The 41,900-nt window shown below is 41.2% G+C and carries 39 protein-coding genes and 1 rRNA gene; 9 read left to right on the forward strand and 31 right to left on the reverse strand.

Translation table 11 applies throughout. The features are described 5' to 3' along the window. Positions 1-4: 4 nt before the first annotated feature. The 20 genes from rlmH to HNQ34_RS05895 form a co-directional block, all read right to left on the reverse strand. Positions 5-484, reverse strand: coding sequence for a 23S rRNA (pseudouridine(1915)-N(3))-methyltransferase RlmH (rlmH, locus tag HNQ34_RS05800; protein ID WP_183252523.1), 480 nt, complete (start codon positions 482-484; stop codon positions 5-7). A 75-nt stretch (positions 485-559) separates the two neighbouring features. Then, a complete protein-coding gene (locus HNQ34_RS05805; RefSeq protein WP_183252525.1) occupies positions 560-724 on the reverse strand; it encodes a CxxH/CxxC protein in 165 nt (54 codons plus the stop codon). Positions 725-807: 83 nt separating this feature from the next. After that, entirely contained in the window at positions 808-2,028 is a 1,221-nt protein-coding gene (locus HNQ34_RS05810; protein WP_183252527.1) for a S1C family serine protease, read from the reverse strand. Between the two features lie 117 nt (positions 2,029-2,145). Next, positions 2,146-2,934 (reverse strand): MBL fold metallo-hydrolase, encoded by a 789-nt coding sequence (locus HNQ34_RS05815; RefSeq protein WP_183252604.1) that lies wholly within the window; start codon positions 2,932-2,934, stop codon positions 2,146-2,148. An 8-nt stretch (positions 2,935-2,942) separates the two neighbouring features. Next, positions 2,943-3,728 (reverse strand): two-component system regulatory protein YycI, encoded by a 786-nt coding sequence (locus tag HNQ34_RS05820; protein WP_183252529.1) that lies wholly within the window; start codon positions 3,726-3,728, stop codon positions 2,943-2,945. Next, positions 3,715-5,064, reverse strand: coding sequence for a YycH family regulatory protein (locus HNQ34_RS05825; protein ID WP_183252531.1), 1,350 nt, complete (start codon positions 5,062-5,064; stop codon positions 3,715-3,717). Before HNQ34_RS05825 ends, HNQ34_RS05820 begins: the two co-directional genes overlap by 14 nt. Next, positions 5,045-6,874: a cell wall metabolism sensor histidine kinase WalK gene (gene walK / locus HNQ34_RS05830; protein ID WP_183252533.1), complete on the reverse strand. Its 1,830-nt coding sequence runs from the start codon at positions 6,872-6,874 to the stop codon at positions 5,045-5,047. Before walK ends, HNQ34_RS05825 begins: the two co-directional genes overlap by 20 nt. Before the next feature lie 10 nt (positions 6,875-6,884). Then, positions 6,885-7,595: a response regulator YycF gene (gene yycF, locus HNQ34_RS05835; protein WP_183252535.1), complete on the reverse strand. Its 711-nt coding sequence runs from the start codon at positions 7,593-7,595 to the stop codon at positions 6,885-6,887. Positions 7,596-7,751: 156 nt separating this feature from the next. Continuing rightward, positions 7,752-9,038, reverse strand: a complete 1,287-nt coding sequence (locus HNQ34_RS05840; RefSeq protein WP_183252538.1) for an adenylosuccinate synthase — start codon at positions 9,036-9,038, stop codon at positions 7,752-7,754. A 417-nt stretch (positions 9,039-9,455) separates the two neighbouring features. Then, the gene (gene dnaB / locus HNQ34_RS05845) at positions 9,456-10,820 is read right to left on the reverse strand and encodes a replicative DNA helicase (protein ID WP_183252540.1); all 1,365 of its coding nucleotides are present in this window, start codon (positions 10,818-10,820) and stop codon (positions 9,456-9,458) included. Between the two features lie 355 nt (positions 10,821-11,175). After that, positions 11,176-11,625 (reverse strand): 50S ribosomal protein L9, encoded by a 450-nt coding sequence (rplI, locus tag HNQ34_RS05850; RefSeq protein ID WP_183252542.1) that lies wholly within the window; start codon positions 11,623-11,625, stop codon positions 11,176-11,178. Next, positions 11,622-13,595 carry a DHH family phosphoesterase gene (locus tag HNQ34_RS05855; RefSeq protein WP_183252544.1) on the reverse strand — a complete coding sequence of 658 codons (1,974 nt, stop codon included), beginning with the start codon at positions 13,593-13,595 and terminating at the stop codon, positions 11,622-11,624. The genes rplI and HNQ34_RS05855 overlap by 4 nt, the downstream gene beginning before the upstream one ends. Positions 13,596-13,627: 32 nt before the next feature. After that, complete coding sequence (locus HNQ34_RS05860) at positions 13,628-14,557, reverse strand: YybS family protein (RefSeq protein WP_183252546.1); 930 nt, start codon at positions 14,555-14,557, stop codon at positions 13,628-13,630. A 66-nt stretch (positions 14,558-14,623) separates the two neighbouring features. Further along, positions 14,624-14,860: a 30S ribosomal protein S18 gene (rpsR, locus tag HNQ34_RS05865; protein WP_027408127.1), complete on the reverse strand. Its 237-nt coding sequence runs from the start codon at positions 14,858-14,860 to the stop codon at positions 14,624-14,626. 204 nt (positions 14,861-15,064) lie between these two features. Beyond that, complete coding sequence (gene ssb, locus HNQ34_RS05870; protein WP_183252548.1) at positions 15,065-15,559, reverse strand: single-stranded DNA-binding protein; 495 nt, start codon at positions 15,557-15,559, stop codon at positions 15,065-15,067. Positions 15,560-15,584: 25 nt separating this feature from the next. Next, complete coding sequence (gene rpsF / locus HNQ34_RS05875) at positions 15,585-15,872, reverse strand: 30S ribosomal protein S6 (RefSeq protein WP_183252550.1); 288 nt, start codon at positions 15,870-15,872, stop codon at positions 15,585-15,587. A 105-nt stretch (positions 15,873-15,977) separates the two neighbouring features. Then, complete coding sequence (gene ychF, locus HNQ34_RS05880) at positions 15,978-17,078, reverse strand: redox-regulated ATPase YchF (RefSeq protein WP_183252552.1); 1,101 nt, start codon at positions 17,076-17,078, stop codon at positions 15,978-15,980. A 71-nt stretch (positions 17,079-17,149) separates the two neighbouring features. Further along, positions 17,150-19,159 (reverse strand): molybdopterin-dependent oxidoreductase, encoded by a 2,010-nt coding sequence (locus HNQ34_RS05885; protein WP_183252555.1) that lies wholly within the window; start codon positions 19,157-19,159, stop codon positions 17,150-17,152. Between the two features lie 36 nt (positions 19,160-19,195). Next, positions 19,196-19,390, reverse strand: coding sequence for a DUF951 domain-containing protein (locus tag HNQ34_RS05890; RefSeq protein WP_183252557.1), 195 nt, complete (start codon positions 19,388-19,390; stop codon positions 19,196-19,198). A gap of 16 nt (positions 19,391-19,406) precedes the next feature. After that, entirely contained in the window at positions 19,407-20,234 is an 828-nt protein-coding gene (locus tag HNQ34_RS05895; protein ID WP_246363851.1) for a mechanosensitive ion channel family protein, read from the reverse strand. Positions 20,235-20,567: 333 nt separating this feature from the next. Between HNQ34_RS05895 and yyaC the strand changes: the two genes are divergently transcribed. After that, positions 20,568-21,188 (forward strand): spore protease YyaC, encoded by a 621-nt coding sequence (gene yyaC, locus HNQ34_RS05900; protein WP_183252561.1) that lies wholly within the window; start codon positions 20,568-20,570, stop codon positions 21,186-21,188. 36 nt (positions 21,189-21,224) lie between these two features. On the opposite strand, the gene HNQ34_RS05905 is transcribed toward yyaC, so the two are convergent. The 11 genes from HNQ34_RS05905 to rpmH all read right to left on the reverse strand — a co-directional run bounded on the left by HNQ34_RS05905 (position 21,225) and on the right by rpmH (position 31,186). Further along, complete coding sequence (locus HNQ34_RS05905) at positions 21,225-21,926, reverse strand: DUF554 domain-containing protein (protein WP_183252563.1); 702 nt, start codon at positions 21,924-21,926, stop codon at positions 21,225-21,227. Positions 21,927-21,975: 49 nt separating this feature from the next. Further along, complete coding sequence (locus HNQ34_RS05910) at positions 21,976-22,830, reverse strand: ParB/RepB/Spo0J family partition protein (RefSeq protein WP_183252565.1); 855 nt, start codon at positions 22,828-22,830, stop codon at positions 21,976-21,978. Next, positions 22,823-23,584, reverse strand: a complete 762-nt coding sequence (locus HNQ34_RS05915; RefSeq protein WP_183252567.1) for a ParA family protein — start codon at positions 23,582-23,584, stop codon at positions 22,823-22,825. The genes HNQ34_RS05910 and HNQ34_RS05915 overlap by 8 nt, the downstream gene beginning before the upstream one ends. A 135-nt stretch (positions 23,585-23,719) precedes the next feature. Then, the gene (gene noc, locus HNQ34_RS05920) at positions 23,720-24,565 is read right to left on the reverse strand and encodes a nucleoid occlusion protein (protein ID WP_183252569.1); all 846 of its coding nucleotides are present in this window, start codon (positions 24,563-24,565) and stop codon (positions 23,720-23,722) included. A 40-nt stretch (positions 24,566-24,605) separates the two neighbouring features. Further along, the gene (gene rsmG, locus HNQ34_RS05925; RefSeq protein ID WP_183252572.1) at positions 24,606-25,322 is read right to left on the reverse strand and encodes a 16S rRNA (guanine(527)-N(7))-methyltransferase RsmG; all 717 of its coding nucleotides are present in this window, start codon (positions 25,320-25,322) and stop codon (positions 24,606-24,608) included. Positions 25,323-25,342: 20 nt separating this feature from the next. Continuing rightward, positions 25,343-27,232, reverse strand: coding sequence for a tRNA uridine-5-carboxymethylaminomethyl(34) synthesis enzyme MnmG (mnmG, locus tag HNQ34_RS05930; RefSeq protein ID WP_183252574.1), 1,890 nt, complete (start codon positions 27,230-27,232; stop codon positions 25,343-25,345). Positions 27,233-27,432: 200 nt separating this feature from the next. Continuing rightward, positions 27,433-28,818, reverse strand: a complete 1,386-nt coding sequence (gene mnmE / locus HNQ34_RS05935; protein WP_183252575.1) for a tRNA uridine-5-carboxymethylaminomethyl(34) synthesis GTPase MnmE — start codon at positions 28,816-28,818, stop codon at positions 27,433-27,435. 345 nt (positions 28,819-29,163) lie between these two features. Further along, positions 29,164-29,799 (reverse strand): RNA-binding cell elongation regulator Jag/EloR, encoded by a 636-nt coding sequence (jag, locus tag HNQ34_RS05940; RefSeq protein ID WP_183252577.1) that lies wholly within the window; start codon positions 29,797-29,799, stop codon positions 29,164-29,166. Beyond that, positions 29,796-30,566, reverse strand: coding sequence for a YidC family membrane integrase SpoIIIJ (spoIIIJ, locus tag HNQ34_RS05945; protein ID WP_183252578.1), 771 nt, complete (start codon positions 30,564-30,566; stop codon positions 29,796-29,798). Before spoIIIJ ends, jag begins: the two co-directional genes overlap by 4 nt. A 52-nt stretch (positions 30,567-30,618) precedes the next feature. After that, positions 30,619-30,978 carry a ribonuclease P protein component gene (gene rnpA, locus HNQ34_RS05950; protein ID WP_183252580.1) on the reverse strand — a complete coding sequence of 120 codons (360 nt, stop codon included), beginning with the start codon at positions 30,976-30,978 and terminating at the stop codon, positions 30,619-30,621. Between the two features lie 73 nt (positions 30,979-31,051). After that, positions 31,052-31,186, reverse strand: coding sequence for a 50S ribosomal protein L34 (gene rpmH / locus HNQ34_RS05955; protein ID WP_003397591.1), 135 nt, complete (start codon positions 31,184-31,186; stop codon positions 31,052-31,054). A gap of 518 nt (positions 31,187-31,704) precedes the next feature. Here rpmH and dnaA point away from each other — a divergent pair. From dnaA to HNQ34_RS05995, 8 genes are all read left to right on the forward strand, one after another. Continuing rightward, positions 31,705-33,054 carry a chromosomal replication initiator protein DnaA gene (dnaA, locus tag HNQ34_RS05960; protein WP_183252582.1) on the forward strand — a complete coding sequence of 450 codons (1,350 nt, stop codon included), beginning with the start codon at positions 31,705-31,707 and terminating at the stop codon, positions 33,052-33,054. Between the two features lie 174 nt (positions 33,055-33,228). Next, a complete protein-coding gene (gene dnaN / locus HNQ34_RS05965) occupies positions 33,229-34,365 on the forward strand; it encodes a DNA polymerase III subunit beta (protein WP_183252584.1) in 1,137 nt (378 codons plus the stop codon). Positions 34,366-34,481: 116 nt separating this feature from the next. Next, positions 34,482-34,703 carry a S4 domain-containing protein YaaA gene (yaaA, locus tag HNQ34_RS05970; protein WP_183252586.1) on the forward strand — a complete coding sequence of 74 codons (222 nt, stop codon included), beginning with the start codon at positions 34,482-34,484 and terminating at the stop codon, positions 34,701-34,703. A gap of 11 nt (positions 34,704-34,714) precedes the next feature. After that, on the forward strand, positions 34,715-35,830 hold the full coding sequence (recF, locus tag HNQ34_RS05975; RefSeq protein WP_183252588.1) for a DNA replication/repair protein RecF: 1,116 nt from the start codon (positions 34,715-34,717) through the stop codon (positions 35,828-35,830). Between the two features lie 49 nt (positions 35,831-35,879). Continuing rightward, positions 35,880-37,802 (forward strand): DNA topoisomerase (ATP-hydrolyzing) subunit B, encoded by a 1,923-nt coding sequence (gene gyrB, locus HNQ34_RS05980; RefSeq protein WP_183252590.1) that lies wholly within the window; start codon positions 35,880-35,882, stop codon positions 37,800-37,802. Between the two features lie 80 nt (positions 37,803-37,882). Then, positions 37,883-40,354, forward strand: a complete 2,472-nt coding sequence (gyrA, locus tag HNQ34_RS05985; protein ID WP_183252591.1) for a DNA gyrase subunit A — start codon at positions 37,883-37,885, stop codon at positions 40,352-40,354. A 94-nt stretch (positions 40,355-40,448) separates the two neighbouring features. After that, positions 40,449-41,537 (forward strand): HD-GYP domain-containing protein, encoded by a 1,089-nt coding sequence (locus HNQ34_RS05990; RefSeq protein ID WP_183252594.1) that lies wholly within the window; start codon positions 40,449-40,451, stop codon positions 41,535-41,537. Positions 41,538-41,820: 283 nt separating this feature from the next. After that, positions 41,821-41,900: ribosomal RNA gene (locus tag HNQ34_RS05995) — 16S ribosomal RNA — on the forward strand; the annotation flags it as partial.

A 41,900-nucleotide genomic window follows, 5' to 3' on the forward strand; every position in this document is an offset into this window, starting at 1 on the left:
ATCACTATTTATGATACGGTTCCCCCCGATTAATCCGGAACGCTCGGTAAATTTGTTCAAAAAGAATGAGCCGCATAAGCTGGTGCGGGAACGTCATTTTGGAGAACGACAATGATTCGTTCGCCCGTTGCATCACTTTTTGACTTAGACCGAGCGAGCCGCCGATAATAAAAACGATTTTGCTTTTGCCGTAAGTGGCGAGCTTGTCCAAGCTTTCCGCAAACTCTTCCGAAGACTTCATCTTTCCTTCAATAGCTAATGCGATCACATGCGCATCATCGGCAATTTTCGCTAAAATACGCTCCCCTTCTCTCTCTTTTACTTGTTCCATCTCCTGCCCGCTTAAATGTTCCGGTGCTTTTTCATCGGGAACTTCGATCAATTCGATTTTCGCATATCCCGACAACCTTTTGACATATTCCTCGATCCCTTGTTTTAAATACTTTTCTTTTAATTTGCCAACAGAAATAACAGTAATATTCACAAACCATCCCCACTTTACAAACAAGTTATCAACAATATTTATCCACATATACACATAGTGTATCCACATATAGTATTAAAAACGTTCGTTCCCTACTATATATTCCGCTCGTTTGGAACAAAATTTACACACTTCCTCCTTGTTATCCACAGAAATACGGGAAAATTCCGGCGCTTGCTCCGTTTTATCCACATAGACGTCAATTGCAAGCTCAATATGCTCCTTACAACAAGCAATCATCTTCAACCCCCCTTATTCACTTGTGGACAAAGAAAAACAGGAGCGCCTCTTCCCGCTCCTTGTTTCCCTTCTTATCCACATGATTAGAACGATTCTTTTGCCAGCTTCATCGTCACCGTTTCTTTTTTTCCATCCCGATAAAATGTCACTTTCATTTCATCGCCAATCGTCTTTTTCGTATACAAATACTTTCGCAGATCAAGCACATTCGTAATTTTTTGGCCATCTAATGCAACGATGACATCAAACTGTCTTAATCCTGCTTGCGCCGCCGGAGATCTTGGCACCACTTGAATAATGGCAACTCCTTCTGTCACATTTGGCGGCAAATGCAACGTCTCTTGCAAATGATAAGAAGGAATGTCGCTTAAGGACCGAAGCTCTACCCCCATATATGGACGGCGTACTTGTCCGTATTTTTCTAAGTCGGAAATAATCGGACGTGCTGAGTTGATTGGAATGGCAAAGCCGATTCCTTCTACCGCCTCTTGGGCAATTTTCATCGAGTTAATGCCGATCACTTGCCCTTCAATGTTCACGAGAGCGCCGCCGCTATTCCCTGGATTGATAGCCGCATCGGTTTGCAGCACTTCTGCATTCCAATCCGGTAATCCATCTTGGTCCAAATCGACTTCGATCGTCCGATTTTTCCCTGAAATAATTCCTTGTGTCACTGATCCAGCAAATTGAAGGCCAAGCGGATTTCCGATCGCCACGACCGGCTCGCCTAGCTTCACAGCGTCGGAGTCGCCAAACTCCGCCACTTTTTTAACATGCTTCGCATCGATTTCAAGCACCGCTAAATCTGTTAACGCATCGCTTCCTAATAATTTGGCACGCACGCGCGTCCCATCTTTTAAGCTCACTTCTAACTGGCTCGCATTTTCCACTACGTGATGGTTCGTAACGATGAATGCTTTTCCGTCTGCTTTTTTATAAACGACCCCTGACCCTGTTCCAGCTTCGCCGCCTTGCGACCAAAAGTTTGCTTCTTGAATATTGACGACGCCGACAACGGCATCGGATACTTTATCAATCGCTTTTGTTACTTGTGAAACGACGTTGACCGATACATTTTCTTGAACAGTCGGCTTATTCCCCACCGTTCCCTCATTTTCCGTCTGTCCGCCCCCTTTTGGCGTCACAGAATAAGGCAAAACATCCCACTTTGAAAGCGCCGGGATCGAAAACGTCACTAATAACGCCCCTAAAACGGCCCCAACTAATGCAGCGAAAAATGTGCCGCGGCGATTTCCTTTTTGTTTTTGCCGGTATTGCTCATAATGATCGTCGTAATAGCCCATCAACAGCTCACCTGTCCTTTCTCTACCAAATACGTATCGATCCTCTATATATTATAATGCTTGCTCTTCACAAAAATCCATTTTGAACACATTAGCCCATCCTTTCCAAAATTGCGTTTACACATACGCTAATTTTGTTGGAATTTTCGGATCGGTATCATAAAGATGGAACTGCTCGCCAATCACAAACCCTTTGCTTGCCAGCATTTGCTCCACTGTCATTCTCGCTAATTCTTTCATATTGTTATCTTGGCTTAAGTGCGCCAAATAAATTCGTTTCGTTTGATCACCGATCACATCCGCTAACGCTAACGCAGCATCTTCATTTGACACATGACCGACATCGCTCAAAATGCGACGCTTAATGTGCCATGGATAAGAACCCATTCGCAGCATTTCCACATCGTGGTTGCTTTCAAACACAAAAACATCGGCACATTTAATGATCCCTTTCATCCGATCGCTTACATACCCTGTATCCGTGATTAATACAAGCTTTTTTCCTTCATGGTGAAACACATAAAACATCGGTTCGGCGGCGTCGTGAGATACACCAAATGATTCGACATCTAAATCACCAAACGAACGAACAGCCCCGATAGGAAATACAAATTTCTGCTCAGTAGGAATTTCGCCAATCAATCCTTCCATTGCTTTCCATGTTTTTTCATTCGCATAAATCGGAAGCTGATATTTTCTCGCCAAAACTCCTAACCCTTTAATATGGTCACTATGTTCATGAGTCACTAAAATCGCCGTCACATCTTTTACATGACGGCCAATTTGTTGAAAAAGCTGTTCGATTTGCTTGCCGCTTAACCCCACATCGACAAGCAACCGATGTTTAGTTGTTTCGACATAAAAAGCGTTTCCCGTACTTCCACTGGCAAGGACGCTAAACTGCATCATCTCATTCACTCCAACACTTTTCCTTCATCATTAATAATTTGCCCTTCAAACGCATGAATAAAATAATCTTTCTTGCCGTTCACCACAATATGCCAAGTCGGCGTTAATACTTGCGAAGCGGTAAATTGCACAAGTGCATAATATCCGAGTTCGATCGTGGTGACGCGATCGCCCGGCTTTAAATAATCTTTCTTATACAGTGTTTCAATCGCTTTAATCGCTGGGATAATGTCTTGTTTTTTCTCATATTTTTCTAAATCGTCTAGCATTGTTTGTTCATAAGAAACGACTTCTTTTTTGTCATTTAAATGCAACAACAGCATGCTGCTGACATTTTTATAAATCATTTTGTTACCGTATTTTTGAAAGCAAATAATCGTCTGCGATTTTTCATCGAACGACCAAAACGCATAATTTTTCCCACCGATTATGTTTTGCTGCAAAAACTCATTCAAACTGTAAGGATCTTTAAAATTCGCAAGAGAAACCGGTTGAACAAACGTTGCTTGCAAAACAGGCTGATTGCTCGTCGTCACTTTTTGATTCGTCAATTTTTCCGTTTCTTCGCGGGTAAAAATCTTGCTTTTTCCGCTTACATACGATGCTTTCGTAATTTCTTTCGGGATCTCAACATACGTAATACCATTCGCTTCGAGTTGTTCTTCAATGGTCGTTTCTAAAATGACATCAAGCTGACTGCTGCTTCGTTTTTGCATAAACTGATAACCTAAAAAGAGATCGAGGATGAGAAAAGTAATAATAAAGATCGTCTTTGTCTTACTCCAATCCAATCGTATTCCCTCCTCGTATCTCGTTCGTTTCTTCTTTTACAGTAATTTTCCTCCACGTTCCATCATATAAATAAAACCATGCAGGCTCTAATACAACGACTTTTTCTCGTTCTGGATCTTTGACAAGCTCATATCCTAACGTAATTCCGCTTACAAATTCTTTTTTAAATCCTTTCATCTTTTCCAACTGTTGAATGACTTCTTGACCAGACAATAATTTAGTTGGCACGCTCACACGATCCGGAATTTCTAACCGGAATAACGGGCGTTGATACTTATTTACTTCATTCGTTCCCCATATTTGAATAATTTCAGACATCCCATAATCGTTAAAGGCAGGGTAATTGTTAACGAAGAGCCGAAACACGACTTTTCGTTTGTCACGATCCCATTCTGCAAAGTGATACATATCCGTCCAGCCGCCATGTTCATTGACAAAATCAATACTTTTTTGAATCAGCGTAGAACTCTCTTCGCTCGATTGGTTGATCGTGTTTTTCGCGGCTGGATTCACATATAACAATAATTTTTGCAAAAAATCAACATCCATCAATCTCGACCCATCCGTATATTCTTCACCGAACGTTACTATATCTTTTTTCACAAAACTTGGGTCGCTAAATAATGCTTCTTTAAATCTATCCGGATCGAGTTCATCCGTATAGTATTGCAGACGGTTCATCGTGATCTCTTTTTCTGGAAGAAAAAACGACTTTGTTTCACTCACATTATAAGCAAAATAGTGCGGGAAATTCTCCGCTTTTTCGTATAGTTGATTGATTTCTTCCATTGACACATCGTTCACTACGGCCTTGTATACTTTTCGATGATCGGTTGAAACAAAATACGCAACGAAATCTTGCCGCTGTTCAACAGGAATGACGATCGTATCAAAACTCACATCGTCCATTCCTCTATCATCGATTTGTAAAAGATCGCGATAAATATTCATCGGAATGTCATCAGGATAAATGATTTCGATTTTTCCTTTCCCATGAACAAATGATAAAAACTCTCCTTTTGGAATAGTGGATGAAATATTTTCAAAATCATCGAACGTCCACTTTTTTAGTTCTTTTAATAGCTTGTTGATTTCCGCTTCTTCAATAATCCCATAATGAGCCGCATTTTTATGAATCAGTATTTGCAAAGGACGAACAATCATCGATGTATCCACTTGCGTATTGCTGACGGGTACGTTTTGAATATATTCGTCATTTTGAATCACATCGTATTTCGGATGATACGTCCATAGTCCCCATGTGAATGCAATGCTTGTCAACACTAAAAACGTTAATATAATCGTTTTCACTATTTCATACTTCATCCCAGTCATCCTCTTGGATTCGCTCGAGTGGTAATGTAAAGAAAATCGTCGTTCCTTTATGCTCTTGACTTTTCGCCCAAATTCTCCCTCCGTGAGCCACGACTACTTCTTTGGCAATCGCTAATCCTAATCCCGTTCCACCGAGTTTACGTGAACGTGCTTTATCAACACGATAAAACCGTTCAAATACTTTAGACAAGTCCGATTTCGGAATGCCAACTCCTTCATCTGTGACGCTCACTAAAATTTCATCACTTAATTCTTTGATGCGAAACGTAATGTTACCGCCTTGAGGAGAATATTTTAATGCGTTTGAAATAATATTATCGAGCACTTGCGTAATTTTATCTTCATCAATTTCAATAAAAATCGCTTCATCAGGAATTTTTCGGATAAACGTAACGTTTTCGTTTTTCGTTAATTCAAAGCGGTCGATGACCTTATGGAAATACCGTGAAAAATTGACCCATGATTTATTAAGCTTATAATCTTTACTATCTAATTTTGAAAGCTGCAATAAATCATTCACTAATCGAATCATTCGCTCTGTTTCTGTTTGCGCTACTTCAATAAATCGCGGCGCAATGTTTTCATCTCTCCATAATCCTTCTCCGAGCGCCTCTAAATAGCTTTTCATCGTCGTTAGCGGCGTTCTTAGTTCGTGTGAAACATTCGCGACGAACTCTCTTCGCTCTTGATCGATTTTTTCTTGTTCTGTAATATCATGCAACACGACGATCAAGCCGTTCACAAAACCCGTTTCTTTTTGAATTACCGACAACGAGGCCCGCAAAATATATAGTTCTTCGTCGGTACTAAAGTCCAAAATGAGCGAATCTCGCTCTTCAATTAACGTTTCAAACGTATATTGCCCCTCCAGCCCGAGCACATCAATAATCGAACTCGAAAGCACTGTTTCACGTGAAACATTTAAAATATTTAATGCAGCATCGTTAATTAAAATGATCCGGCCACGCCGATCGGTTGCAATCACCCCGTCCGTCATATGGGTAAGCACAAGCGCTAGTTTTCTCCGTTCTCCTTCCGTTGTGGCCTGCGCTTCCTGCAATTTCTTCGTCAAGTTGTTAAACGTCATCGCTAGCTGACCGATTTCGTCGTATCCATACACTTTTACTTTACGAGAAAAATTTCCTTTCGTCATCGCTAATGCTTGTTTTCTCATATCTGAAATCGGTCGGGTGATTGTTCGGGATAGAAAAATCCCTAATACCGCTGTAATCACCAACGCAATCCCTGTCCCGGTAGCAAAAATCGCGTTGATTTGTTTCATTTGTGAAAACACGTTTTCCAACGAAGCGATGATGTAAATCGCTCCTTTAATTTCTCCGTTGAGCTTGATCGGCGTCGAAGAAATATACATCCGATGACCTGTTTTCGGATCAATTAACGTTCGATCCACCATTTCTCCCGTGACGAGCGCTCGTTTTACAAAAATTTCTGTCGCCCGTTTTCCGACAATGTTTTGCATATATGGATTCGATGTAGCGAGCACTTTGCTTTTATCATCAAGGACACGAACTTCTGATATATCTTGTGAAACAAAATCGTGAAGAAGGGAGCGAATTTCTTCTTCTAGCGTCGGACCTTTCGAATCGTGTTCTTTGCTCATCGCCTGCTCTACGTTATAAGCAAGCAATGTCACTCTCTCATTTAAAGAGCTTTTAAAATTTTGGACAAGCTGCGTTTCTAACTCCCTTACAAAATAAACCCCGATAATTTGCATTGCGACAAGAATTAATAGAACATAGATAAGCACAAATTTAAAATGAATCGAACGAAATGGACCTACTTTTTTCATGCTGTTTCTTTTACTCCTGTTCTGGATTGCGCAAATAATAACCGACACCGCGCCGTGTCACGATCCACGCCGGATGGGAAGGATTATCTTCAATTTTTTCCCGTAAGCGGCGAACGGTAACGTCTACCGTGCGGACATCTCCATAATAATCGTATCCCCATACTGTTTGCAGCAAATGCTCCCTTGTCATCACTTGTCCGATATGTTTGGCCAAATAATGAAGTAATTCAAATTCGCGATGGGTCAGCTCAATCATTTCTCCCCGTTTTAATACAACATACGCATCTGGGCGAATAACAAGCGAGCCAATGATAATTTCGTTCATATCATTATTTTCTTCCATCACATTTACACTCGGCTGATGGCGTCGCAAATTCGCTTTCACACGCGCTAACAATTCCCTTGTACTAAAAGGCTTCGTCACGTAGTCATCTGCTCCTAATTCCAAACCGAGCACTTTATCAATCTCGGAATCTTTCGCCGTTAACATAATGATCGGCATATCATACTTTTTTCGCACTTCGCGGCATACTTCCATGCCATCTTTTTGCGGAAGCATAATATCTAATAATATAAGATCAGGAATGATTTCTTCCACTTTTTGCAGCGCTTCGACCCCATCATATGCGCAAATGACTTCATATCCTTCACGCTGTAAATTAAACTGCAAAATATCAGCAATCGGTTTTTCATCGTCGACAACAAGAATTCGTTTTTCCATCATGATTCACATCCTTCCGTTATTGATGGATTCAAAAAGATACATACATTAATAATGTACCATGTTATGAACGCAAATTCACTTATTACCGATTGCCAATTCACAAAAAGAAAAGCATAGACACATGTTTGTATCTATGCTTCGCAAATATCGTGGTTAGGCATATACACTGCGAACGACATTCGTTTGTGAGCGGTCTGGACCGACAGAGAAAATCGATAACGGAATGCCGGTCAACTGCGAAATACGTTCTACATAATGACGAGCATTAGCCGGTAGTTCGTCTAAACTTTTAACGCCTGTAATATCTTCCGTCCACCCTGGAAGCTCTTCATATATAGGCTCACATTCTGCCAACACTTTTAAGCTTGCTGGAAATTCCTCGATGATTTGTCCTTTATAACGATAAGCCACACAAATTTTTAACGTTTCAATTCCCGTTAACACGTCAATAGAGTTTAATGATAAATCGGTAATTCCACTCACCCGGCGAGCATGGCGAACGACTACGCTATCAAACCAACCGACGCGGCGTGGGCGCCCTGTTGTTGTCCCGTATTCACGCCCGACTTCGCGAATGCGATCGCCAATTTCATTATGTAGCTCGGTTGGAAACGGACCATCACCGACGCGGGTCGTATACGCTTTCGCGACACCGACGACATGCTTAATTTTTGTCGGCCCTACGCCAGATCCGATCGTGACGCCGCCCGCAACCGGATTCGATGACGTTACAAATGGGTACGTTCCTTGATCGATATCAAGCATAACGCCTTGCGCGCCTTCAAATAATACGCGACGCCCTTCATCTAGCGCATTATTCAAGACAACCGACGTATCGCATACATATTTCGCAATCTGTTGGCCATATTCATAATACTCTTCAAAAATGTCCTCAAGCTTGAATCCTTCGACTCCATATACTTTCTCAAAAAGGACATTTTTCTCTTGTAAGTTACGAGCCAACTTTTCCTCAAATACTTCACGATCCAATAAATCTGCAATGCGAATGCCAATGCGAGCCGCTTTATCCATATATGCCGGACCGATCCCTTTTTTCGTCGTACCGATTTTGTTAGCTCCTTTTCGTTCTTCTTCTACTTCATCAAGCTTCAAGTGGTATGGCAAAATGACATGGGCACGGTTGCTAATGCGCAAATTATCAGTTGAAACGCCCCGTTCATATAAATATTGTAATTCTGCGACAAGCGCTTTCGGATCCACAACCATTCCGTTTCCGATCACACATATTTTATCTTTATAAAAAATCCCTGATGGAATGAGGTGTAATTTATATTTCTCTCCGTTAAACACAATCGTATGTCCTGCGTTATTTCCACCTTGATATCTAGCAATCACTTCCGCATTTTCGGATAAGAAATCCGTAATTTTTCCTTTTCCTTCATCTCCCCACTGCGTCCCGACAACGACTACTGAAGACATAGCGAGCACCTCCGCTTTACTCAATATAAACATAGTAAGTGTAGCACTTTTATTCGCTAAAGTCAACAAAACACGAACATTAAATAGATATTTTACTATTTTTATTCGTATACAGAGATAAAAAACGGAGCGTTCTATCTATATAAATACAACTGGGAGATTTAACTTATGGCGGACGAAAAAACAGCCACCCTATTTTTTCGACTGTCGGAGGCAAGTCTGTGACTTGCCTTCGTCACGCCTTCGCGTGACAGAGGACCGAACAACCAATCGTTTCACCGACAAATGTATTTGTCTGGAAACGTTGTTGTTCGGTCACCCGACAGTCGAAAAACACCGATTACTCCATAAAAGACGAAAACGTTAAAGTTCTAAATTGCATTTATATATGTAACGCTCCTTTCTCATTAAACCGATTTAAGCCCCAGGAGGGATTTGGGTATCATCAAACCGCCGTTCTAGGTTCACGAACTTATTGTACTCTTTAATAAAAGCGAGCTGCACCGTACCGACAGGACCGTTCCGCTGCTTCGCAATGATGATTTCAATAATATTTTTATTTTCCGAGTCTTTATCATAATAATCGTCACGATATAAAAACGCGACAATATCTGCATCTTGTTCGATACTTCCTGATTCACGAATATCTGACATCATCGGGCGCTTATCTTGGCGCTGTTCGACACTGCGCGAAAGCTGCGACAAAGCGATAACAGGCACTTCTAGTTCGCGGGCAAGCGCTTTTAACGAACGGGAAATTTCCGATACTTCTTGTTGACGATTTTCTCGATTTCTTCCGCTTCCTTGGATTAGCTGCAAGTAATCGATAAGCACCATTCCTAATCCGCTTTCTTGTTTCAGGCGTCGGCATTTCGCGCGAATTTCACTGACGCGAATGCTTGGCGTATCGTCTATATAAATGCCGGCATTCGATAAACTTCCCATCGCCATTGTCAACTTACCCCAATCTTCAGGGGTCAATTTCCCTGTGCGCAAATTTTGCGCATTAATGTTCCCTTCAGCACATAACATCCGCATTACCAGTTGCTGAGCGCTCATCTCTAAGCTAAAAATCGCCACATTTTCATTTGTTTTCGTCGCTACATTTTGCGCAATGTTTAGTGCAAAAGCTGTTTTTCCGACGGAAGGTCGCGCGGCGACAATAATTAAATCGCTTCGCTGAAACCCTGCTGTCATTCGATCGAGTTCTGTAAAACCGGTTGGGATTCCTGTTATTTCCCCCTTCCGGTTATGCAGCATTTCAATATTGTCATACGCTTGAACGAGTACATCTTTTATATTTTGAAACGTGCCAGAATGCTTCCGTTGCGATACTTCCATAATTTTCTTTTCTGCTTCATTTAACAACACATCAACTTCATCTTCGCGTGTATAACTATCTTGAGCAATCGACGTTGCGGTGCGAATCAATCGGCGCAAAATCGATTTCTCTTCGACGATGCGCGCATAATATTCGACGTTAGCAGCGGTTGGGACAGAATCCGCTAATTCGCTTAAATACGATACGCCCCCTACTTCTTCAAGCGTTTTTGCATCGGCCAGTTCTGCGGTTACCGTGACTAAGTCAACCGGTTCTCCTTTATCAACTACTTTTAACATCGCATGGAAAATTTTTTGATGGGCGGCACGATAAAAATCTTCTGGAATTAAAATTTCAGAAGCTAACGTTAAAGCGGAAGAATCAAGGAAAATCGCTCCTAATACAGCCTGTTCTGCTTCAATATTTTGCGGGGGGATGCGCTCGGCAAACAGATCGTTCATCTCTTCCACCACCTTTTTTCAATCATATTAAACATCGTCAGCCATAAGAAAAATGTGATTATATGAGGGGGTTAGCCCCATAAAATCACATTTTCATACGAGTGTTGATTATCCATTATTTTACTAACAAACATAGAATCATATGGCTGAACACAAGCTTTTCTGCCTCTTCCTTCGAACAAGAACGCCGGCGGGCAAATGTCATTTGCCGGCAAAGCGTTCGTTGTTCGAGGAGGGCATGCTAATATTTCCAGTCGGCAAGCTGAGCTTAGCCGACTACGGCAGAAAAGCTAGGAATAGAGCGATGTCAACTGGTTTTTAATGGTTAATCAACACGCCTGACATTTTCGATCCATTATTTTTGTTCGCTTACATGTACTTTTAATGTGGCCGTTACTTCTGGATGAAGTTTCACAGGCACATTCGTATATCCCAGCGCCCGGATTGCATCTTCCAATTCAATCTTGCGCTTGTCGATTTTAATTTGGTGTTGGCTTTGAAGCGCTTCAGCAATTTGTTTGCTTGTGATCGAACCGAATAAACGACCCCCTTCACCTGCTTTTGCAAACAATTGTACCGTCAACCTCTCTAATTGTTCTTTTAGTTGTTTTGCTTTCGCCAATTCCTCTTCTGCTTGGCGTTTTTCTTTATTTTTTTGCGCCTCGAGCGCTTTTAAATTCGCAGGTGTTGCCTCAATGGCGAAACCTTGTTTAAAAAGGAAATTTTGCGCATAACCGTCTGCGACGTTCTTAATTTCCCCTTTTTTTCCTTTTCCTTTTACATCTTTCAAAAAAATGACTTTCATGATTTTTTACCTCCTTCTAAATACTCATCAATGGCTGCCCGTAAACGGCGCTCCGCCTCTTCGATCGTGACATTTGTAAGCTGGGCCGCTGCATTCGTTAAATGCCCGCCTCCTCCTAAACTTTCCATAATGACTTGGACGTTTATATCTCCTAGTGAGCGGGCGCTAATGCCAATTGTTTCGTCCGAGCGCTTGGAAATGACAAATGAAGCGACTACTCCGCTGAGCGTCAAGAGCGTATCAGCAGCTTGAGCGATCAAAACTTGATCGTATGTTTCATTCGCGCCTCCTTTTGCAATGGCAATTCCTTTTGCACTAATCGAGGCATTTTCAATAATTTTCGCCCGCTTCACATAGCTGGCGATATTCTCTTTTAACAGTTTTTGCACTAACACTGTATCGGCACCTTGAGCACGTAAATAAGAGGCGGCATCAAACGTGCGCGATCCGGTGCGCAATGTAAAGCTTTTCGTATCCACAACAATGCCTGCAAGCAAGGCAGTGGCTTCTAACATCGTGAGATTCGCACGCTGCGGTTGATATTCAAGCAATTCGGTCACAAGCTCTGATGTTGACGAAGCGTAAGGCTCCATATAAACAAGAAGCGGATTATCAATAAATTCTTCGCCGCGACGATGATGGTCAATGACAACAATATGATCGGTGCGAAAAATTAATTTTTCTTCAATGACTAACGAAGGACGATGCGTATCGACAATAATAAGTAACGTATCATCGGTGACCAATTCCAGCGCTTGCTCTGGCTTAACAAACCGCGACCAAAGCTCAGGATGGTTTTTGATTTCTTCAATTAGGCGTTGTGCACCTGAATCGATTCGATTCGTATCAAGAACGATAAACCCTTCTGTTTGATTCAGCTGCGCTATTTTTAAAATACCAATGGCCGCCCCTAATGCGTCCATATCCGGATATTTATGCCCCATAATCATGACATTATCGCTATCGATAATCAATTCTTGTAAAGCATGAGAAATGACGCGTGCCCGCACTCGAGTGCGCTTTTCCATCGGATTTGTTTTTCCACCATAAAATTTCACTTTCCCATTCGCTTGTTTAATTGCTACTTGGTCACCACCACGCCCTAACGCTAAATCTAAACCGGATTGCGCCAACGCCCCGAGTTCTGGCAATGAAGACGCACCTGTGCCGATTCCGATGCTTAACGTAAGCTGAATATTATTTTTCATCGTCTGTTCACGAACTTCATCTAAAATGGAAAACTTATTTTTTTCAAGTTGCTGCAAAATTTGTTCATTTAAAACGGCCACAAACCGGTCAGACGATGTTCTTTTGAGAAACAGACCGTAATTGTGCGCCCATTTGTTTAACGTTGATGTCACTTGGCTGTTCAACTGGCTTTTCGCTTGATCATCCATTCCTTGCGTAATTTCATCATAGTTATCAAGAAAAATAACCCCTAATACGACCCGTTCCGCTTCGTATTGCTTTTCGATTTCAATTTGATCGGTTACATCAAAGAAATAAAGAAGCTTCTCTTCCCGCCTTATAATGACTTTAAACTTGCGGTCATGAATATCAACCATTTCCGTATCGATTTCTTGCTTGATAAGCGGAATCAATTGTTCAGCGACATCATATAACGAACGTCCAACTAACGTTTGCTCTCCAAAGCAGGACGTTAAAAACACGTTCGTCCACTCAATGACATAATCATCATTGATGAGCATAATCCCGATCGGCATTTCCATTAATGCCTCTTCGCCGACTTTTTTCAGGCGGTGGGACAAATTCGAGATATATTGTTCGAGTTCCGTATAAAGCGCCCGCTGTGATCGCATAACATAATAAAGCACAAAAACGAGGAGCAAAAAGCTGGCTAACCCCAATGTCCATCGAAAATACGACAACATTCCAATCAAACTGAACGAAACGACAATCAATGCATAAAGGGGATAGCGATATGCCTTCTTTTTATAAAAATGAGACATTCATGTCAGCTCCTAAATAATAATTCTATCGTCTATTGAACGCGTTTCCGTAATTCAAATCCTAAATCAATTATACCTAATATTGCAATAAGATAAAGCAAAAAAGGGAAGAAGAAACAAAGCAATGTTCCGATTACAACGATCCCTTTCGCTATATTCTTACGGTTAGCTACATGATAAAGAAAAGAAAAACCTTGAATCATGAATAGAAGCTGTAATAAATAATATAGATTAATGACAGCGATATACGCAAATGTTCCTTTTTCTAATGGGAAGAACGTAGCAACCAATACAAGCAAGTAATACCATAAAAGCTGTTTGGGCAGCGTAATTTGGCGAAACGGAGGCCACGTTCCAACCGACATGTTTAAACGTTTTAAAATAGGAACCGAAACCACGATGGTCAAGTAAGCAAACGCCAGAGCTGTAACGGCAAACAATGTCGGAGTGACGTATTTAACAAGCTCTAACCCTTGTTGAAAACGCTCTTGCAGCTCTTTTGGCGGCTCTTGCCCCATCCCTTCCATCACTTGCATCGCAGTACGAAAGGAATCTTTTAATAATGAAAGCGTTTGGGCAATAATGTCCATTTCAAAAAATTTCACCGAAATGATATAATCAATCACCATATTCAGCAAAAATATGACCGTTGCCGCTACTAAAATCATATAACGATTTTTCTGTTTAGCAAACAGCGCACCAATCACAATTCCGCTCGTTCCGAACATGAAGACAACAGGAAGAGACAGAAGTGAACCAATCAATACCGAAACAATGATCGCAGCAAGCAGCAGCATTAAACTAGCTGCATAGCCATGCCGCATTGTAAACACCATAAAAGGAAGAGATAAAAATAAAGTGGCAACCGCTCCTAATAACGGCACATATAATGATGCTAAAAACAACACAATAAAAATGGCAAGCTGAATCGCTGCTTCTGTCAGCACATATGTATTTTTCATTTGCAATCCCTCCCCATATCAATCAAAAAAGCAGTAAGGACCGTCCCCCTTACTGCTTTTTCTTCTTTATTCGCCCGCTACGTATGGCAATAATGCCATTTGACGCGCGCGTTTAATTGCTACTGTTAATTTGCGTTGATATTTTGCACTTGTGCCTGTTACACGGCGAGGCAAAATTTTTCCGCGTTCAGAAATAAACTTCTTTAACGTATCAACATCTTTATAGTCGATATGTGTAATTCCGTTCGCTGTGAAATAGCAAACTTTACGGCGTTTTGCACGTCCGCCTTTACGTCCTGCCATTTTTCGTCCTCCTTCCTTTTTTCATATATAATACTTGAAACGAGCTTCCCGTTCAACGTTAACCGCTCGCCTCCGCTTTTTGTATTGTCCAGCTTCGGTCGCCATCAACTCGCGACGCTTCGGGTTCTGCTGTGGCGGCAACAGCCTCCTCGCAAGCCCCGCCAGCGCATATCGCCGATAAGCAGACGACCTCCGCTTTTCTATTTAAAACGGTAAGTCGTCATCGGAAATGTCGATCGGTTGTCCATCATGAGCAAACGGGTCTTCATCGATGCGACTAAAGCCTTGGTCGTTTGTGTGACGTGGGTTCTGATTTTGTCCAAATGGATATGGCTCCCCGTAGTAGCCACCTGCTGCTGCACCACGTTGCTCTGTGCTACCTTTAGGTTCAAGAAACTGAACACTATCAGCAACCACTTCGGTTACGTACACACGTCTTCCATCTTGACCTTCATAACTTCTCGTTTGCAAACGTCCATCCACTCCGGCCAAACTTCCTTTTTTCAAAAAGTTTGCTACATTTTCCGCCGGACGGCGCCAGACGACACAGTTAATAAAATCAGCCTCGCGTTCGCCTTGCTGGTTTGTAAACGGGCGGTTGACCGCTAACGTAAATGTGGCAACAGCAACCCCATTTGGAGTATAGCGCAATTCCGGGTCTCTTGTAAGTCTCCCTACAAGAATTACGCGGTTAATCATCAGAACCACTCCTTAAAATTCGGAATTATTCTTCCTCTTTTACAACGATGTGACGAATAATGTCTTCGCTAATTTTTGCTAAACGGTCAAACTCTTGTACCGCTTTTGGCTCAGACGTTACATTTACGATCATGTAGTAACCGTCACGGAAATCTTTGATTTCGTACGCTAAACGGCGTTTACCCCATTCTTTCACGTTTGTAATTTCCGCACCGTTCTCTGTTAAAATACTGTTGAAACGCTCAACAACAGCCTTTCTTCCTTCATCATCGATGTTTGGGCGGATAATATACATGATTTCATATTTTCTCATTACTAGTCACCTCCTTTTGGTCTAAACGGCTCTATACAAGAGCAAGGAGCAATATGCATTACTCACATTTCCTGATTATATCATGATAAAAAGATAGATGCAATATTATACGTTAAAGCGGAAATGCATAATATCGCCATCCTGCACTTCGTAATCTTTCCCTTCTAAACGCACTTTTCCGGCTTCACGGGCGGCTACCATCGAACCACAAGCAACTAAATCGTCAAATGATACGGTTTCCGCCCGAATAAAACCGCGTTCAAAATCCGAGTGAATAATGCCCGCACATTGCGGCGCTTTCATTCCTTTTCGGAACGTCCAAGCACGAACTTCCTGCTCTCCAGCTGTAAAATAAGTAGCCAAGCCTAACAAGCTATATGCCGCACGAATGAGCTGATCGAGTCCGGATTGTTTAATTCCAAGTTCTTGCAAAAACATTTGTTTTTCTTCATCATCAAGCTGAGCGATTTCTTCTTCCACTTTCGCACAAACAACGATGACTTCTGCGTTGTCGCTTTTCGCAAATTCCCGCACTTGTTGAACGTACGGATTCGCATCTGGAGCAACCAAATCTTCTTCGCCGACGTTGGCGACGTATAACATCGGTTTAATCGTTAATAGATGGAGCTGCTTCACGACTTTCATTTCTTCTTCCGTAAACGATAACGTGCGAGCTGCTTTGCCTGCCTCAAATGTTTCTTTCAAGCGAGCAAGAATCTCATATTCAAACACTGCTTCTTTATCTTTTTGCTTCGCCATTTTCCCGACGCGGTCAATTCGTTTATCGACCGTTTCAAGATCTGCAAAAATAAGCTCCAAATTGATCGTTTCAATATCAGAAAGCGGATCGACTTTTCCCGCTACATGGGTAATATTTTCATCGGAAAAACAACGGACAACTTGGCAAATCGCATCGACTTGACGAATGTGAGATAAAAACTTATTCCCAAGTCCTTCTCCTTTGCTTGCTCCTTTCACAATTCCAGCAATATCTGTAAATTCAAATACAGTTGGCACCGTTCTTTTTGGCTTCACAAGTTCTGTTAATTTTTTTAACCGCTCATCAGGCACTTCAACAATGCCAATGTTCGGTTCAATTGTGCAAAACGGATAGTTGGCGGATTCTGCCCCCGCTTTTGTAATGGCGTTAAATAACGTCGATTTTCCGACGTTCGGCAACCCAACGATTCCTGCTGTTAATCCCATTATTTCCACTCCTCTTAACCGTCAACATCTTTCCTCATTATAGATAGTAAAAGCCGAAATGACAAGCACGCTCATTCGTTCATTTTCTCAATGTTTACTAGACAGTCATACAACGTGCTTCCTTGGCCATTGTCTGATTCGCGATCGGACGTCAACACATTGACGCTTCCGCCAAATTTGCCCCATTGTCCTTCGTCAATATTGATCGTCTTCGCACAAGCGTTGGCCAAAATTTTTACACGGCCAACAAGTTCCCCGCGGAAGTTGAAAACTCTCGCTGTATCCCCATCTTTTAATCCTTTTTCTTCCGCAATATCTTTTGATATTTCGATTTTGATCGATTGCATCGACTCTATCAAATGGTAATGCTGCGAATGATTAGAACGAAGCGGATGGATCGTCAGCAAGCGATAAGGATGCTTTTCCGCTAATGCTCGGTTAGTCATTTCCGACTCCGCGGGATACATGATTTTTAATTTTCCATCCATCCCTTTTTGCTCAGCCAATGAGGATGTAAATTCATATTTCCCGCTCGGTGTTTGAAAGCGATAATCGTCCCACGGTACCGCTTTAACAGGAAGAAGCATATGCTTTTCTTGTTTTAGTTTTTCCAACGTAATACCATGCTTTTCAAGGCCGCTTAACCCGATCGTTAAAAACTCGTCTCGCGAAAAAGCAAAATCAGCGCCAAACCCTAGCCGTTCGGCCAGCTGTGTCCAAATCCAAAGATCCGGCTTCGCCTCCCCCGGCGGCTGTACGAGCGCTGGTCCGTAGTTCACATACGCATGATACATCGACGAATAATAAATATCTTCTTCTTCAAATACTGTTGTCGTCGGCAAGACGTAATCAGCCAATTCCGCCGTATCAGTCATAAATTGTTCGAACACGACAACCGTTTCCACTGATTGAAACGCTTTTTTAACGAGGTTAGTATTCGGCACTTGGGTTAACGGATTGCCGCACGTGACGATAATCATTTTAATTTCTGGATCTCTTGCTTGTAAAATTCCTTCCGCTTGCTTCATCATTGTAAACGTCCGCGCTGCAGTCTTTCGTTCCGGTAAAGTTAATGCGGCGATGTTAAAGCTTTGCCCGACTTGAAGGTTGCCAAAATTGACTCCGCCTCCAGGGATGCCGATATTACCGCTAATCGCAACTAACGCATCAATAAGCCGAATCGTATTCCCGCCGTTAGCGTACCGTTGCATGCCAAGACCTAAATACGTCATCGTTGGGCGATTTCCGTATATAAGCGCTAATGCTGTCATCGTATCACGATCGACTCCTGTTAATTGTTCGATTTCTTCCATCGTGATCCTTTGAAGTAGCGCCGTTACATCTTCAAATCCAATCGTATAGTTTTTAATAAAAGTGCGATCTTCAAGCTCTAAACGCAATATTTCCTTCATCATTCCGATCGCCAAAAAACCATCCATTCCAGGGGCTACAGATATATACATATCGGCGATTTGCGCCGTTTGATTAAAGATCGGATCAATGACAATCAGTTTCGTCCCTCGTTTTTTGACAGCCTGAAGATGCTGGAATAAATGCATATTCGTCCGCGCTACATTTCTTCCCCATATGACGACATGTTTGCTGTTGTAAATGTCTTCCGGCGCGTGACTATAAGAACTGCCAAAATCCCACGTTTGCGCTTCGATTCCGGCCCCCCAGCAAAGGCTACCTGTTAATTCCGTTACTCCGCCATAACAATTGAAAAACCGGCGATCTAAATTTTTTAATAATCCGTTATTGGCATAATCATGGCTATGAAGAATAGCTGTTGTTCCGTATTTTTCCTTGATTTCGTTCATTTTTTCAGCAATTTCATCCAATGCTTGTTCCCAAGAAATGCGAACGAATTGGCCATTCGTTTTTTTGAGAGGATAAAGCAGCCGCTCCGCTGAGTTCGTGCGCGCTTCAAGCATCCGCCCACGGCCGCAAATTTTTCCTTGCGTAATCGGATGCCCATCATCCCCATCAACCTTCACGACTTTTCCATTTTCGACTGTCACTTTCAAACCGCACGTATCCCAGCAATTTAATGGGCAAGACGAGATGCGAACTTCTGCCATATCCTCCATTCCCCCTTACATAAAGAACATGAGGAACTACTCCTCATGCTTTTCCAATACTTTTTTTAATTTCCGGACAAACTCTTTTCGCGGAATTAACACGCTATGCGTACAGCCCTCACATTTAATGCGAATATCCGCACCCATACGAATAACTTTCCAACGATTTGTGCCACATGGGTGTGGCTTTTTCATCTCTACAATATCATATAATCCAAACTCTTTCTCCATTAGTTCATCCCCCCTCTTATGCGTCTGTTTTTGCTCGTTTTGTTTCTTCCTCCTGACGATTATAAAGAACAAGGCGAGGAAATGGAATTTCAATACCATGTTCGTCTAACCGGAGCTTAATTTCCTTGCGCAATGCCCGCGCAATAAACATATGGCGCATCGGTTTCGTCTCGCAAACCACCCGCATCACCACTTCCGAACTCGTAAAATTTTGAATGCCTAAAAGTTCAGGAGGAGCAACCATATCTTCATATTTAGCCGGCAATTCAGCCAGCAGTTCGCGAATGGTTTGCTCTGCTCTTTCAATATCTCCTTCATACGAAACGCTCACATCCACCACTGCTACACTGTTATGCAAGGAGAAATTTGTTACTTGGGTAATGCTGCCGTTCGGAAGAATATGAACTTCTCCTGTCCAGCTTTTAATCTTTGTTACCCTCAACCCAATCGTCTCTACATATCCTTCAAAATTGCCGATGCGGACGTAATCACCGACCGAAAACTGATCTTCGAAAATGATGAAAAATCCGGTAATGACATCTTTCACTAAACTTTGCGCACCGAAACCGACGGCAAGACCGACGATTCCAGCTCCCGCAAGCAATGTTCGAACTGCCACGCCAAATGTATCTAAAATCATCACGAGCGCAATGAAATATATAACATATGTAATGACGTTATCAAGCAATTTTAATAACGTTGCTTCCCTCCGCTCCGAAATGCGAATCGGCGCTTTTTGCCGCACTTTAAAAATATTATGAACGGCTATCTTTAAAACTTTGGATAAAACCGTAGCAATCACAATGATCATGATCATTTGCACGATTCCAGTGCTAACCCGCATCCAAAAATCTTCATTCGTTAAAAACGTAAAGATATGACGGTAAAAAGTTTCGATGCTGCTCACCTTTCGCTTCACCTCGACATACGTTAAAGTACCTCGTGCCATGCATATTCATTATTTTATCAATATTTTAAAGATCAATCCATATGTAAGAAAACGAGAACGTGCATGTATATAATTCCTGTTTTTTCCGTATACTGTTTAATAGTTAATAGATATCCATCATGCAAAACACAACACCATCTGAAGGATGAAAATCGATTTTGTCGAATATTTTAAGTTTATACATTTGTAATTCGGTATTTTAGGATAAGTATCAGGAGTGAACTATATATGAGCAGATCGTCGATTTTTTTTCATTCCAAAAATGAAAAAGAACGAATTTTCTATAATGAACAAGGTGCTGCCACTTTAGTCGCGATGCACTTGATTTCGTTGCTTCCTTCTCCATTAACGCAGCCGATGGCTATCGTTTGCATTGGAACGGATCGGTCCACGGGCGATTCGCTCGGACCACTTGTCGGCACAATGTTAAAAGAAAAAAATATGTCCTATTTTCACGTATATGGAACATTGGAAGAGCCGATTCACGCTGTTAATTTAGAAGAGAAAATTGCTGCGATTCGTTCCATTCATGAAAACGTACTAATGATTGCCATCGATGCTTGCTTAGGGAGGTTAAAAAGCGTTGGAACCATTACGGTTGCGAAAGGACCTGTCCGACCAGGTGCCGGCGTAAATAAACAACTCCCCCCTGTTGGAGACCTCCATATTACAGGAGTTGTAAACGTAAGCGGATTTATGGAATTTTTCGTTTTACAAAATACGCGTCTCCATTTAGTCATGAGCATGGCGAAAACGATTGCAAACGGCATTTATGAAACAGATCGGTATTTAAAACGAAGAGAATACTTGCCAAATATGATAAACCAAGAACAACGCAAACCGCTATAAATGCCTCTTTAGTTATAAGCAACAAGAAATGGTTTTTTACCAAAAATGAAGAATCGTTACAATGAGAGCAGTTATGGCGATGCTCGGAAGTAAATTCGCAACGCGAATGGATGTTATTCCTAATAGATTGAAACCGATCGCCATAATTAAAATGCCACCAGTGGCAGTCGATTCGGAAATAAATGAATCCATCAGTTCTTTTGGCACCGATGTTTGAATTTGTGTAGCCAAGAGAGCGATCGTTCCTTCGTACAATACGACCGGAACCGCTGAAAACATCACACCAATCCCAAGAGTCGTCGTCAAAATGATGCTTGTAAATCCGTCGATGATCGATTTCGTATACAAAATGCGATGATCGCCCCGCAACCCGCTATCTAACGCTCCGATAATCGCCATCGCTCCGATGACAAACAGCAACGTCGCCGCCACAAAGCCTTTCGCGATCGTTCCTTGTTCATGGCCACCTACCTTTCGTTCCAACCAATAGCCGAGCTTATTGAGTCGATCATCAAGGTCCCATAACTCCCCTAGTATGCCGCCAAACACAAGACTGCAAATGACGATGAGAAAATGTTCGCTTTTCAATCCCATTTGCATTCCTAATAATGCAACTGCAAGACCGATTCCGCTCATCACCGTCATTTTCATTTTTTCTGGAATGCGATGAAATACTTTCCCTAATAATGTCCCTAGCATAATACAAATTCCGTTCACAATCGTCCCTAACAACACCAAATATGTTTCCTCCTATTCAAAAAACAAACCATCAAACTTGATGGCTATGTCATTCATCCAATTGTACGTTTAATAACTGCAAAATTCGTTCTAAATCTTCATTCGAGAAAAATTCAATTTCTATTTTCCCTTTTTTTCGATTTTGTTTAATCGTTACATTCGTTCCAAACTTTTCGCTTAACAATAGCTCGCTTTGTTTAACAAAAACACTCTTTTCTTTTTTCGTTTTGCTTGTTTCACGTGAAACATTTTGATTGACTTCTTGAATCAACTTTTCGAGCTGGCGAACATTTAGCTGCTCCGAGATGATCTTATCGACAATTGATTTCATTTTTTCTTTCTTCTTTAATCCAAGCAAAGCTCGTCCATGTCCCATCGATAACGTTCCGTCTGTAATAAGATCTTGAATCTCTTTTGGCAGCGACAATAGCCGCAAATGATTGGCAATATGCGGACGGCTTTTTCCAACTCGACTGGCCAATTCCTCTTGCGTTAACTGCAGATGTTCCATTAATGTTTGATACGCCATCGCCTCTTCAATCGGTGTTAAATCTTCTCGCTGTAAATTTTCAAGTAACGCGAATTCCATCATTTGTTGTTCCGTTAAGCTGCGGACAACAACAGGAACGGTTTTTAAGTTTGCTTCTTTAGCGGCGCGGTACCGCCTTTCTCCGACAACAATTTCATATCCTTTGATGCTTTGCCGGACAATTAATGGCTGCAAAATCCCATGTTGAACAATCGACTGTTTTAATTCTTCGATCGATTCGGGTCGAAACGTTTTGCGCGGTTGATAAGGATTCGGGCGTAGTTCTTTAATGCTGACTTCTTGAATCGATTCTCCTTCATTCACTTCTAAGTTTGAAAATAGAGCGTTGATGCCTTTTCCAAGACCTTTAGCCACGCGCTAACACCTCCTTTGCCAATTCTAAATATACTTCTGCCCCTTTCGATCGCACATCATAAAGAATTATTGGTTTCCCATGGCTTGGCGCTTCACTTAGACGGACATTTCTCGGAATAATCGTTTCATACACCTTTTCACGGAAATATTTTTTCACTTCTTGAATCACTTGAAGTCCCAAATTCGTCCGTGCATCTAACATCGTTAAAACGACGCCTTCGAGCTTTAAGTTCGTATTTAAATGCTTTTGTACAAGGCGAATTGTATTTAACAGCTGGCTTAGTCCTTCGAGCGCGTAATATTCGCATTGTACCGGAATTAACACCGCATCCGCTGCTGTTAAAGCGTTTAGTGTCAATAATCCTAACGAAGGCGGGCAATCGATCAAAATAAAATCATATTGTTCTTTTAACGGGGCAAGCGCATTTTTTAAAAGAATTTCCCGCGAAACAACCGGCACTAATTCAATTTCTGCACCCGCTAATTGAATGGTAGCCGGAATGATATATAAATGTTCAATATTCGTCGGTCTTACAACATCTTTTGCTTTCATATCTTCAACGAGAACGTTATAAATGCACTCATCAATATCTCCTTTTTCGATGCCAATACCGCTTGTTGCATTCCCTTGCGGATCAATATCAACAAGCAATACTTTTTTACCGAGATGCGCTAAGCAAGCCGCCAAATTCACCGCTGTTGTCGTTTTCCCCACTCCACCTTTTTGATTTGCAATCGCAATGACTTTGCCCACGATGACACCTACCCTTGAATTCGTACTCATATGTCTTATTTTATCACGAAACAAAAAAAATGAATGTATTTTCTATGCATGAAATGAAACAAAAAACCTCATCACATATACAATGATGAGGCGTTACAAAACCGTCTATTTTTTAGGAATGCGAATCGTAATTTGGTAATAATCCTCAAATTCTTCTTCTTCCGAATCGATCGCAAGACCGCTATCAGCAACCATAGTTAACGATTGACGAATCGTGTTAACCGCAATTCGCATGTCTTTACTGAAAGATTTTCGTTTCGGTTTCGACTTCGACTGATTCGCTTCTAGCATTTTTAAAACGCGGTCTTCCGTCTGCTTCACGTTTAATTGTTTTTCAATAATTTCTTTTAACAACTTCAACTGTTTTTCTCTATCTTTTAAAACAATTAACGCCCGCGCATGTCGTTCTGTAATCGTTCGTTGTAAAAGAGCTTCCTGCACTTCTTGCGGCAACTTCAATAAGCGAAGTTTATTCGCGATCGTCGACTGCCCTTTTCCGATCCGTTGCGCTAGCGCTTCCTGCGTCAAATGGTGCAATTCCAACAATTTCGCATATGCCATCGCTTCTTCAATCGGAGTTAATTCTTCGCGCTGCAAGTTTTCAATTAACGCTACAGAAGCAGTTTCTTTATCATTTAAATTTTTTATAATTGCGGGAATTTCAGTCCATCCAAGTGTTTGAACAGCACGCCATCGTCTTTCGCCCGCAATAATTTCAAATTTTCCATCTTCACATTCACGGACAACAATCGGCTGGATCATCCCATGCGTCCGAATCGTTAAAGCGAGCTCGGCAATTTTTTCATCATCGAAAATCGTCCGCGGCTGAAAGCGATTCGGCACAATTTGTGCTACCGGAATTTTTCTTACTTCCTCACCTTCTATTTTTTCAATCATTTCTGCTTGTTCCTTTTCTCCAAAACTGAAGAAGCGTGAAAAAGGATGCTTCATTCCCCTACACCACCTTTAAAAACTCTCCCCTAATCTAGGTTTATTCAATTGGAAGTTTGTTCGGCACTCCTGGTTTCCGAGGGTATTTATTTGGTGTTTTCCGTTTTTTATCGATAAAAATAATCGTGCGCTCGCTTTCCTCAATCGGCAACGTAAACGGATGAATCGCAGCAATTTCTCCTCCTAGCACTTTAATGGCTGTCTTTCCTTGCTCCAATTCCTCTTGAGCCGCAGCCGCTTTCATGGCGATAAATGTCCCATTGACTTTCACTAACGGGAGACAAAGTTCACTTAACACCGACATTTTGGCAACCGCCCGGGCGATCACGACATCAAATGATTCGCGAATACCTTCCTTTCTGCCGAATGTTTCGGCACGGTCGTGATAAAACGCTATATCTTCTAATTTGAGCTCTGAAGCAAGAGCATGAAGAAATGTAATGCGTTTTTGCAGCGAATCGACAATCGACAACTTCATATGCGGAAAACAAATTTTCAAAGGAACGCTCGGAAAACCTGCTCCTGCACCGACGTCACAAAGCGAAATAGGTTGTGAAAAATCATAATAAAACGCCGGTGATATAGAATCGAAAAAATGTTTTAAGTAAACGTTCGGCTTATCCGTAATCGCTGTCAAATTCATTTTTTCGTTCCATTCGATCAATAGCTCGTAATACCGCTCAAATTGTTCCAATTGCCGGGGGGAAAGGAAAATTCCCTTCTCCTCCAGCTGCATCTGAAACTGTTTTGTATCCATAAGCCAATCCCTTCACTATATTATTCATTCGACACTCGCGCGATTCTTCCTTGTTCTAAATACACTAATAAAATCGAAATGTCGGCAGGATTTACGCCGGAAATACGAGATGCTTGTGCAATGGAAAGCGGACGCACTTGTTTTAATTTTTGACGCGCTTCTGTCGCAAGACCTGTAATGGCGTCATAATCAATATCTTCTGGAATTTTTTTGTTTTCCATTTTCTTGAGCCGCTCTACTTGTTGCAGTGATTTCTCAATATATCCTTCATACTTAATTTGAATTTCGACTTGCTCTACTACATCCGCTGGAATATCTTCATCCGCCGGTGCGAGCAGTTGAATGTGTTCATAAGTCATTTCAGGCCGCTTCAATAAATCGGCAGCGCGAATTCCATCTTTTAACTCGCTTCCGCCTGCTTGGCGAATGACTTCTTGCACTTCAGGCGTCGGTTTAATGATATACGTTTGAAGCCGTTTTTTCTCTTTTTCGATCGCCGCTTTTTTCGCCAAAAACTTCTGATAACGCTCCTCGGAAATAAGCCCGATGTTATATCCGATGTCCGTTAAACGCAAGTCCGCATTATCATGGCGAAGCAACAGGCGGTATTCTGCGCGGGATGTTAACAGGCGATACGGTTCATTCGTTCCTTTCGTGACGAGGTCATCGATCAGTACACCGATGTAAGCGTCGGAGCGGCTTAAAATAAGCTCTTCTTTTCCTAGTGCTCTTCTTGCTGCGTTAATTCCTGCAATCAACCCCTGACCTGCCGCTTCCTCGTATCCGGACGTACCGTTAATTTGCCCCGCAGTATACAAGTTTTTGACGAGCTTTGTTTCCAATGTCGGCCATAATTGAGTCGGAACGACCGCATCGTATTCAATCGCATATCCCGCTCTCATAAGCTGCGCCTGCTCGAGTCCCGGAATCGTCGCTAATATTTGCCGCTGAATATGCTCCGGCAAGCTTGTTGATAGCCCTTGCACATATACTTCTTCTGTATTCCGCCCTTCCGGCTCAAGGAAAATTTGATGGCGCGGCTTATCGTGAAAACGGACAATCTTATCTTCAATCGACGGGCAATAGCGTGGCCCCGTTCCTTTAATCATGCCGGAATACATCGGAGACAAATGCAAATTTTTATCGATGATCTGGTGCGTTTCTTCGGTCGTGTAAGTGAGCCAGCACGGAAGCTGGTCTGTTATATATTCGGTTGTTTCATAAGAAAATGCCCGCGGTACATCATCCCCCGGCTGAATTTCCGTTTTGCTGTAATCGATCGAACGGCTGTTCACCCGCGGAGGAGTTCCTGTTTTGAAACGCACTAATTCAAAGCCAAGTTCCTCTAAATGCTCAGATAACTTAATCGACGGCTGCTGATTGTTCGGCCCGCTTGAATATTTAATGTCGCCAATAATAATCTCCCCGCGTAAAAACGTTCCTGTTGTAATCACAACTGTTTTCGCATAATAATGCGCGCCTGTATGCGTAACAACCCCTTTACATACACCATCTTCAACGATGAGGCGCTCTACTTTTCCTTGTAGCAACGTCAAGTTTTCCTCGTTTTCAAGCGTCTTTTTCATTTCGTGTTGGTACAAAAACTTATCCGCTTGTGCCCGCAATGCGCGGACAGCCGGTCCTTTTCCTGTGTTTAACATTCGTATTTGAATATATGTTTTATCGATATTTTTCGCCATTTCTCCACCTAACGCATCAATTTCACGCACGACAATCCCTTTTGCCGGACCGCCGATGGAAGGGTTACAAGGCATAAAAGCAACCATATCAAGATTTAACGTGATCATTAAAGTTTTAGCACCAATACGCGCCGCAGCTAATCCTGCTTCACATCCCGCATGCCCAGCACCAACAACAATCACGTCATAAGAACCACCATGATATTCCATCAGGAATAACCTCCCTCTATCAAATATTGATATATCAGCGTTTGTAACCGTTATCGGGGTATCAAAAAACATTTTTCGACACAACTTCTATTAAGCTCTAATAAAGATTTTCCTCTCTTTTTCACGCCCCACTCCCTTTGCTATTGAAATTGCAATATAGTGGGCGGAGTGTTTGAATATATAGCTTTTCTTAAATCACCTTATTTTCCTAAACAAAATTGCGAGAACAGTTGATCGATTAAACTTTCATGGATCGTATCACCAATGATTTCTCCGAGCAATTCCCACGCTCGTGTTAAATCAATTTGTACAATATCAATTGGAATCCCTGTTTCAATTCCGGAAATCGCTTCTTCCACCGCCTTTTTCGCTTGATGAAGCAGTGCAATATGTCGGGAATTCGAAACATATGTTAAATCGCTTGCTTCCACCGCTCCAGTAAAAAATAATTGCGAAATGGCTTCTTCCAACTCCTCAATTCCTCTTTCTTCTAAAAGGGATGTCGTAACAACCGGATGGCCATTGGCGAGTTGTATTACCCGCTCCATATCAATTTTTTGCGGCAAATCCGTTTTATTGACAATCACAATAACGTCCATTCCTTTTACCGTTTCAAAAAGCTCTTCGTCTTCCTTTGTCAATTCTTCATTAAAATTTAACACTAATAAAATCAAATCCGCCTCTTTTACCATTTGCCGCGAACGTTCAACGCCAATTCGCTCCACAATATCCTCTGTTTCACGAATCCCCGCCGTATCAATTAATTTTAACGGAACACCACGAACATTGACATATTCCTCAATCACGTCCCTTGTCGTTCCGGGAATATCTGTTACAATCGCTTTATTTTCATGAACGAGGCTATTCAGGAGAGATGATTTTCCAACATTCGGACGGCCTATAATCACTGTGGCAAGTCCTTCACGCAATATTTTTCCTTGCTGTGCGGTCTGCAAAAGCCGATCAATTTGCTCACGAACGTACTTCGCTTTTTCCATGAGAAGCTGGTGGGTCATTTCTTCCACATCGTCATATTCCGGATAATCGATGTTTACTTCGACATGGGCGAGCGTTTCTAAAATCGTTTGGCGCAAATGGCGAATCATGTTCGACAGTCGCCCTTCCATTTGGCTTAGCGCCACATTCATCGCCCGATCCGTTTTAGCACGAATTAAGTCAATGACCGCTTCCGCTTGCGATAAATCAATTCGTCCGTTTAAGAATGCCCGTTTTGTAAATTCTCCTGGTTCAGCTAAACGCGCGCCGTTTGTAAGAACAAGCTGCAAGACGCGATTAACAGATATTAAGCCACCATGGCAGTTAATTTCAACAACGTCCTCTCTTGTAAACGTTTTTGGAGCCCGCATGACCGCAACCATGACCTCTTCCACCGTCTGACCATTAGCAGGATCGATAATATGTCCATAATGGATCGTATGGGAAGGGACGTCTTTGAGCCGCTTTCCTCCCACTCCTTTAAAAATGTGATCAGCAATCGAAACCGCCTCATTGCCACTCAGTCGGACAATCGCGATCGCCCCTTCTCCCATCGGTGTGGAAATCGCAGCAATCGTATCGAAATCCATGTCATTTCACCTCTCTTCTATCCATCTTAATATATTGTGATATATTGTGAACAAAAAGAACCGTCTTCGATACCAAACAATCCACAATCCCTAAGTATCATTATCAATTTTAACTTATCCACATGTGAATAACAATAATAAGACACCTATGACAAAAAATGCATCACCATCGGAAGGATGAAAATCCATTTTGTCAAATGAGTTTATGCATTTTGGAATTTGGATATTTTCATGATATGCCTCATTTCCTTTTCTTCTGGCAGTTTGAAAACGAACAGAAAAAGAGGCTGTCTCAAATGATGAGATAGCCCCTTTTCCCGCATCATATATAGCTCTAGCATGCCATTATTGATTTATTCGTTCATGCACAGGAGCTATAACGATGTGTCGGTGTGGTTCTGTCCCCACGGAAAAAGTTTTGACTCTTCCGTTATTCGCTAGCGCCGCATGAATCACTTTTCGCTCGTATGCTGGAAGCGGCTCTAATTTCACTTCTTTTCCTGTTCTCACCGCTTTTTCCGCCAATTTTTTCGCTAGCTGCGTTAATACTTCTTTGCGTCTTGTCCGATAATTTTCCGCATCAATCGTAATATGAATATAGCCTTTCGCGTATCGATTTGCAACGAGCTGCGTGAGCAGTTGTAAAGAGTTTAATGTTTGTCCATGTTTACCGATTAACAGCGCTATCTTTTCCCCACTGATCACGAATTGAATGTCCTTTTCATTTTCAATTTTCTCGATAGTGGCTTGTATTCCCATTTTTTCAATGACATCTTTTAAAAATGTTTCCGCTTCTTCAACAGGATGCGGCAACACTGCTGCTTTTACAACCGCTGGTTTATTGCCAAAAATACCAAAAAACCCTTTTTTCCCGTAATCCAATACGTTGATTTCTACGCGATCTCTCGAAACTCCTAATTGACTTAAAGCAAGCTGAATAGCTTCATCAACAGTGGAAGCGGTCGCGGTTACTTCTTTCACTTTTTCTGTCCCCCTGAATGAGAAGATTTTAAATCAGGACCTTTAATTAAATACGTTTGAACAATCGAGAAAATGTTTCCAACTACCCAATAAAGCGACAAAGCGGCTGGGAAGTTAATTCCGAAAACAATGATCATCACTGGCATCATCCAAAGCATCATCGCCATTTGCGGATTTTGCTGTTCCGTTCCAGCCATCATGATTTTTTGCTGAATGAACGTCGCCACACCAGCTACAACCGGCAAAATAAAATATGGGTCTTTCGCTCCTAAATCGAACCATAGAAAATTGTGATCAGCAATTTCTCTCGTTCGCATAATCGCATGATAAAAACCGATTAAAATTGGGGTTTGAATAATAAGCGGGAAACATCCAGCCAACGGATTCACGCCATGCTTTTGGAATAATAGCATCGTTTCTTGTTGCAACTTTTGTTGGGTTTGCATATCTTTAGAGCTATATTTTTCTTTCAGCTTTTGCAATTCCGGCTGCAGCGCCTGCATCGCTTTCGCACTTTTTGTTTGCTGAATCATCAACGGTAAAATGGCAAGTCGAATCATAATCGTCACAACAATAATTGACAAGCCGTAATTCCCACCAAACAAATTCGCCACATATTTAATCAACCAAGAGAGCGGATAGACGATATATTCGTTCCAAAACCCTTTACTCTCCGATGTAATCGGCTGATTAATTTGCGAACAACCCGAAACTAGAGCCAATAGCAGGACAAGTGCGACTGTTAACCAAATTCGCCTTTTCACCATATTTTCCTCCTAACATTTCAAAAATCCAATGTTTTCTATATGTATTTTACCATTATTGCTGTTGAAACGGTTGTGTCGTTAGTACACCTGCTTTTTTTAATACGTGCACTAAACTTTTTTTTACTTCATCATAACTCATTGCAGACGCTGGCATTCTTGCAATTACTACATAGTCTTTTCCGATAGCCACGTTTTCGCGCAATTCTAAAAAGGCTTGGCGAATATAACGTTTCACCCGATTTCTTACGACCGCTTTCCCTATTTTTTTACTCACCGATAAACCGAGGCGAAAGTACGACTGCTCTGGACGATCGAGCACATAAACGACAAATTGCCGGTTCGCCATCGATTTTCCTTTTTGGAACACTTGCTGAAACTCTTCATTTTTCTTGATTCGGTATTTTTTTTTCATCCCAAGGCATAACACTCCATATTGTTAGAGTTTGACGTTAGCTTAGAAAAAAGACCACTGAGGTTTCAGTGGCCTATGCAGATAATACTTTTCTTCCTTTACGGCGGCGACGTGCAAGCACTTTACGTCCATTCTTTGTGCTCATGCGCGCGCGGAAGCCGTGAACTTTGCTGCGTTTGCGCTTGTTTGGTTGATATGTGCGTTTCATTTATGACACCTCCCTGAGGAATAACTGTTACAGGCAGTCTTTCTAATTATATTGAACAACCTAGCAAAATGTCAACTACACAAGCGGATCTTCACTAGATTCCTCATTTTTCATTGTGGATATTTTAAAAAATTTTTCCCTCTATATCACAACATTTATCGACATATTTTTCACAACTCCTCATCATGTGGATAACGATTTTCCCACAATATATGAGCGTTGTGGATATTTTTCTAAAAACATTGCAACACAATAGTTTATTTGATATTATATTCTTGTTTTCACTCTGGATTATTCGTGTGAATAAATGTTTTTATCCACAAATGTGAATAACGTGTGGACACTTAATTCAAGGGTGTAGAAAATTTTGTCCACATAGCGTGGATTCTGTCGAAATGTCGCTTTTTTTCCTTATTATATCACTTTTCCACATGCGCATTTTTATAAACATCTATGCATGCGTTTAAAAAGGTTGTACAAAAGTTGAACAACCCTTTTATATAAAGGAGGGCCAACGGGTGGAAAATATCGATGATTTATGGAATAAAGCGCTTGCGGAAATTGAAAAAAAGATTAGCAAACCTAGCTTCGAAACATGGCTAAAGTCAACAAAAGCTCATTCTTTAAAAGGTGACACACTCGTAATCATAGCCCCAAACGAATTTGCTAGAGATTGGTTAGATTCCCGCTATGCGCATTTAATCGGCGAAACGATTTATGACATTATCGGAGAAGAGTTAAACATTAAGTTTATCATCCCTCATAATCCAAATGAGGAAGAAGTAGAACTTAAACCAGCAGCGAAAAAACAGCGGAAACTGGATGAAGAACAAGCAGATTTCCCGCAAAGTATGCTCAATCCTAAATATACGTTTGATACGTTCGTGATCGGTTCTGGAAACCGTTTTGCACACGCTGCCTCTTTAGCTGTAGCAGAAGCGCCGGCCAAAGCTTATAACCCACTTTTTATATACGGTGGAGTTGGGCTAGGAAAAACACATTTAATGCATGCCATCGGTCATTATGTAATTGAACACAATCCATCGGCTAAAGTCGTCTATTTATCTTCTGAAAAATTTACAAACGAATTTATTAATGCTATTCGCGACAATAAAGCTGACGATTTTCGCAACAAATATCGAAATGTGGATGTTCTATTAATCGATGATATTCAATTTTTAGCAGGAAAAGAACAAACGCAAGAAGAATTTTTCCATACTTTCAATACACTTCATGAAGAAAGTAAACAAATCGTCATTTCAAGTGACCGTCCGCCAAAGGAAATCCCAACTCTTGAAGACCGCCTTCGTTCACGGTTTGAATGGGGACTTATTACAGATATTACTCCCCCAGATTTAGAAACGAGAATTGCGATTCTCCGCAAAAAAGCGAAAGCAGAAGGCTTCGACATTCCGAATGAAGTGATGCTCTATATTGCCAATCAAATTGATTCCAACATCCGTGAGCTGGAAGGAGCGCTCATTCGCGTTGTTGCCTATTCGTCGCTCATTAACAAAGAGATCAATGCGGATTTAGCTGCGGAAGCATTAAAGGATATTATTCCTAGCTCGAAACCGAGAGTGATCACCATTCAAGATATTCAGCGAGTCGTTGGGCAGCATTTCAACTTAAAGCTTGAGGATTTCAAAGCGAAGAAACGAACAAAATCAGTAGCTTTCCCGAGACAAATCGCGATGTATCTTTCTCGAGAATTAACAGATTGTTCGCTCCCAAAAATCGGCGAAGAATTTGGCGGACGTGACCATACAACCGTTATTCACGCTCACGAAAAAATTTCGACTTTATTGCAGACAGATGTTCAATTGCAAAAACATATTAAAGAAATTCAAGAAAAATTGAAATATTGATTACTTAGTTGTGTGAATAATAGACAAAATTGCGCACAGTCTATCCACATGTGGATGGCTGTGTTCCTTTATCTTTTTGAGGTTATCCACATGTTAACAAGCACTATTACTACTATTATTTTTTTTATATAAAAAATAAACTCATTCTTTATTACATTTAGGAGGGTGGTATTCGTGCGACTCACCATTCAACGCGACAATTTAGTTCGCAGTGTCCAAGATGTCATGAAAGCTATTTCTTCACGAACAACAATTCCTATTTTGTCGGGGATCAAAATTGTAGCCACGGAACAAGGCGTTACGTTAACAGGTAGCGATTCTGATATTTCTATCGAGTCTTCTATTCCAACAGAAGAAGACGGAAAAATCATTGCGGAGATATCAAAGCCCGGTAGTATTGTGTTGCAAGCCCGCTTTTTTGCTGAGATTGTAAAAAAACTTCCGCAAGATACGGTAGAAATAGAAGTGCAAAATCAATTTGTCACAGTCATCCGTTCAGGAAAAACTGAGTTTAGTTTAAATGGCCTAGATGCGGAAGAGTATCCACGGCTTCCGCAAATTAAAGAAGAGCATGTGTTTAAACTTCCGACAGACTTATTAAAAACAATGATTCGCCAGACCGTTTTTGCTGTTTCTACTTCAGAAACGCGACCAATCTTAACAGGTGTAAACTGGAGAGTAGAAAATGGGGAGTTAATCTGTATTGCAACAGATAGCCATCGACTTGCTTTACGGAAAGCGAAAGTAGAAATGAACAGCAGCTTGTCATACAATGTCGTGATTCCGGGAAAAAGCTTAAACGAACTGAGCAAAATTTTAGATGACAGCAATGAAAGCGTAGAAATTGTCATGACAGAAAACCAAGTTCTTTTTAAAACGAAACACTTGTTGTTTTTCTCGCGACTTCTTGATGGCAATTACCCGGATACATCGCGATTAATTCCGACCGATAGTCAAACAGAGGTCATTGTCAATACGAAAGAGTTTTTCCAAGCAATTGATCGTGCTTCGTTGTTGGCGCGGGAAGGAAGAAACAATGTTGTGAAATTAACAACATTGCAAGATGGGATTCTTGAGATTTCTTGCATCTCCCCTGAGATTGGAAAAGTGACAGAAGAAATCCAAAGCGAAACAATCGAAGGAGAAGAATTAAAAATTTCATTCAGCGCTAAATATATGATGGACGCTTTAAAAGCGTTAGAAGGAACGGAAATTAAAATTAGTTTTACTGGAGCAATGCGGCCGTTTATTCTCCGTCCGCTTCACAATGATTCGATGCTTCAACTGATTTTACCTGTAAGAACGTACTAATGAACGATAAAAGCTGCTAGAATGACACCACCCTCTAGCGGCTTTCTTTTCTATTAACGAATTTTTTAGTAAAATAAAATAATGGACAGTTTTTGAAGAAAGCGAGCGGTAAATTAATGAAAAAAAACATCGAGATTACGACAGAAACAATTACTCTTGGGCAATTTTTAAAGCTTGTACAAGTGATCGATACAGGCGGTATGGCAAAATGGTTTTTGCAAACAAAAGAAGTATATGTCAACGGAGAAAGAGAAAATCGCCGTGGCCGCAAGTTAAAACATGGTGATATTGTCGATATTCGTGAGTTCGGTACCTTTATTGTAAAAGGTTTAGAGTAGGTGAAGAATCTTTGTTTTTAACGCATCTATCGTTAAAAAATTATCGGAATTATGTAAGCGAAGAAGTGGAGTTTGCGAATGATGTTAACATTATTTTAGGTGAGAATGCGCAAGGGAAAACGAACTTAATGGAAGCCATTTATGTTTTAGCCATGGCCAAATCCCACCGCACGGCCAATGATAAAGAGTTGATTCGCTGGGATGAGGAATATGCTAAAATAGAAGGGAGAGCCATGAAACGAAATGGCCCGTTATCTTTACAACTCATCATATCAAAAAAAGGAAAAAAAGCAAAATATAACCATATCGAACAACCGAAATTAAGCCAATATATCGGTCATATCAACGTCGTTTTATTTGCCCCGGAACACTTGCATTTAGTCAAAGGGGGGCCGCAAGTAAGAAGGCGCTTTATTGATATGGAAATAGGGCAAATTTCCCCTATTTATATGCACGATTTAAGCCGATACCAAAAAATATTGCAGCAGCGAAACCATTATTTGAAATTGTTGCAAACGAAGCAGCATCGTAATGAAGCGGTGCTGGATGTATTAACGGAACAATTGATTGAACTCGCTGCGAAAATTACGTTAAAACGGTATGAGTTTTTGCAGTTGCTGCAAAAATGGGCGGAGCCGATTCATTACGAAATTAGCAGAGGATTGGAAAAACTGCAAATTCAATATCACCCCTCTGTTGATGTATCAGAAAAGATGGAATTGTCGAGAATAATAGAAGCATATAGTGAGAAATTTGTTAAAATAAAGGAGAAAGAAATCCAGCGAGGAATGACACTCGCTGGTCCGCATCGTGACGATCTATCGTTTGATGTGAATGAAAAAGATGTGCAAACGTTCGGGTCGCAAGGTCAGCAAAGAACGACTGCTTTATCTATCAAGTTAGCCGAAATTGAATTAATCTTTTCAGAAACGGGCGATTATCCGATTCTTTTACTAGATGACGTGCTTTCAGAACTTGATGATTTTCGACAAACTCATCTACTTAATACGATCCGCCAAAAGGTTCAAACATTTGTAACTACAACAAGTATTGACGGAATTGAACATGATGTCATCAAACAAGCGGCGATCTATCAAGTGCGTTCCGGTCATATTTGTACTTCTTAGTTAGTGAGGCTTCTTGATCGTTTTTCAAAGGAAAGCGTAGGTGATTAACATGACAATGGAACAAAAAATCGAACATATGTATGATGAACGGCAAATACAAGTATTGGAAGGACTTGAAGCTGTTCGAAAGCGGCCAGGTATGTATATCGGATCTACTGGTCCAAAAGGATTGCACCATTTAGTATGGGAAATCGTTGATAATAGTATCGATGAAGCGCTAGCGGGATATTGTACAGAAATTCATGTGACGATTGAAAAAGACAACAGCATTACCGTTGTCGATAATGGCCGCGGAATTCCTGTTGGTATTCAAGAACAAATGGGTCGGCCAGCGGTTGAAGTCATTATGACCGTTCTTCATGCCGGTGGGAAATTTGGCGGTGGCGGCTATAAAGTATCTGGAGGGCTTCACGGCGTTGGTGCGTCTGTCGTGAATGCATTGTCACAAGAGCTAGAAGTATTCGTCTATCGGGAAGGAAAAATTCATTATCAAAAATATGAACGAGGCGTTCCTTGTGCTGATCTACAGGTGATTGGGGAAACGGATCGGACAGGCACGACCGTTCATTTTAAACCGGATCCAGAAATTTTCACGGAAACGACAGAATACGATTATGATACGCTAGCGAATCGCTTGAGGGAATTAGCGTTTTTAAATCGCGGCATTAAAATTACACTCGAAGATAAACGAGTTGAAAATCGAAAAAACGAATATCATTATGAAGGCGGCATTAAATCATACGTTCAACATTTGAATCGTACACGTGAAGTGCTTCATGAAGAGCCGATTTATATTGCTGGCGAGCGAGATGGCATCTATGTGGAAATTTCCCTTCAATATAATGACAGCTATAGCAGCAATATTTATTCATTTGCTAATAACATTCACACACATGAGGGTGGAACTCATGAATCGGGCTTTAAAACGGCGTTAACGCGCATTATTAACGATTATGCGCGAAAACACCATATTTTTAAAGATAATGACGCCAATTTGACAGGTGAAGATGTGCGGGAAGGATTGACGGCAATTATTTCGGTGAAACATCCGGCTCCTCAATTTGAAGGACAAACAAAAACAAAACTCGGAAATAGCGATGCAAGAACTGTAACGGACTCGATTTTCTCCGAGCAATTTGAAACGTTTTTACTTGAAAATCCAACAATCGCTAAAAAAATTGTTGAAAAAGGAATGATGGCGGCACGTGCCCGCCTAGCGGCGAAAAAAGCGCGTGAACTGACGCGAAGGAAGAGTGCACTTGAAATTTCGAATTTACCAGGGAAATTAGCGGATTGCTCTTCGAAAGACCCTTCGATTAGCGAATTGTACGTCGTAGAAGGGGATTCAGCGGGCGGGTCTGCGAAACAAGGGCGTGACCGCCATTTCCAAGCGATTTTACCGCTGCGCGGAAAAATTATTAACGTTGAAAAAGCACGGCTAGATAAAATTTTATCCAACAACGAAGTTCGAGCAATTATTACCGCTTTAGGAACAGGAATTGGGGAAGATTTTGATATTGCGAAAGCCCGTTACCATAAAATTATAATTATGACCGATGCTGATGTTGACGGAGCGCATATTCGTACATTGTTGCTGACATTTTTTTATCGCTATATGCGGGAATTGATTGAGCGGGGTTATGTCTATATTGCCCAGCCGCCTCTTTACAAAATTCAGCAAGGAAAACGAGTCGAATATGCATATAACGATCGCCAATTAGAAAAAATTCTTGCCGAACTTCCGGAAAATCCAAAACCGGCGATTCAACGTTATAAGGGTCTTGGAGAGATGAATCCGGAGCAATTATGGGAAACAACGATGAATCCGGAAACGCGAACGCTGCTTCAAGTCAGCCTGCAAGATGCGATTGAAGCGGATGAAACATTTGAAATTTTAATGGGCGATAAAGTGGAGCCGCGTAGACATTTTATTGAAGAAAACGCTCGATACGTAAAAAATTTAGATATTTAAAATTGCCTTCGGTTTGTATGGAGAGTGTTGCTTATCACCCTCCCCGCCTAAAAATGAGTTTTTAAGGGAGGTTTTCAAAAATGTCAGAAAACCAGAATTCACGAATTCGCGAAGTGAATATTAGCCAAGAAATGCGCTCGTCTTTTCTTGATTATGCAATGAGCGTCATCGTATCGCGTGCTTTACCGGATGTTCGCGACGGACTAAAGCCTGTTCATCGCCGCATTTTGTATGCGATGCACGATTTAGGAATGACGGCGGACAAGCCTTACAAAAAATCAGCGCGCATCGTTGGCGAAGTCATCGGTAAATACCACCCGCACGGTGATGCCGCTGTTTACGATACAATGGTACGCATGGCACAAGATTTTAACTATCGTTATATGCTAGTGGATGGGCACGGAAACTTCGGATCCATTGACGGCGATGCCGCTGCTGCAATGCGTTACACCGAAGCGCGAATGTCGAAAATATCGATGGAGCTGTTGCGCGATATTACTAAAGATACGATTGACTACCAAGATAACTACGATGGCTCAGAAAAAGAACCAGTTGTTTTACCATCTCGATTCCCGAATTTGCTTGTCAACGGATCGTCGGGTATTGCTGTCGGAATGGCGACAAATATCCCGCCTCATCAACTCGGGGAAGTGATCGATGCGCTGTTAGCTTTAAGCCAAGATCCTGAGATGACGGTTGCTGAATTAATGGAGTTTATCCCCGGACCTGATTTTCCGACTGCCGGGCAAATTATCGGCCGCAGCGGGATTCGGAAAGCTTACGAAACGGGACGAGGTTCAATCATATTGCGGGCGAAAGTGGAAATTGAACAAAAGGAAAATGGGAAAGAAAGTATTATCGTTCGCGAACTTCCTTATCAAGTGAATAAAGCGAAATTAATTGAACGAATTGCTGAGCTTGTCCGCGAGAAAAAGATTGACGGCATTACTGATTTGCGCGATGAATCCGATCGCAGTGGAATGCGAATCGTCATGGAAATCCGGAAGGACGCTAATGCCAAGGTAATTTTAAACAATTTATATAAACAAACTGCTTTGCAAACAAGCTTCGGAATTAATATGTTGGCGCTCGTAAACGGCGAACCGAAAGTGTTGAATTTAAAAGAGTGTTTAATGCATTATTTAGATCACCAAAAAATTGTGATTCGTCGTCGTACAGCATATGAGCTGAAAAAAGCTGAAGCGCGTGCGCATATTTTAGAAGGATTGCGCATCGCGTTAGATCACTTAGATGAAGTGATTCATTTAATTCGTCATTCGCAAACAACCGAAATTGCCAAAGAAGGCTTAATGCAGCATTTTTCGCTAACAGAAAGACAAGCGCAAGCGATTTTAGATATGCGTCTGCAACGATTGACGGGCTTAGAACGAGAAAAAATTGAACAGGAGTATCAAGAGTTAGTTCAACTGATTGCACAACTGAAAGCCATTTTAGCGGACGAAGAAAAAGTGTTACAAATTATTCGCGATGAATTAACGGAAATCAAAGAGCGGTTCAACGACGAACGGCGAACGGAGATTGTAAGCGGAGGCGTCGAAGAGTTTGACGACGAAGATTTAATTCCTTGTGAAAATATTGTCGTCACCTTGACGCATAAAGGATATATTAAGCGGTTACCTTTATCTACCTACAAAAGCCAAAAGCGTGGAGGCAGAGGAGTTCAAGGGATGAACACGAATGAAGATGATTTCGTTGAACATCTCCTCATCACTTCTACGCATCATACCATTTTATTTTTTACGAATAAAGGAAAAGTATATCGAGCAAAAGGATATGAAATTCCGGAGTTTGGACGGACAGCAAAAGGAATTCCGATTATCAATTTGTTGGAAATCGATAAAGATGAATGGATCAATACGATTATTACAATTGACGAGTTTAACGATAACTCTTTCTTGTTCTTTACGACAAAAGAAGGAGTTGCTAAACGCTCCCCGTTATCTTCTTTCGCCAATATTCGTAACAATGGTTTGATCGCAATCAGTTTGCGTGAAGGAGATGAGTTAATTTCTGCCAAGTTGACAGACGGTTCGAAGCACATAATTGTCGGAACGAAACACGGCATGCTCATTCGTTTCCCTGAAACGGATGTGCGCACAATGGGACGAAGTGCAACAGGAGTTAAAGCGATTACGTTAGAAGGCGATGATGAAGTCGTCGGAATGGAAATTTTGGAAAAAGACCACGATGTGTTAGTCGTTACGAAAAACGGTTACGGAAAACGCACAAAAGCTTCAGAGTATCGAGTACAAAGTCGCGGTGGTAAAGGGTTAAAAACATGTAATATCACTGAGAAAAACGGAACGGTCGTTGCTGTGAAAACGGTAACCGACGAGGAAGATTTAATGATTATGACAACAAGCGGAATTTTAATTCGTATTGCGGTTAACGATATTTCTCGAATGAGCAGAAATACGAAAGGAGTTAAGTTGATCCGTCTATCGAATGATAATGAACATGAATATGTCGCTACAGTTGCCAAAGTTCCAAAAGAAGAAGAGAAAGAATTAGAAGACAATGACGAAAATTAAAAATGTTGCTGATTCGAAGAGCGGTTGTTAACGCCTTCGAGTCAGTTTTGTCGTAAATAAAGGGGAATTGTGTTGGGTAGAGTGGGGGAGAAAAATGATCCTTGTGAAAATTCATCAGTTACAAGAAGGTTGCATTCTTGCAGAAGATGTAGTGGGGAAAACAAAGAAAACGATCATTCCTAAAAGCACTGTATTAACTCCAATGCTGTTAAATGTTTTGGAAAAGTTTTTAATTGAAGATGTCTACGTTGAATCGGTTTTAGCAAACGGCCAACCGTTTAAACAATCGGAAGTGATCGAATCAAACCAGCACAATAGCCAAAATGAAAACGAAGAAAATGCCGTAACCCTTTATTTGAAAGCAGTGCAGAGATATAAAAAAGTGTTTCAATCTTGGCAATCCGGTGCACCGGTTGATATCGCCGAAATTCGATCTATTATTATTCCGTTGTTAGATCGTCTTATTGACAGTCGGATTGAATTGCTCACTTTATATCGTTATACAACAAAAGAAGACTATTTAAGTCATCATGCTGTAAGCATCGGATTGCTATCAGGTTTTTTAGCGAAACATTTAAATTACAGCAAAGGAGATTGTTATCAAATCGCCCTCGCTGGTTTTTTGTGTAATTGTGGGATGGCTAAAATTGATGAAAAAATCATTATGAAAAAATCAGCTCTTACGGCAGAAGAATACAGAGAAGTAAAACAACATACTGTTTTCGGGTATAAAATGGTTCAAAAAATTTCAGTTTTACAAGAAGGGGTAAAATTAGCTGTTTTGCAGCATCATGAGCGAAATGACGGAAGCGGGTACCCATTTGGAATTACTGATAAACAAATCCATCCGTATAGTAAAATTGTGGCTGTGGCTGATGTGTATCATGCAATGGTTTCAGAGCGGCTTTATCGAAAAAAAGAATCTCCGTTTAAAGCTCTTGAACAAATTCAAATGGATAGCTTCGGCAAATTAAGTATGGAAGTGGTACAAATTTTGTTGGATAGCTTAGCGTCGTTTAATGTTGGGACAAAGGTGAAACTATCAAATGGAGAAATGGCGGAAATCGTTTTTGTCCAGCGGGAAGAGCCGACAAGACCGATCGTCAAAACGATTAATAATAAATTTATTTCATTAAGCGAACAGCGAAATATCTATATTGAAGAAGTTGTCCACATTTCTTAAACTGATGTTGAACAAAAAGCCTCCCCACATAAAGCCAAAACATTAAGCGGGGAGGTTATTACAAAAATATAAAAAAGTACTTGTCAAATTTAGAATACATCAGTATAATAGACAATGTCTGAAACAAATCGAAAGAAATTGAATAAAAAGCTTGACATGAACTATTAAACTTGTTACTATATAAAGGCTGTGTAATTTAAAAATGTTCTTTGAAAACTGAACAAAACGAAGCGTCCTCGTCGATTGAATGACGAGTAATTGATATGAGTATGGAATAAAACTTTCAATGGAGAGTTTGATCCTGGCTCAGGACGAACGCTGGCGGCGTGCCTAATACATGCAAGTCGAGCGGACCGAATGGAA

Origin of the sequence: Anoxybacteroides tepidamans (genome assembly GCF_014201465.1) — a bacterium.
Taxonomy (GTDB): domain Bacteria; phylum Bacillota; class Bacilli; order Bacillales; family Anoxybacillaceae; genus Anoxybacteroides; species Anoxybacteroides tepidamans.

What these genes read in the sequence shown, in the direction of transcription:
- gyrA (WP_183252591.1), top strand. Translation starts at nt 37,883, where the DNA reads ATGTCAGAAAACCAGAATTCACGAATTCGCGAAGTGAATATTAGCCAA.
- gyrB (WP_183252590.1), top strand. Translation starts at nt 35,880, where the DNA reads ATGACAATGGAACAAAAAATCGAACATATGTATGATGAACGGCAAATA.
- HNQ34_RS05990 (WP_183252594.1), top strand. Translation starts at nt 40,449, where the DNA reads ATGATCCTTGTGAAAATTCATCAGTTACAAGAAGGTTGCATTCTTGCA.
- yycF (WP_183252535.1), bottom strand. Translation starts at nt 7,595, where the DNA reads ATGGAAAAACGAATTCTTGTTGTCGACGATGAAAAACCGATTGCTGAT.
- rpsR (WP_027408127.1), bottom strand. Translation starts at nt 14,860, where the DNA reads ATGGCAGGACGTAAAGGCGGACGTGCAAAACGCCGTAAAGTTTGCTAT.
- walK (WP_183252533.1), bottom strand. Translation starts at nt 6,874, where the DNA reads ATGAAAAAAGTAGGTCCATTTCGTTCGATTCATTTTAAATTTGTGCTT.
- ssb (WP_183252548.1), bottom strand. Translation starts at nt 15,559, where the DNA reads ATGATTAACCGCGTAATTCTTGTAGGGAGACTTACAAGAGACCCGGAA.
- rsmG (WP_183252572.1), bottom strand. Translation starts at nt 25,322, where the DNA reads ATGGATACAAAACAGTTTCAGATGCAGCTGGAGGAGAAGGGAATTTTC.
- mnmG (WP_183252574.1), bottom strand. Translation starts at nt 27,232, where the DNA reads ATGGAATATCATGGTGGTTCTTATGACGTGATTGTTGTTGGTGCTGGG.
- rnpA (WP_183252580.1), bottom strand. Translation starts at nt 30,978, where the DNA reads ATGAAAAAAAAATACCGAATCAAGAAAAATGAAGAGTTTCAGCAAGTG.
- HNQ34_RS05890 (WP_183252557.1), bottom strand. Translation starts at nt 19,390, where the DNA reads ATGGAGAAAGAGTTTGGATTATATGATATTGTAGAGATGAAAAAGCCA.
- HNQ34_RS05860 (WP_183252546.1), bottom strand. Translation starts at nt 14,557, where the DNA reads ATGAAAAATACATATGTGCTGACAGAAGCAGCGATTCAGCTTGCCATT.
- HNQ34_RS05840 (WP_183252538.1), bottom strand. Translation starts at nt 9,038, where the DNA reads ATGTCTTCAGTAGTCGTTGTCGGGACGCAGTGGGGAGATGAAGGAAAA.
- ychF (WP_183252552.1), bottom strand. Translation starts at nt 17,078, where the DNA reads ATGGGATTAACAGCAGGAATCGTTGGGTTGCCGAACGTCGGAAAATCG.
- HNQ34_RS05805 (WP_183252525.1), bottom strand. Translation starts at nt 724, where the DNA reads ATGATTGCTTGTTGTAAGGAGCATATTGAGCTTGCAATTGACGTCTAT.
- rplI (WP_183252542.1), bottom strand. Translation starts at nt 11,625, where the DNA reads ATGAAAGTCATTTTTTTGAAAGATGTAAAAGGAAAAGGAAAAAAAGGG.
- HNQ34_RS05895 (WP_246363851.1), bottom strand. Translation starts at nt 20,234, where the DNA reads ATGCGGGTTAGCACTGGAATCGTGCAAATGATCATGATCATTGTGATT.
- HNQ34_RS05885 (WP_183252555.1), bottom strand. Translation starts at nt 19,159, where the DNA reads ATGGCAGAAGTTCGCATCTCGTCTTGCCCATTAAATTGCTGGGATACG.
- spoIIIJ (WP_183252578.1), bottom strand. Translation starts at nt 30,566, where the DNA reads ATGGTGAAAAGGCGAATTTGGTTAACAGTCGCACTTGTCCTGCTATTG.
- mnmE (WP_183252575.1), bottom strand. Translation starts at nt 28,818, where the DNA reads ATGGATTTCGATACGATTGCTGCGATTTCCACACCGATGGGAGAAGGG.
- yyaC (WP_183252561.1), top strand. Translation starts at nt 20,568, where the DNA reads ATGAGCAGATCGTCGATTTTTTTTCATTCCAAAAATGAAAAAGAACGA.
- rpsF (WP_183252550.1), bottom strand. Translation starts at nt 15,872, where the DNA reads ATGAGAAAATATGAAATCATGTATATTATCCGCCCAAACATCGATGAT.
- HNQ34_RS05825 (WP_183252531.1), bottom strand. Translation starts at nt 5,064, where the DNA reads ATGACTGGGATGAAGTATGAAATAGTGAAAACGATTATATTAACGTTT.
- HNQ34_RS05855 (WP_183252544.1), bottom strand. Translation starts at nt 13,595, where the DNA reads ATGTCTCATTTTTATAAAAAGAAGGCATATCGCTATCCCCTTTATGCA.
- yaaA (WP_183252586.1), top strand. Translation starts at nt 34,482, where the DNA reads ATGAAAAAAAACATCGAGATTACGACAGAAACAATTACTCTTGGGCAA.
- HNQ34_RS05810 (WP_183252527.1), bottom strand. Translation starts at nt 2,028, where the DNA reads ATGGGCTATTACGACGATCATTATGAGCAATACCGGCAAAAACAAAAA.
- rpmH (WP_003397591.1), bottom strand. Translation starts at nt 31,186, where the DNA reads ATGAAACGCACATATCAACCAAACAAGCGCAAACGCAGCAAAGTTCAC.
- noc (WP_183252569.1), bottom strand. Translation starts at nt 24,565, where the DNA reads ATGAAGCATCCTTTTTCACGCTTCTTCAGTTTTGGAGAAAAGGAACAA.
- dnaB (WP_183252540.1), bottom strand. Translation starts at nt 10,820, where the DNA reads ATGAACGATCTGTTTGCCGAGCGCATCCCCCCGCAAAATATTGAAGCA.
- HNQ34_RS05815 (WP_183252604.1), bottom strand. Translation starts at nt 2,934, where the DNA reads ATGCAGTTTAGCGTCCTTGCCAGTGGAAGTACGGGAAACGCTTTTTAT.